This window comes from Rhizobium indigoferae (assembly GCF_034554815.1).
In the GTDB taxonomy this organism is placed as follows: domain Bacteria; phylum Pseudomonadota; class Alphaproteobacteria; order Rhizobiales; family Rhizobiaceae; genus Rhizobium; species Rhizobium leguminosarum.
Genome location: NZ_CP140635.1, coordinates 3,264,480 through 3,322,150, shown reverse-complemented (window position 1 = coordinate 3,322,150; position 57,671 = coordinate 3,264,480). Strand labels below are relative to the sequence as shown.

Below are 57,671 nucleotides of genomic sequence, written 5' to 3'. Positions count from 1 at the left end.
TCGGGCTTGACGAAGAAGGTGCCGTAGTCGCCCTGGATTTCGGTGATCTGGCTGTTGCCGCTCTTGGCGCCAACGCTCGCGCCGTCGAAGGCGCGCAGGAAAAGGTGTCCGTTATCGGATGAATCGTTGGAAAGCAGATTTCCTGAAATGGCGTCTGTTTCCAGGAATGTTGCACTATCGTCGGTTGCGTGAACAGCCATCAGTTCTCTCCTTGAATAGTTCTTTGATAGGTCAATTCTGACCTTTAGCGAGCTGCCCGATTAAGGATATCTTAATACAGAGAGTCAAGGGCGTAGTTAACAGCAAGTGAACATTTTCTGGTGTATTGTACAATAATGACACACATGAAACTCGCATAAGACAATGAAGTGCCTGGCGTTTGTTGCGTTAATAATATGTGAAAGTGTCAAATGACAGATACGAATTCAAATTTCTTCAGAGGGAAAGAATGTTTATTCAGCAGCAATTTATAAGAATACGTTGAGGTTCTGATGTGCAGATGAGATGTTGATATAATCACTACGGGCTATGGCGTGATATCGCGGTTTTGTTTCGTTGATCGCTCTATCTCATGCTTTTCGACGAAGTAACTGATGTCGTTCTCTTGTAACATATGTTTATCAAGTAATGTCTCTTTGGAGGCGCATTTTTTACAAATTAAGATGCGTGTTCTAGGAGGTAATCTTATTGCCGATGCCGATATCAGGTAACTTGTTCATAATTGTGCAGTGCAACTTTTTTTGCAATGCGAAATATTTGAGAAATGAAGATATTTTGCAGCGGACGTAAGAATTATCTCGAGATAGAACGCATTTTAGTGTTCCATTTTAGGAGGCAGAGAGAGGTCCGCGGGTAGAAGGTTTTCCAGTATCTTTGGGAGATCATGGTGTGACCGTCTACTATGTAAATTCGGCAACGGGATCCAATCAGAACAGTGGAGTGAGCGAGCAGGCGGCTTTCGCGACGCTTTCCGCTGTCGAGGCGCTCAAGCTCAACCCGGGCGATAGCGTGCTCCTGGCTGCCGGAAGCGTGTTCAACGAACAGTTCGATTTGAAATACTCCGGCAGCGTTGCCGCTCCAATCACGATTGGCAGTTACGGTGTTGGCGATGCGCCGGTCATTCACAGCAGCAATGACGGCATCCACGGTTCCAAGGCTTCGAACATCGTCATTGAGAACATCAAGATCGCCGATACCGGCGCCAACGCGATATATGCAGGGAATGTGTCGAACTGGACGGTTCGCAACGTCGAGGTGACAAATACAGGCCTTGCTGGAAAGCCCGGCTCGATCAGCTTCCAAAGCAGCCAGAACATCACGATTGAGAACAGCAAGCTGACCGGGGTGCATGCCGATGGCATTTGGATGGACAAGGTCAACGGTGTCACCCTCGTCAACAATACCGTCACCAACAGCCAGGGTGCAGCGGCAGACGCTATCCAGCTCAATGATAGCAGCAATATTCTGGTCAAGGACAATCATCTGGAGCAGACGGAGACCAATAGCGCCAAGGGTGTCCTCGTGTTGGTCAGGGCTGTAAACGCCGTGGTCGATGGCAACACGCTCATCGGCGGTGGCTTTGGGTTGAGTGCCCAGGCGGGCACGAATATCGCCATCCACGACAACGACATCTCGGGATACGGCGGCTATAGCTGGTCCTACGGTATTGGCCTTGGCGATCAGGGAGATGCGAAGAACTATGACATCAGCGGAAATTATGTGCATGGTGGCGTTTATGGCGTCCTGGTTAGCGCAGCGGGCTATCCAAACTATGTTCGTGAGAACATCGATATCCATGACAATGTCTTTGACGGCCTGTCCTCGTCAGCGCTGAAGGTTGACAGGTCCGCATCGGGTTCTTTTCATGACAATATCATCGACAGCCTGGTATCGACGCTGACGATGCCGCCCGCAATTGCTGCTCAGAACACGTTCTCCATCGGCGAGAACAAAACGTTCGAACAAGCGCAGGCCGAGCTTGACAGCGCCGCTGGCAGCACGAGCAGCAATACGTCATCGAACAATGAGCAGACGCCTACCGTACCAGTCGTCGAGCAGCATGTGGAAGTACCAGCGCTGCCGCAAACAATTACCCAGGCTCCCGCAACAGAAACGCATACCGCGACGGTAGCCGCAGCCGTCGTTCCCAAGATCGTCGCCGTCCATGACAACCTGAAGATCGCGAGTGACACCGGCAGCGCCTATCACGGCAATCTCCTCGAAAACGACAGTGCCTCTAACGGGACTGTGCTGCTCCGCCGCTTCGGTGACAGTGCGGTGGACAAGCATGGGCTGACGCTGACCGGGAAATACGGCGTCATCCATGTCGACAGCGATGGTGACTACACCTATACGGTCGATGCGGCCAAACTCGCCGGCATTAGCGGTAACGTCAGCGAATCCTTCCAGTACAAGATCTCCGACGGTGCTTCACACATCGATACGGACTCGTTGAGCGTCTCCATCAACGTGGATGCATTTCATGGCTCACATCTGCTGGTCTGAATCAGACGGGACGGGTCGGCGGGGCCGCCTTGCCAGCCGTTTTATCTCGACATTAAAGCTCGATGATGAGTGCTCGCCGGCGGTCGAGTCGGGGAATGGTCGCTGACCTAATATTTCAGCCGTTCATCTTCAGAGTAAAATATGGACTGAATATATAGTTAATGCCCGAGTAAACATCGTGTTTAAGCACGCGGCACGGCTATCCCTTTGGCCCGTTATTGGGCGGTTTGCGATTTTCACTTGCTTGGGCCGGTATATTTAGCGTAGCGTCAAGTTAGAACCCCTGAAATCGCGCGCGCTATAAATTGGAATTTCTTGGCCATTTTTCGGTGGGATTCATATAATAGGTGTGAGCTTGCAAGTCGGAAGATCGGCACCGGTGCCGACAATCCAGATGCGGCTGTGTTATTGATCGGGCTTGATGGACCCGTAGCTGCAGTGCGCTGGCATGTATGCCTGTGGGTTATGCGGTAAGAGAGGGATTACTTCGTGTTTCAGAGTTCAACAGCGGATGCGAGCGAGCCATCCAAAGCCTTGAGGAAATGCAAGGGGGGGCTTGTTTTCATTGGAATAGCAAGTGCGCTTATCAATATCCTCTATCTTACAAGTTCATTTTTTATGCTTGAGGTGTATGACCGGGTCATCCCCAGCAAAAGCATACCCTCGCTGGCTGCCCTGGCAATACTTGCGTTGATGCTTTACGCCTTTCAAGGAGCGTTCGAGGTTCTGCGAAGCAGGATGCTCGTGCGTGTTGCCGGTTCACTTGACGAGATGGTGAACGGACGTGTGTTCCGGGCGCTTATCAAGGCTCCGCTGAAGGTCAAAATCGGCGGCGACGGGCTTCAGCCGTTGCGCGACTTCGACCAGATCAGAACCTTCCTGTCCGGTATGGGCCCGACAGCGATGTTCGATCTGCCGTGGTTGCCGTTCTATATCGTGATCTGTTTCCTCTTTCATCCGGCGATCGGATATATCGCGATCGGTGGATCGCTGGTTCTCGCCATCCTGACGTTCATGACCAATCAGGGAACGCGGACGCTATCAAAAAAGCAGTCTGACTCCGCAAATATGCGGAATGCCTTCGCGCAGACCTCGATCCGCAACTCCGAGGTCATTCACGCCATGGGCATGGCAGGCACGATGGCCGAAATCTGGGACCGCAAGAACAGTGAATACCGAACGATCACTCGGCAGGCATCGGATGTCGGCAACGGATATGCGACCTTGTCGAAGATTTTCCGTATTGCTCTGCAATCGGGGACGCTTGCGACCGGCGCAATCCTGGTCATTCAAGGGCAGGCCTCTTCGGGAATTATCATCGCGGGCTCGATATTGACCTCGCGCGCCCTGGCGCCTGTCGAAGCAGCGATCGGAAATTGGCGTGGCTTCGTTTCTGCTCAGCAGAGCTGGGCGCGGCTTTCGAGCCTGCTGAAAACCATTCCTGAGATTCCAGCCCCGCTTGCGCTCGCGGCTCCTACCAAGCAAGTCACTGTTGAGGGCCTGGCGAGCGGACCACCGGCTGGCCAGCGCCTGGTCATCTCCGATGTCAGCTTCGGCTTAAGGGCAGGGAGCGCGCTTGGGGTCATTGGTTACAGTGCCTCGGGTAAGTCGTCGCTGGCGCGGGCGATGATGGGCATCTGGCCGACCGTCAGAGGATCCATTCGCCTTGATGGTGCGGCACTCGACCAGTGGGACGGTGACGCACTTGGCCGGCATATCGGTTATCTCCCGCAGGATGTGGAGCTTTTTTCGGGGACCGTCGCGCAGAATATCTGCCGTTTCGCGAAGGAGATGTCGCCCGAGGCAGTGGTTGCCGCAGCGAGGGCGGCGCGTGTTCACGATCTTATCCTTCGTCTGCCGAACGGTTACGAAACCGAAATCGGCGAAGGCGGTGCGGCGCTTTCGGCCGGCCAGAGACAGCGGATCGCGCTTGCAAGAGCGCTTTACGGCGAACCATTCCTCGTCGTGCTCGATGAACCGAACTCCAATCTTGATGAAGAAGGCGAGCGGGCGCTGAGTGCTGCGATCATGAGCGTGCGGGCGCGCGGCGGCATTGTCGTTGTCATCGCACATCGGTCCGGCGTTCTGGCGGTCTGTGACTTCGTGCTGATGATGCAAGATGGCCGGATGATCGCGTTCGGTCCGAAAGAGGAAGTTCTGGCAAGGGTCAGCCGGCCGGAAGCGGCGCGCACGCCGATTGCCGAGCGCGTGGCTCAGCTTAAAGTCGTGGTCGACGGCATCAATGCGGCCGAATAGGCCAGAGGGAAGATTGTGAATAAAGTTATCAGTGAATCGAAACGCTCCCTCAATCGGCATGTTGCCGTTGTCGGTGCGTTGTCGATAGCCCTCGTTTGCGGCATCGGCGGTTGGGCGGCGACGACAGAGCTTTCGAGCGCAGTCATCGGCGAGGGCGTGATCGTTGTTGACGGCGATGTCAAGAAGGTCCAGCACCTGACAGGTGGTATCGTGTCGGAACTGCTGGTCGCCGAAAACGACCATGTGACGGCAGGGCAGGTGCTGATACGGCTCGATGGGACGACGACAAGAGCGAACCTCTCGATTGTCGAAAGCACGCTCGCTCAGCTTTATGCGCGCCGCGCCCGTCTGAAGGCGGAACGGATCGGCGCCGATTCGTTCGAGGTCGAGGAAAACATCACTGATCTGACATCCAGCACCTCCGCGGCGAAGCTTCTCGATGGTGAGCAGAAATTGTTCGACAGTCGCAGGACGGCGCTTATCGGAATGAAGAGCCAGTTGGCATCGCGCAAGGACCAGCTGGCCGAGCAGGTAAAGGGGTTGGTCGTTCAGATCAACGCCACCAGCGATGCCTTGGGCTTGATCGAACAGGAGCTTGAGGGCATTGATACGCTCTACAAGAAGGGTCTCGTCACGCTTCAGCGTTTGAATACGCTCAAGCGCGCACGCGCCGATCTCCAGGGCAACAGCGGCCAGGAAATCGCATCAAAGGCCGAGGCCGAGGGTAAGGCAATCGAGATCGATCGCCAGTCGATCCAGCTGGATGAGGATCGTCGTTCGGAGATCGCAAAGGACCTGACCGACGTCGAGGCACAGATCGCCGAATATGAAGAGCGCCGCGGAACCGCACTCGATCAGCTGCACCGTCTCGACATTACCGCGCCGCTGACTGGGCGAGTTCACGAACTTTCGGTTCACACCGTCAATGGTGTCATCGATCCCGGTCAGACGTTGATGCTCGTCGTTCCCGAAAATAACGAACTTACGGTCGAGGCGAAAGTCGCCACCCGCGATATTGACCAGGTTCACGTCGGTCAGTCCGTCGATGTGCGCTTCAGTGCTTTCGATCAACGCACGACGCCTGATGTGAGCGGTGAGATTACCTCAATCGCCCCTGATATCGTCAAGGATGAGCGCACGGGCATCAGCTACTATCCCCTGCGCGTCAAGCCGAAAGCTGAAAGCATTGCCAGGATGAAGACGATAAAGCTCTATCCCGGCATGCCGGCCGAGGTCTTTATCAAGATCGGCGACCGGACCGTCATATCCTATCTGACGAAGCCGCTGACCGATCAGATGCAGCACGTATTTCGTCAGGAGTGATTGGCGGCTGTTTCGCGTGGTTGAAAGCCCGGACGTCTCAAAGCAGCCATCCGCCAGAGTGAGGTTGGATAGTTTCGGGTTGCTCGAACGGGCATGAGCGGCCATTTCACGAAATTGTCTCAAGTCTGCGGCAAGGTCTCCCGATGATGTGTTTGCTGCTTTGGCGAACGGCGCCGACTGCGAGGCGACCGGCTTATGGACTGGTTCTGTTTCTGGCGTGTCTGGTGATGTTTTCCGCGGTCAAAAACGGCCATGCCGATAGTCCTCAGCCGCTGAAAATAGTGGCTTTCGGAACATCCTTGACGGCCCGCGGGGGATGGCAGCCCGCTCTCGAGACAGGGCTTTCAGTCTGCCTGCAAAGGCCCGTGAAAGTCGAGAGCGTTGCAAAGAGCGGCGAGACGTCACTATGGGCCCTTACCCAAGTTGATCGCGTCGTTGCCGCGCAGCCGGATATCATCCTGATTGAACTCTATGCTAACGATGCGACATTGCATCGGTTCGTGTCGCTTGCGCAAAGCCGAAAGAATATCGGCGAGATCCTCGACCAGCTGCGGCAGCGCCTGCCGCAAGCGCGGATCATCGTCATGGCCATGAATCCGTTTTCGGGGCTGCGGGGGCTAATCCGCCCCTTTGCCGACAGCTATGTCTCTGCCCATCAGACAGAGGCCGAAATACGTGGTCTGGAGTTTGTCGACCACCGGCCCAACTGGGAGCGTCTTACGCCGGATGATCTGGCCAGGGCAATTCCTGATGGTGTGCATCCTTTGCCCGACGTGGCCTCCAAAATCATCGCGCCCGAACTCGCCAAACGTATCGCCGGCAACAATTGCGGAGAATGAAAATTCTCTCATGCCCCGTCACAGTCCCTGACGGCTCTCAGGGTTCAGACTGCTGCAATATAGTTTTTCAGGTAGGTGACCAGTGAAGCCCGACCGGCCTCCGACGAATCTTCGTGAGACGGGCTATCCAGGTCTTCGAGCAGATAGCTCCTGAGATCGTCATCGGTATGTGCAACGTAGATACCCGGTCGGCCTGCGAGCTGGCCTACCGTGGCAAGCTGATGATCGTTTCTATGCTCGCCGAGGGATGCCTGCCGGGGAACGAGAATGATCGGCTTTCCAAAACGTTTCGCCGTAAGCACAGTGCCAATTCCCGCGTGAGAGACGATGACACTTGCATCGAAAAAGACTCTATCGAAGTCCGCGGGCTCGATATTCTTGATCCATTTCATGTTCTGTGGCGTGTAGGTGCCCTTGCCGATCTGCGCCAGAACCGGTTTGGACAGTTCCTTTGCGAAGGTGTCGACAGATTTGACGAGGCGATCAAACGGCAGCTGCGTTCCGACGGTGACAAGGATCAAAGGACAGCTCCTGCGTAGTGGGGGCCATCCGGCCGTGAAAGATGCTGCCACTGCGTGAGCCAGAGCGTCGCAATATGGCCGGCCAATTTACCCGATAGGGAGAGCTTCTCGACATTGGCGACGCTATCGATCCAGATCGTCCGCTTGCCCATCAATTTGCCGGCAAGCAGGCAAAAAAGCCCGGGCGCGGCACCGGTCGAGATGACGACGTCGGGCCTCTGTTTGATGACGATGGAAAAGGCGCTGAAAAAGCACCGGATCGACATGGGTATCGAGTCGCGGCTGCAATCGGGAAGCACAAGTCCGTCCCGAATGTCGTATTTTGCAAGCAGTCCCGGGATCGTCGTTGCAAAGACGATATCGCAGCCCTCGAATGCGCCGCGCATGGCCATCAGTTGCTCCCAGTGGCCGCCTCCTGACGAGGCAGCGAGAACCTTCAATTTTTTCTCAGTCATAGACAGGCATCTCCTATATTTGACCGATGATAGGGGCGAAAAACCGTTCTGTACGAACAGCGATTGTGTCACGATAGTTCAATAGAAGTGTACCATTTTTGGCTGGGTCGATTGAAGCCTTGAAGTTCATGGACAGCCAATCACTCATGATATTTTCAACTGGAACATAATAAGGGTCAAAACTCTTCCAAGGGCGCTCGCACAAACAAATATCAGAGAGCGGCATTGGGCTTGTATTCCTGGTATGCATGGCCGAGAATCCCATTAACCATGCCCGCGCCGCGCAGAACATGGGTGAGGGCTCGCATGCCCCAATAGGGTGAAATCAAGATCGCCGGCAGCATGACCAGCCCAAGGATGACTCTCGTGGCACCATAGGCCGCGCGATAGATCCGGCGCTTGAGGTTGCCATGCAGGACCTCGCTGACTGCGAAGGTATTGCCGAGCCGGTATTGTCTTTGCAATACCCATTTCCAGGTCATCCGGCTGGCCGGAACGATATCATGGACGAGCGCCTTGTCAGCCCAGAAGACCTGCATGCCACGGCGGATGGCTTGGTTGAAGAAAAGGTAATCCGTGCCCCCGGTGAAGCGCATCTTCTCTTCAAAACGCAGATTCCATGAGCGGATCAGGGGATAGTCGAACATGACGTTGTTAGAGGCCGCATAAGAAATGCGTTGACCGTCCTTGTTCTTCTTGCGCTCGAACACCCTTGCCTTGATGAAATATTCCGGCGGGTTTTCGGGATAGACCGGTTGGACGGGGCCGTAGACGCAATCGGCGCGGTTTTTCTCCCGTGTCTCCAGCATCGCGTCCAGCCAGCCATCGACCGGCCATTCGTCATCGTCGAGAAAGCAGAAGAGGTCAGTGCCGGGAGGCGCTGAATCCAATGCGCGATTGCGTGCAAAGGGTATGCCCTGATTTTGTTCGATGACGTAGATCAGGTCGTAGGCACCTGTTTGGCCAAAGCTCTCTACCGTGGCCCTTGCGCTGCCGGCCGCATCATTATCGACGATCACCATAGTGAGATGATAGGGGCGAGCCGGCTGCCTGACCTGGCGCGTCATGACGTCAAGAAGCTTGGCGATCCCGTCGAGGCGGCGATAGGTCAGCACGCCGACGGCGATCCTCAGCGGCGCGGCGCCTACTTCTGTGCCGACGGATGAATGCGGAAAAGTCTTTTGCTGATTCATGACTGTCCTCTCCGCAGCATATTTCCCAAACGCTTGCGCGCCGCCATCAAGGCCACTTCGGTCGCGGCAGCATCGCCGAACGGACCGCCGGCCACCGTGTTGCGAGCTTCACCCCGGAGCTTCAGAAGCGATGTCGTTTCGGCAATTCCGCCGGCCACGAGGCTCTTGCCGAGTGCCTGCAGCCCGTCATAGCGGCGTGCCAGTTCGAGCCCAGTCGCGATCATGATCCGTGGGCGCAGCGTCTTTGCCCTGCTTGTGCCCGTGTACCGGTTCGACTCATGAATGCGCTGAAACGTCAGCGGTGTTTCGACGATGGCGCCGCGACCCAGATAGGCGGCTGCAAACTTGATGTAATTGTCGCTGAGGACGACGTCTTTCGCGACAGACATTGGCAGGATCTGAGACAGCAGATCGCGGCGGAAGCTCAAGCCGGATGTCGGCACAGGAAGCGAGGGAAAGCCGCCCCTGCGCAGCGTATCCCGCTTGTCGAACAGCGTCACCTGCAGCTCTGTTGGAGGCCGGTCGCTTTCCTCAGTCGTCACCCGGTCGAAGCACCAGTCGATCTCGCTGCGGTCGTAGATTTCGGCTATACGAGCGAGCTTGCCCGGCAAGAATGCATCATCGGCATCGAGGAGGAAGAGGACATCACCGCTTGCGGCCGCAAAACCCGCGTTGAAGCTCGAGGCCTGGCCACCGTTTTCCTTCAATACCGTCAGGATCTGTTCACCGTAGGAGGCAAGGATCTCTTGGGAATCGTCCGTCGATCCGTCGTCGACCACCACCACTTCGAAGTCGGGGTAGGCCTGTGACAAAACACTGTCGATGCATGGGCGCAAAAAGCGACCATAATTGAAATTGTTGATGAGCACCGAGAGTTTCAATTTACTGCCTCCTGGGCCAATCGATCACCGCGCGAGCGTCTGGGGCGCATATCGGCGAATTCCAGCACGATATCCACGCATGTAGTAATATTTCCAGATAGCCCAGAAACGCTTCTTTGATTGCGGCAAGAGATAAAGCATGGCTGCCCGAAATGCCCATTGCGCGCTTTCGATCCAGATCGGTAGTGGAACTCCGCTGAGCCTCACCCCTCCAGGTACCTCGTCAGGGAAGAGCGCCGGCATGCCATAGCCAAGCCGTTCGCCGCGCTTCTGTACCCAATCCTCAGTGACACTTGATGCCGGTATCCAGTGATGAACCACGGCCTCCGCGCATCGATAGGACTTGGCGCCATTTGCCGCCAGTCGAATGATGATTTCCGCATCTTCACCCATGGCAAATATTTTCCCTGGGAGAGGGCCGATATCTTCCCGGTAGCGCACGCTCGTTCCGAGCAACTCTCGCCGAATGATCGTGTTGGGACCCCAGACTTTCGTCGGGTCACAAGGTCCGCTTTGCGCTTCATCGACGATCGCGAAAGTCGAGCCCATTGGAATCCAATCGATAAAGCGGCCCTTCGGCTCCTTTTCCCAATCGGGGACGATTCTGCCTCCGAACACGCCATAGCCCGGATGGGCGATAGCGCAGTCGACGATCGCTTTCAGCCAGTTCGGTTCGGCGCGTATGTCGTCGTCCGTAAAGACAATGAGATCTCCCTTTATTTGATCCAAAGCCAAATTCAGCGCGCCAGACTTTCCCGGCTTGCGCTGCTGCAGGATGGTGATGGGAAGCTTCTCGCTGTACGATTTCAAAAGCTCAAACGTATCGTCATTGCTATTATTGTCGACAGCAACCAATTCCCATCGATCATGGGGAAGCTCCTGGCGCACCAAGGAATCCAAAGTATGGCGCAGCCGGCGGCTGGCGCCATTGTAAGATGAAAAGAGCACGCTGACGAAGAGATCCGACATCAGTTACCAACCCTCTTGGTGAAGTCGTAAGAGAAGAGCTTCATGTTTTGACTGCCTGTGCGATGTTCGAGCAGTTCGGCGCCTACGCGGGGTTTGACCGTGTCTTGCCGAAAAACTCGCGCCTGTGACCCTCGCCGAGTACCCTCAGCTTGCGAAGATTGCGTAACCACCGCCGCGGTTTGGTGAGCACACCGCGGTTGAGGAAATACTGCCGCAGCAGGCTCGGTGCCTGACTATGCGATCCGCCATGGGCGACCCGATAGACCGCCCCGCGAAACGGCAGTTTCGTTAGCGGCGCGCCCCGCTGGGCAAGGATGCTTGCTATGCGGACATGGCTGCCCAGCATCGACTTGATCCAGTCGAGCGAAGCCTCCTCGAAACGTTCCGGCAGTTGGTAGAGATCGGCACGTATGATCAACGAGGTACCGCAGAGATGGCTGAAGTCGTCGTGGCCAAACAGGAAGTTGCCGCCATCGTCCCAGATATAACCATGATCGATCGTCCATCCGTTGGCGTCCCGATTGTCGGATACGTGTTGAACGATCCGAGAGCTGACGAAATCGTCGTCATCGACAATCATGAAGAAGCGACTGTCGGTGGCGTTCAGCATGCCGCTCAGAACGCGACGGCCTTTGTCTGCCCGGAAGGCATCAAGGAAGTCTTCCTTGCTGCCCTTTCCGAGCTCATGCAAGTCGTTCGGCGGAAAGGTGACACGCACGGCGGAGAATTTTTCCGGCAGGTCAGGCAGATCCGCACCTTCGTTTGCCACGATGATGCCGCGCCAGTCTCCATTGGTCTGGTTGGAAATGGAAGCCACGGTCTGGGTCAGGTTTGCCTTCAGCCTGCTCCAATCGCGGGCATTGTCCTGATGTCGGACCGGGATAATGAACGTGACAAGTGTCATCGAATGCCCCCTTAAGCCCGCAAGCTCACAGCTTCTTTTGCATCGACACGCCCCTTTGCCGCCTGACGACGCGCCCACTCTATTCCGTCCTCGAGCGAGGTTGCCTTGTATGAAAGGTCGGTTCCGCCGGAGAAAGCATTCATGAAGCGGCGGATCTTTCCATAGCTGTTGTCTAACACGGCATGCGGGCGGCCGAGCAGCAGCGAGCAGATATGGACGTGCAGGCGATCGGTCACGATTGCGCGGGCACGCGAAATCTGACTGATGCCGCGCTCGAAACGGTTGTGTGCCGCAGCGTCCAGTCTGCGCAAGGCAACTTCGCTCGGCTTCAATGCGAGATAAGCCGAAGCTACCCCCAACTTCTTGGCGATATCGACCTTCCGTTTCGACTCGGTAATCCAGTCTTCCACAGGAATATCGGAAGGAATTGTGCGATCGGTACCGCCAACCCGTTCTGCATCCTCCCGCAACATGGCGAGGACGGGAATCTGTGTCGCCCTTTCCGGAAGCGGACCGATGGCAAAAGCCATGTCGGGGCATAGTCGTACGGTGCAGTCGAAGTGTTTTTCGGAAAACTCCTTCGATTCTTCGTCGCGCACGAGCAACACGAAATTCTTGTGGCGCCCGATTGCCCGTTTGGATTGCTCGATGCGCTCAGGCGAGCTGTAGTGGATCGACTGCGGGAACTGGATGATCTGCCGATCCGGGAAACGCTCCATGATCGATTCGCGGAAATCCTGGTGGGCAACCCAGATATCGCCGAAATTGCCGCCGCCGTGAATGAAGATCGGGCCGGTCGGTACCCGCCGTTTCAGTTCGTCGGCGGAGAAGTCGTACAGTCTGGAAACATAGTCCGGGCGCTTGCCGAAGCGATCCTTGAGATAGGCCATCTCACCCAGCCAGATTGCCGAGTCGCCGCAATTGCGGATGTCGGGAAAGTCGAGAATCGCAAGCGGCTCGTCGCGCGAGACATAGTCCTTCAGGCAATCATGGATCATGCCGTTGAGTTTTGAGATCAGCTCCGATCTGGATTGGCTGGTCATTCTGCCTCTCTTGTTGATGTTCGTTTAACTTCAGGCCGACTTGGGTACGGCAATACGTTTGGCTTTTGACAGGAACTTGACAACGATCCGCTGAACTTCGGTTTCCGGGCCGTTTGGCTTCTTCATCGCGAGCCAAAGGACACAGCTGGAACCGACATAGAGGATACCGCCGGTGACGACGAGGATGGCCAGGTGAAGAGCCAACGCCAATTTGTCGGTGGGGGTGTTCAGGACATGCGACAATCCCCAGACACCGGCAGCCATCACGGCGACACTGGCAAGCGCGCGGAAGTTTGCCGCGAGCTGCTGGAAGAATGGCAGATTGATCAAGCGCTTGACGAGAAGCATGTTGACTACGGTGGAAATCAGGCCCGTCAACACGCGGGCATAAACGACGCCCGGAAGCCCGGCCATCATGAGACCAGCGATGATGATGGGCACGCGGACCACCAGCATCTGCGTGTCGCGGATGAACAGCATCTTGGTATGGCCTTTTGCCATGCCGAGCGGTTGGACGAGCGAACCGAGGGTCTGCAGGGCAAAGACCGATGCGAGTGCCTGTACGATGAAGATGGCGGGAACCCACTTTTCTCCCAGGGCAAGCCGCATCATCGGATCAGCCACAACAGCCATGCCGATACCGGCCGGAAGCGCCACCGCCGCCAGAAGCGCCTGTGCACGCTGATAGGCTGCGATCAGCCGGACCGGGTCGTTGCGGACCTTCGAAAAGCCCGGGTAAATCGTCTGGTTCAATGGCGCCGTCGCCTCGCGCGTCGGCAGCGTCGAAAGGGTGTTGCCGACGGTATAATGGCCAAGCTGCGTGGCGCCCAGCATCTTGCCGATCAGCAGGTATTCGATGCGCCAGTTCAGCGTGTTGACGATCTGTCCCGCCGTCAGCCACACCGAGAACGAAAACAATTCGCGTGCATGACGAAAGGTGATGCGCGGCCAGAACGGCAGGACGGTGTAGGAAACGATGATATTCGTGACCTGATAGGCGAGGGTGCCGATAACGAGCGCCCAATAACTCTGGTAGATGGCAGCAATTGCCACCGTCACGACGAAGCCGACCAGCTTTTGCGAGACGTTGAGTACGAACTCCTGCCAGAAAATCAAATCACGCTGCAGCATGACGCGGCGTGGATTGGCCAGACCACTCAGGAGCAGGCTGAAACTCAAGGCAAGCATCACGCTCGTCAGCCGCGGCTCGTTATAAAATTCAGCGATCGGATAGGACGCGGCGGCAAACAACAGCGCCAAAACAGCGCTTCGCGTCACGCTCAACGTCCACACCGCGCTGAAGTGCGTTTCGCTGGGAGACTCGTGGCGGATAAGCGCCTGATTGAGCGAGAGTTCGGTCACCGAGCTCAAGATGACCTGGATCGTCGTTGCAATGGCGACGAGACCAAAATCAGCCGGCACGAGATACCAGGCGAGCACAAAGGTGCTGAGTGCCGAAAGTCCGTTGACGATGGCGCGGGACAGACTCAGCCACATGCTGCCCTGAATCAGTCGGTCGGTAACACTGCTCATAAATGAATGGCTCCGCACGTCGAGGACATTGACCATTTAATTGGACTGCACGCCCATCCAAAATGCCTTTCCCTTTTGCAGGTGCAGAAGGGGTTGATGGAGTTAGAAAGCATCATGCCTTGTTGCCTCGTCACGAACCCGGTTTGCGACCTCACAGAACGCTTGCCGTTTTCTTGGAAAAATCTTGCTTCAGTCGGTTTAGCTCAAGCAGCATTCTGTCGTGCGCTTTCACGATAGACTCATCTGTGCTGAGCTGGCCCGGCTTCTCTGCTACCCGCTGCAACGTCTTGACCGTCGACCCGAAGACATAGTTGCCAGTTAGCTGTCGGATACGGCGGTGGCGGAACGTTATGTTCTTCAAAAGGTAGGTATTTTTTCGTACCAGCGACGCTCCGGCTTCAACAAGGTTCGATGGGCCGATCGGATCGAAATCGATCTCCAGATCGAGCGCACTCGCCCAATCATACCACTTGGCGCGATTGCCTGGCGCGATCGGCCGGATCGCCCGCCAAGGAACGCGTAGCGCATCGGATATGATGCAGCCATGCATCGCCTCGGAGACGACCTTATGTGATGCGCTGATCTCGGTCAGAACCTTTTCCACCGACCAACGGGGATCGATATAGTGGATGCCGGCGAGATCGCAGACTTTATCCCAGCTGCCGTACATGGCGCTTTCATAATGCGGCATGAAGGAGACGGGATAACGCTTCTCGATGCTTTTGGCATCCCAGCAGCTGCGCGTGAGGATGCCCGAATCGCCGATGGCGTAGCTCGGATCGATGCCGAGGATTTCCGCGGTCTTCTTTCCGCGCACGAAATAGAACGTCCAGTTGCCGTCGACCTTCGGCGGGTTGGTGTAGCCGCCATAGCCCGAGCCGAAGACGATCTTCTGCATGTTCGGGTCGAAATTGTCGTAGAGGATCGAGCCGATGCCGAGAAAGAGCTGGCTTTCGTCCTCGTCGAAGAAGCCGGGCAGCAAACGCTCCCAAAGCCAATGGTTCAGTTCGTCGCCAAAATTCTCGTGTTTCCCCCGGTAGGCAAACATCTTCATCGTGCTTCTCCAGTCGGCAAGTGCGTCACGATCTGCGAGACCGTGTCCTCTTCGCGAGCCATGCGTCCGTAACGCGAAATGATCTTGATGTCGCTGCGGATTATCTTTGCCGGGTTGCCAGCGACAAGCGAGCGCGGCGGCACGCTCTTGGTCACCACCGAGCCCGAGCCGATGACGCATTCGTCGCCGATCTCGACGCCGGGCAGAATGATGCTGCGGGCGCCGATGAAGCAGCGCTTGCCGATCCTCGTGTGAAGATAGAGCCCGCGCGTGAGATCGTGGGTCAGAATCGCCGCCTCAAAGGCGACGTAAGTTTCCGCGCCGATATGCAATCCCCTAGGGTTGGTCTTGTCGAAACGCACGCTCAAGGAAAAGCTAGCCGTCGGATCGATGTCCATTCCCCAGAATTTCGTATAGTAGAGCCACTTGGCCTTCACAAATCCGTTCCGCAGTGGCCGAAATACGTTCAGTCCCCACTTCGGCTTTTTTCCTGTCTGCACCATCAAGTCCGACCCCGGCTGGAAAATTCGTCTAGCACGGAACTGTAATAGTCCTCGAGCGTCCCCGTCTGACGACGTAAGTCGAAGCGCTCGGCCACCAGAAGCGGTGCCCGCGCGCTAAAGGCTGTCCACAGGGTCTGGTCGTTGAGCAGTCTTCCGACCGCGTCCGCCATTCCTGCGACATCCCGCTCCTCCACGAGATAACCAGTTTTCCCCTCTTCAATCGCTTCGCCGACGCCTCCCGAGCGAAATGCGACGACCGGAGTACCGACGGCTTCCGCCTCGAGATTTGCGAGGCCGAAAGCTTCGGCGTGACCATTGTCGAGGGTCACGCTTCCATGGAGATAAAGCTCCGCACTGGCGAGCAGATCTCTTATCTCCGTCTGCGACAGATTTTCATGGATCGTGACGCTTGGCAAGGAACGACGCGCCAGTGCTTCGATTTCCTCCTTCAAGGGACCCTGGCCGACCATGACGAATTCGACCGGGGTGCCGGCGGCAGCCACACGCGAAAGCGCATCGATCATGAAACGATGGCCCTTATAGTCGACGAAGCGGGCAATTGAAACCACGCGCCCTTTTTTTCGGGGACGGGGTTCCATTTTGAAGAGATCGAGATCGATGCCGATATGATGGCGATAGACGCGATCGGCTGGAAAGCCGAGTGCCAGCAACCGGTCTCGGATGAAATCGGAAACGGCGATGTTCCAACTGTTCCATCTGGCCATCTCACTCCGGCCCTTGGCGAAGAAACGCACCTGATTGAAGCCGCCCGGCTTTTTCGGATCGCCGCCATAGGTGGCGTCAAAGCCGTGAAACGTCGTGATCAGCGGCTTGCCGGCGGCCCGGGCCAGCGGGCCGATGACATAGCCGTTCTTTCCAAAATGGGCGTGAACGAGATCGGCTTTGCCGATCGCAGGAAAGAGGAAGGGAAGGCCGATCTGCGGGATTTTCAGTAGCAGTTCACCGGCCCGCGCAATGGGAGAGCGACGGATGTCATGAACCGGAACAGTGGATTTTTTTGTATGCGCCGAAGAAATTCGCGAGCCGGCAAGAATTTCAGCTTCGAAAGAACGAAACGCTACCGCCTGGTTGAGAACAAACGCCTGGCTGGCAGGCAAAAATTTTTCCACATAAATAACGGCTTTTTTCATGAATCTGTTCGCGTCTCCGTTGTCTTGTGCATCACATCGCCTCTATTGCCCGCCGGATACCGTCGATCGCACTTCTTGGCGCATTATTTTCGTCGTAAAGATTAACGCGCTTCGTGCAAGCCGCAGCGGGATCGGCCGCTTTCTCATCGCGCTCGCCGTATTTTTCCGACATGCCCCATACTGTCACGCCTTTCAAGTCGCCATGTTCGGCCGCCACGGTGATCACGTCACTGAAAATATCGGCGTAGGATGCCGGCGTGAAGGCTTTGTCGCGGTTCAGGAAGTGGCAGGACGCATCCAGTTCGGTGATGAAAACGCCGACACCCATGTCCTTCAGCGCCGCGCAGAAGCGTCCCATTCCTTCCGGATCGATCCGGTCGAGGCCGGGGCGGAAATGCGCCTGCAGCCCTACCGCATTGATCGGCGTTTTTTTGGCGACGAGATCCTCGACGATTTTCAGGACGCGCGCACGCTTCTGTTCGAACACGTCGGATTTTTTCTCCAGATGCGTTTCGTTGAGGACCAGCGTCGCGCCGGGATTAGCTTGGTGCGCCATGTCGAAACTCATACGGATATAATCGTCGCCAAGAAGGCGTCGGAAAACACAATCCCGCAGATCCGCTGCATCATACTCCAACGGCTCGTTCACCACATCCCAAGCATCGATCGAGTTCTTATAGCGAGTGACAACCTGTTTTATATGACGGTTCATGGCCGCCTGAATGGTCTTTGCGTCCGTGATATCAGACACCCAGCCCGGGACGCGATACCAAATCAGCGTATGGCCATAAACCCTCATGTTGTTTTTACGTGCAAATGCAACCATGCGGTCGGCGCTACCGAAGCTGAAAACACCCGGTCTCTTTTCCGTCGCATTCCACTTCAGCTCGTTTCGCGGCGTTATTGAATTGACGTTGTCGATGTAAATCTCGGAAGCGATTGGATCGTTGATGTTTTGCAGGTCGATTGCCGATCCGAATCGGAACGACTTCCTATCGGCGAGGGCGCGCAGCCCTGCAGAGGCAGGCACCTGCGCTAGGGCCTGGCCCGCACGAACATACAACAGAGCGAGCGGAACCGAGGCGAGGAAACGTCTTCTATTCATTCTATCTCTCACTGTTAGCTTTTTTCATGTCCGCGGTGGAATTTGAAGGGCCAGGCTCGTCGGCACCGATCCATCACGGGATTCGCGTTCAATTCAGCAGAGTAATGCAACCTCAAATATACTTTCGCCGCAGGGGATATTCGGTGTCTGCTAGACTTTTCAGCATATTCCAAGATATAAACCGCTCGGGGAGGGCGCTCGTGATGGAAGATTGGTCCAGCTATCTCATGAGCTATTTTTATATGGCATTTCAAAATGCCGTTTTTTTTATGGCGCCCGTTCGAAACGATCTATCGCTCCTCGATGACCGGCAGTTCGCAGCCCTTGTTCTCGGCATCATCGGCGTCATTTTCCTCCCGTTCGCAGCGCTCGTCAGAATGTCGCGGCGGCTGCGTCAATCGGAGATCGTCATTCGCTCGCTGAACGAAGACCTTGCGCAAGTCACGCAGGACCTCAATGTCGAGCGTGTCTGGCGCCTGGCGGGTGGGGACAGCACCGAACGGCCGAGTGCGGACAGTTTGAAAGAGCTTTACAAGATTCTGGCCAGAGATCACGACGATGCAAGTTACATGGCGAGATAAGTCGGCGCGCGGCGGGAAGCCAGAAATCTAGAAGATGTCCGCCTTTTAGTGCTCTATCTCTTTGTTTTTGCACAATTTCTGTGAAGCCGCTGCGCACCTTTGGAATTGCTCTAATGCCGATGCTCCGGACTTTCTGCCGGGGCCTCGGCATCGGAAGGCTCGGAGACTGATTCCGGTTGCGCGCTGTTGATGTCGACCGCATGGTCGGGCAATGGCAGCCATATTCTGCCGGAAAAGTAATTTCTCGTTCTTTTTTGCGGTCCTGAAGTCGCGTCCAGCGAGAGTGTGAAATTGTAATTCCCGGGATTGAGCACCTCGCGGGTGAAGCTGATACTGGCTCCGAAGCCGTCTTCCTTGATATCCCTCAGGTTCTTGATGGCGTTCAGGGTCTCGTGAAAATCGAGCCATTGCGGTTGCCGCAGCATGATTTGGAAAATTCGCAGAATGCCGGGATCGAGCTGGCCATTTTGATCGGTCTCGGGATTGACGATCTTCACGCGCATATTGTTGATCGTGCCGGCGGCGTCGCCGCGAACGATGACGAAGATGGAGTTCGGGAGCTGATCCTTTTCCCGCTTGCCACTCTGCTCGAAAAAGCATTCGAACGTATCGGCGTTGAAGCTCGTCGCCGCCCAATCGGTGGTTTCGATGCCGGCATTGCGCAGCGCCGCACACATTGCGGCGCCGGATATCCGCCATGTCCGTAGAAAAGTCGACGCGGTCTGTGCGGCCGGCGGTTCAATGACATGCAAGGGAAGCGCGAAGGTGGCTGGAGGCGCCGGACGGGGAAGAGCTTTGGGCGGCGGCGGCCTAACCTCAGGGGGAAATAGATCGAAGCCAAAATAGTGGCTGACCGTCTTTAAGTGTTTCATGTCGTTGGAAAGCAGCACCGTTCCCATAACCAGCGAGAGGGAAATCGTCAGCAGCAACCAGAAGACAACGGGAATCCGCGGTTTTCTCACCGGCTGTTTCGCATATGCGGACGACGAAGTATCGGGCAAGCTTGTCTTCTCCGGCGTGCGAGAAGGGTTTCGATCGGGCGGTCTAGAGTATTTCCGTTTTTCTCCAAGCCACGGAACCCTCTATCTTTTTGTTTTTGCGCAATTCCGGACGCAAACCGCCGCGCACTTTTGCTGGAATTGCACCAAAGCATGTCGCGCAAAAGTGTGCAGCGGTTTTGCGACAACGACATGCGTAAAATCAAAGACCTAAAGCGCGAGGAGCGAATCTAAAAGATCGCGACGCGCTTTAGATCAAGCATATACATTCAGCCGTTAAATATCTTTGGCTTCGTGTCGGCAATTGGGCACCTTTGTGTGTCATCAGGAAGGGAGCGCTGCAGATTTCGGCGGAGGCGCTTCAACCCTATGTCAATTGGGAAGCTCCAAGATAGCTAGGGGCAATCGCGGTGGAAGATGGCGAATGATCTCACCATTCGGTCTATGAATCGATCAGCGTTAGCTCGGCTTCCGCGTGATTTCGACGGATTATTGTTTTTATTATTATGATTAAGGTAGGATATTTTGGACAGTTTCTGAATTACTATATGATAGCTATCCATATATATTAATTTATATTATAGTCTCAGTCTATTTTCGCGCAAAAGTTTTTATTTTTATTATGAAACCATAGATTATATTTTGGATATCCTTGGAATCGGACGGGTTTTGGCGATTTTCATCAAATTTTCGACGTATTCTTCGATAGGGTTTGCCGCGCAATCGCCGAGGGGAAGGGATATGTCCGTCGAGCTAGACGCAACCACCTATGTTCACGCCAAACCGACCACTGCGCATTCCTACATCTTGCCCGCCGTGCTCGATGTGCTGGAGAGCCATTTCGACGGTGCTCTTGAGAACGACGTTTTTGACTTGGGATGCGGTACCGGCGGGGCAGCTGCGGCTCTTGCGGGAAAGGGATATTATGTCGTCGGCGTCGATCCTTCCAGCGATGGCATCGCGAAGGCCAATGTCAATTATCCCGAACTGCCGCTGAATGTCGGCTCGGCGTATGACAAGCTTTCCAGGGAATATGGCACATTCAATGCCGTCATCAGCCTGGAGGTCGTCGAGCATGTCTACGATCCGAAGGCTTTCACCTCGACGATGTACGATCTCGTCAAGCCGGGCGGTATCGCCGTGATTTCGACGCCCTATCATGGTTATCTGAAGAACCTTGCCCTGGCTGCGGTGGGGAAAATGGACGACCATTTCATGCCGTTGACGGATCATGGGCATATCAAGTTCTGGTCGAAAAACACGCTGCGTACGCTGTTGCTGGATGCCGGCTTCGACAATATTCGTTTTGAATATGTCGGAAGGATTCCCGTTTTCGCCAAGTCGATGATCGCTGTTGCGCAAAAGCCTCTTAGACACGGCGTCGGAGCTGCACTGATTTCGGACGGCATTCGTCCGCTGCGACGTGCGCGATAAAGCACGGCGCGCACCCGCGCCAAATGCCGCCCGTTGCAATAATCCACAGGTTGCTTTTACTGTCTGCACTGCTGAAAAAAACCCTTACGAAATATTTACTTTTAGTTGCATTCTTGCTTAAACTCTCCATTATACAGCTGGGCGTGCTGATAACGCGGGAGACTTATTCACATGAAGGCTAAATCGCCGAATTCGATCGACGTCTATGTTGGCAATCGCGTGAGAGTTCGGCGGAAGACGCTCGGGATGACCCAGAACGGCTTGGCCGAACTTCTGGGCATTACCTTCCAGCAGATCCAGAAATACGAAAAAGGAACGAATAGAATAGGGGCCAGCCGTCTTCAGCGCATATCCGAGATTCTTCGCGTGCCCGTCGGCTTTTTCTTCGAGAACGGCGGCGCCGGGCCGATCGATGGCGAGACGAGTGAATTGAACAGCTTTTTGTCCTCGAAAGAGGGACTGGCGCTCAACAAGGCATTCATCGCCATCGAGGACCCGAATATCAGGCAAAAGCTGGTGGCGTTGGCCAAAAGCCTGGCAGCCGCGGGATTGCCTGAAAGCGACATTGAGTTGCACGATTCGGTTATGAACAGCTGAGGACGTATCGTGCTCCATCTGCAGACATTCGGCGATCTGCGGTTGATCGAGACGAATGGCGATCCGGTTCGCTATCCGATCAAGGGCCTGTTGATGATGGCCCATCTCTATGCCGGCGCGGGCCATGAACTCAGCCGCTATGAATTGGCTCAGTTTCTATGGAATGACGTCGAAGCTGATCTGGCGCGGCTCAATCTGCGCAAACTGCTTTCCCGCATCCGCGAGACAGACGGCGGACGCGCCGAAATGCCCTTCGATTTCACCGCCACCACGGTTCGTCTCAACACGCAGGTAGTTTCCAGCGATCTGGATATTTTTCGCGCCGGCGGTTCGCCGCTGGAGCGGCTGAACGCGATCGCCGAACTGACCCAGCGCGGGTTCATCGGAAATATCAAACCAGCGACAAAGTTGATAGATGCGTGGATCAGGGCGCAACGGGACACTCAGGCGCTGCAATTGCGGCAGGCATTGCTGGATGCGCTGCCGGATGCGCAAAAGCCCGGCGCGACGCGCACCATTTCCAACGCCGCCCTGCAGATCCTCGAACGGGATCCGAAAGACGAGCAGGTCAGAGCCTTACTGCACCGGCTATCTGGCAGTTCGTCCCTCAATGAGAGCTTGTCGAACGGCGACGATCATGCCCGGGTACAGGTGAAGCGGTCAGAGGCCGGTGGTGAGACACCTGCCGACATCGAGCGTATATCGCCGATGCCGCTGATCTTGCCTCGCCTGGTGCTGCTTCCCCCGACGTCGAAACATGCCGATGCCGGACTTGCGCTTGCCAACGCCCTGATCGAAGACGTCACGATCGAACTCTGCGCGCTCAGAAACATTTCCATCGTCGCGCCACATACGGCCGGCCAGATCCGCCGCGACTCCGAGAAGGCTGCCGTGGTCGCCCGTCATTCGATCGCCTATCTTCTGGATACAAAGCTTTCCGAAGAGGGATTATTCGCCCAGCTGGTTTATTTTCCCACGGACGAGATTATCTGGGCCAATCGCTTTGCGATGACGCCCGATATATTGCCGCGTCAGAGACGGCTGATCGCGCAGCAGCTGACCATGTCGGTGGCCCGCGAGCTGGCTGAAAACGAGGAAGAGCGCTTACGTTTCGAAGCCAATCCTGAGGCCTATCACGCCTATCTGGTCGGCTCGAGCCTGATGAGCAAGTTGACATTGCCGCATATCCGCCGGGCACGGAAGGCATTCAAGCAGTCATTGTCGCACAAGGCGGATTTTTCTCCGTCATTTACCGGGCTGGCGAGGACCTTCACCAGCGAGTGGCTTGTGACGGCGCAGGGAAACAATGAGCTGCTGCATCTGGCGGAACAGAATGCACTTCGGGCCATCGAGCGGGACCCGGCATCGGCGGCGGGCCATCGCGAGCTTGGCGTCACCAAACTCTATCTCGGCGATGTCGATGCCAGTGTCGCCGCACTTCATCTGGCGGAAGAACTCAGCCCGCATTTTGCCGATGTCATCTATAGCCATGCCGACACGCTCGTGCATGCATCCCGCCCCGGCGATGCGCTCGCCAAGATCAAAAAGGCGATTTCGCTCAATCCGATAGCGCCTGACGCCTATCTCTGGTGTGCTGCGGGAGCGAGTTTTTTCCTGGAACAGTACGAGGAGGCCATCGCCTATGTCGAGGCGATGAAAGACAAAGCGCCGGCCCATCGCATCGCCGCGGCCAGTTGCGCAATGATCGGCGATCGAAAACGGGCGCTCTTCCATCGGCAACGGGCCGAAAGCATCAACCCGGTCTTCGACGTCGAGAAGTGGCTCGCCATCGTCCCCTTCAAGGAACATTGGCAAAAAGAGCTATATCGGGAGGGCCTATTGAAGGCCGGTTTTTAACAATAACTTAGGGGCATTACATGGCCAAAGTTGTCATTATAGGTATACCCGGCGAGGCGGGTCTCTGGCTTGCCGATCTCGGTGCGGGTACGGTCAAGCCTCTCAATCCGACGGGGGATTTGGGGACTGCGAACGACCTGCGCAAAGCCGGCGGCACATTTGTGAAGGGCGTCGACCTCGCCGTCGCCGTTTCGTCGGCGCAGGTTGCCCTTTCCGGTCACGTCGACGGCTGAGCCGGCTTCTGACGGACTGGTCCGTATATTCCGAGAGGGTTATGTCGCCGCGGGAAACCCTTTCCCGCGTCGAACCTCTTTTGGCCGGGTTCGGCATTACCAGGGTTGCGCGACATACCGGACTGGACGACATCGGAATCCCGGTCTGGTGCGCATATGCCCCGAATTCCCGTTCGATCGTGATTGCCCAGGGAAAGGGCCTGACCGATATCGACGCCAAAGTATCCACTGTTATGGAAGCCCTCGAGCGGGCGGTTGCCGGCGAACCCTCCGTCGTTCTCGTCCACGACACCTCTTCCCGTCTGCAGGCGATGGGACGCAAGACCGACATGCTGAACTGCCTGACCGCTCTTCATAAACCCGATCTCGGACCGGACGAGGAGACGGATTGGGTTGCCGGCGTCAATGTCCTCACCGGCGACGAGGTTTATGTCCCCTTTGAAGCGGTGGTGCTCGACCGCACCCGTGACGCGCGATACTGGATGTCTTCGGACGGCCTGGCGTCGGGAAACAATGCCGAGGAGGCGATCTTTCATGGCGTCCTGGAGCGTATCGAGCGTGACGCCCATGTGCTCTGGCAGGTGGGCGCGGAAGCGGATCGTTACGCTGATTGCGTCGATCCTCGCGGCTTTAAGGACGGCGCTTTGGGCGGGCTGATCGACAAGATCGAAACATCGGGATTGGCGCTCAGGCTCTTCGATATCACCAGCGACATCGGGATCCCCTGTTTCACCGCCATGCTGGGCCCTGGGGATCTCATTCCGGGCCGTCGGGCTCTTCACGGCGACAGGGAGATTCGCCTCGTCGAGGTGACCGGCGGCACCGGCGCTCATCCGTCTCCCGTGCGCGCGGCCATTCGGGCGGTGACGGAAGCCGTGCAATCCCGACTGACCTATATCAGCGGAGCCAGGGACGATATTTCTCCCGCAACGTTCTCACGATGCTTGCCGCCGCTGATGCGGCAGGCCTTCGCTGCGATTGCGGCACCGCCCGCTGCCGCCATCGGCCGTGACGGGGTGGCAGGACATGGGCAGCAGGATCTGCCTCACTTGCTGCAGCATGTGCTCGACCGGCTACGCAACAGGCAGATCGCTTCGGTGATCGCCGTGCGCCTCAGCGACGACACGCTTCCCTTCAGTGTCGTCAAGATTGTCATTCCCGAGCTTGAAAATCCGGAGGGGGAGCGCGCCCGGCGGTTCGGAACCAGGGCGCTTGCCAGGGCAATAGGGTTTTGAAGATCATTTTCGCAGGGCCCAGTCTTCCCGATGCGGCGTCGCTTGCCGGCGAGGGCATAGGCGTCCTGCCGCCTGCGACGCAGGGCGATGTCTTGGCTGCGGTGGAACAGGGCGCCAATGTCATCGGCCTGATCGACGGCGGCTTCGAATATGCCGCACCGGTCTGGCACAAGGAAATTCTCCATGCTCTTTCGCTGGGCGTCGCGGTTCTCGGGGCGGCAAGCATGGGTGCGCTGCGCGCTGCCGAATGCCATTCGTTCGGCATGATCGGGATCGGCCGCATTTTCGAAGACTATCGCACCGGCCGGCTGGTCGACGATGCCGCCGTCGCACTCACTCACGCGCCGAGCGCGCTGGGCAGCAAGCCGCTGACGGTTCCGCTCGTCAATGTCAGCGCAACGCTCGATGTGATGGAGGATAGCGGGCAGCTGGCCAGTGGGTTGCGTCAAGAGCTCGAAGATGCCGCAAGCGTGATATTCTTCAAGAAGCGAACGTGGCGGGCGGTCGTCGAGCAATGTGCAGGGCTGGCCGAGCCGGATCGTCCGCGGCTGCTGGCGGCACTTTTGTCGAATGCCGTCGATCAAAAACGCATCGATGCCTTGGAATTGTTGAAAGCCGTGCAGGACGCCCGCGACATTCGCTCGAATGCAGACTTGCCGTGGAAACTGCACGAAACCGCATTCCCCACGCGCCCTGCATTGTGAATCGAACTCGGCATTTGTCACCGAGGGTTGTGTCACGCTTTTTTCACGGGCTGGATCACGTCCACAGGCGTATCATTCCTTCAATTCATTGGAGAAATGGGGCATGGGCGTGACATCGGTTGTCAAGATAAAAGCAGACCAAGGGGCAGAAGACGGACTGGAAGAACTCGTCGCATTGGCGCGGATGATCGCCTATGCGCGACAGGTCTCTCAGGATGTCAAACTGCCGTTTGCGACGAATTGCCTCGACCTTGCGCTTGAGGCGGTGAAGCAGGAGGTCGGGGAGGGCTTGACCAGGGAATTGGCCGAATTGAGCTCCCCGGTTCCGCAAGTGAGCGTGAGAAGCCATTAGGCCGGCATGCGTCCGATCGGACGCGCCGGAAACGCACTACCACTTCAAACACATGCATAACCCCGAAAATCGGCATCGATTTTCGGGGTTATGCATGTGTTGCTGTGCAAGTGAGCGGTCAATCGAAATCCATCTGTGAGCTGGCGCCAATTGTAGGTTGGGAGAAGCCCGCCTCGTTCTGGGCCGGGCGCACGCGGAAGCGGCGGCGATTTTGGGTCTCACACATCGTGCGGACGATCGGCCGATTGGCGGCCGATCCGTTGACCTCAATGGGTCAAATTGCGCTTCTGGGCCAGCAGCAAAATGTAATCGTCGGCAATGTCTGCGATGGCCATGGCGACTTCCGCCGGATCGCATCCCTCGACCTTCGTATTTGTAATGAACTGATAGACCGCCTTTTCGATCTGCTTCCGGCAGATCATCACGCGCTCATCGTAACCAAATTCCGGAATCTGCGATGCCATATCACTCATCAGGTCGGCTCCCTCGCTACTTACAGTGACCATGACACAAATTATAAGTTGAGCAAGCAAATGCTTTATGAAGGGTTAATTCGCCGGCGAGGTGCGACCATTTCGACACAGGTCGGGGCATGTCGGGGCCTTCGATGTATTGAGTCAGGACTGTCCAACTTCGCCCAAGCATATCTCGCCAAGAGGATAGGAATTTCTGACGCCGCAAGGACAGGCTCATATGCCGACGCTTGATATGGCAGACCGAATGCTGTTGGCTGAATCGGCCAGTCCAGATCGTATTGAATTATATAATAACTTTATTTATCAGGTTGTTAATGTTTCGTGCTGCGGTGTTAAATTGCATCGGCAACTTTTTCACGCCCGGCCAGCCCAGGACTATTGGACCATCGGCCGTAACAACATCACCAGTGTGCCGGCAGGTTGTCGGACCGTTGAGAACCGGGGGAGGGAAATAACTTTCGGGAGATTTCTCCGAAAGCTAAACGCCGATTCTTGTGAAATGAAGGAGCTAATAAAACCAATAACGATAATTGAGTAGAAGAAATAAAATTTATCAAAAGGTAAATTTATTGTTTTCAGATAATGGTTGTATTTAAACATCAATTATAAGACGATTGAAATTATATCAAACTATAATCGCGGGATGTGTTCTGCTTAGGAGCATCAGCGATAATTATAAATTTCTATTGGAAAACAATATCAACTTCATGACGATTGCTCCGCTTCCGCAATTTCATTGCGGATCTCGAAATATCCGGAGATAAATTGCAATTATGGTCAAAATATTAAGCGGGGAAAGCCGGAAATTCGACCGTCACTTGCCGATGATGCGGGATTTTCTCATCAAGCCGATCTCAACAGCGTAATATCGTCATCTGAAGGAAGATCTATCTACGCTGATGCAGCGACAACGGCGACCGCATTTGTGCAACCAGCCGAGAAGCAAAGTTGAGGACCCGCCGGGGTGGGTGACGGGTCCTCCAGTCGGAATGCCTGCACTGTACGTAGGTATGATTTCAGTTAAATTCGACATTGTCGAAGATCATTATTGGGGTAGTTCTTTTTTTCTTTAGATTACTCTCTTTTTTAGCAATTGCTATTCTACATCAATATAAAATTTCATAGTACAAAATAGTGAGATAGTCACCAGGCTGATGGAAAGGAAGGGGTGTCAAACCTTTGGATGTTTGACGGCGCTGGATCTCTTCGGCGCGACAATAGCGGCCGAGCGGAAAACGCCGTCGACAGCCGTTCAGCCGACAGATTCAAGCCTCCTGCAATGAGGTCGCCGCAGCGCATTCGTCAGACCGATCGATCTCGGATAAGCGGCTGAGCAATGTCTTCGTTCTGAAGCGAGACCAACCGCCGACCAAGGGCAGAAGCGGGTCTATCTCTTCGAATTTCCTCAGATTCTTTTGCTTTTGCTCCCTCGCTGGCCAGATTTTCGACAACGCCCTGCGTGCGGCTCTGTCAGATTTTGTAAAGATCAATCTGGCGAGGACGCCGGAGGCGACCATAGGGCTATGATGATAAATGTGTTTGAGCGAGGTCGCAGCGCTGGGCCAATCTTTCAGAGCGGCAAATTTTGAAAATGCATAAAGATGCGCCGACGCGCGGGCGCAGCTGACGACAAAAGCCGGAAGCTGGGGATTGCGAGCGATACATCGCTCGGTCACCGCCAGAAGCGATCGCGCCATCCGCGACCTGTCTGAAGACATGGCTGCGGAATGCGAGCGATACCCCACCAGACCCAACGGCACCGTCTCGATCTTGAAATGTTCAGCGGTGCGGAGTTCGAAATCGAAATCCTCGCATCCTCCAATCCCCTTTCTGGCATAGCTTGAATCGTAGCCGCCGATCTTGTCGACGACAGCGCGGCGAACCATGAAGCCGCTGCCATTGCCGACGAAGCGGAATACGAGATGACGGTTGAGAATGCTGTCCCGGGCGTTCAGCGACGAACCGGATCTCGTGCAATATCCTTCGGTATCGATGAAGCGGTGAAGGGCATACACCGCGCCCCAGGCGTCCGGCAGGGGATGGAGCGCCGCAAGCATTCTTTCGACATAGGTCGGATGCCATATGTCGTCCGCATCGAGGAAGGCGATATAGGCGGATTTCGATGCTTTTATTCCGCTATTGCGAGCCGCAGCGACGCCACGGTTTTCGGTCGACAGAATCCGGATCCTTGGGTCGCCCGCGGCGAAACGGCGACAGATCGAGACCGTGTCGTCCGTCGAACCGTCGTCGATGATGACGATCTCCAGCGCCTTGTGGGTCTGGTTGCTGACCGACTGGAGCGTGTGGGCAAGGTAGCGGCTGGCGTTATAAGCAGGGATAATAACGGCCACTTGAATGCGGGATGTGGTTGGCATCTCCATGGCTGTCACCCGAGCTTGGATGTGGGGGTGGGGGGGCGGAGATCGATCCGGTTCTTCATCAGCCTGGCCACAGCGGGCCGATGGCTAACGACGATCAGCGTTCTGCCGGCGTCTTCTTTCATTGCCGAAAACACCCGCATCTCGGTCTCTTCGTCGAGTGCGCTTGTTGCTTCGTCCAGCAGCAGGATCTGAGGCCGGCCGGCGAGCGCACGCGCCAGACCTATGCGCTGCCTTTGTCCGCCCGAAAGCCGGATCGCCTCGTCGCCCAGCCATTCATCAAAGCCATACGGCAGATCATTGATGAATTCCGTTGCGCAGGCCACATCGGCCGCCCAGCGGATATCCTGCTCCGAGATATCGCGACGAAACCGGATGTTGTCGAGGACCGTGCCTTCCATCAGTTCAACATCCTGGCCCGACACGGAGAGCAGTTGCAGCCAGCTGGACCGGTCGATGGTTGTCAGATCCCTGCCGTCGACCGTGATCAGGCCCCGGGTCGGCGGGTTGAGATCGAGAATCATGTTGAGGATGGTGGTTTTGCCGGAGCCACTCGGCCCCGTCAGAGCCGTCGTCTCGCCTGCTCTGATTGCGAAGCTGAGGTCGTCAACCGCCGGGGCGTTCGATCGCTCATAGGCGAACGAGACGTTGTGGAAGACAATCGCCTCCGCCAGGCGGCTTACCTTCTCCCCTCGCGATGCCTGCTTGATGTCATCCTTCTCTGCAAGCAGGGCAAGGACGTTTTGCAGGGACGCTTCCATCTCGTAAAGGCTGAGAATCTGGGAATCAAATCCCTTGATATGCGGCTGAAGCCTGTAGAGAAGGATCGTGGCCGAGAGCGCCGCCTTGAAATCGACCGGCAGGAATTCGGAGGACAGAATGATCGTCAGGATGACCCCGAAGGTCAGCATTTCGCTGAGAAGCGAGGTTATCGCTCCCATCCCATCCGACCGGCGCCAGGTCTGGCCGACGTCGTTGGAAAGCGCCTCGAAGAGTTGTTGATGGCGCTTTTCCATGCCGAAGCTTTTGACGGCCTTCAAAGTCTGCAGCGTTGTCCAGCTCAACTGTGTCAAGGCTTCCACCGCAGCCAGTGCAGAGGCACCGAGACGGCGGTAGGCACCGGCAAAGAAACCCAATACAAAATTATGGATGAAGCCGAAGGCGAGAGCCAGCAACGCGATCGGCCAGGCCATGACCAGCATGCCGACGCCGAAAATCACAATCGTCCCGAAATTCACCCCCAGACGTACCAGGCTGGCATGCGCCGACGACACCGCATAGGATTCGGTCGCGATGACGTTGATCAGGTCGCTGCGCTCATAGTCTTGAAAGCGCTGGAAGGGCATGGTCAAGACCTTGGCGTAGAGGCGGTCTCGCATGCGGTCGCTAATTCGGTGGTTCACTGCGCTTGCAATCAGCGAATTGGCGCATCCCAATAAAATCCGGAACAGGATGGAGCCGATGAGGATGCCGATCAGGACAGGCTTCGAAAGACTGAGGTCGATGCCGCCGAAAATCGCTGGAAGCCATGCGACGGCGGAGCCGGAAACGGGACCTTGCTGCCCGAGAAGAAAGACGAGGCTGACCAGAAAGGTGATGCCGACCATTTCCGAGAACCCTGTGAGAATTCCCAGGATGATCATCACCGTCATCTTGAGCCGCAGCGCCGGTACGAGTTGCCGAAGCTCGCGAAACCGAGATGCAACGACCAGGTTGTAGGCTCTTGCGGGCATAGCGGAAGGTGGCTTTCGAAACCTATTCATTGTCGACCATCCGCGAAGAGGTCAGGCTTATTGTCTCCCTGGCAGGCGTGGCCGCGAAACGATCGCTGAATGCTGTTCCTGGTTGCGGCAGGGGGGCGCTCCCAAGGCGGATTTTCGGCCGCGCCGAAGACTTGCCGAGGGCGCGCTTTGCCGTCCGCAGGACGCGTTTTGCTTGGCGCCAGCCCTGCTGTACTCCATGGACGACGAGGCGCGAGGAATATTTTCTGACCATCATCGGCGCCAGCTGTTTGACCTGGGCAAAGTCATTGCCCAGAAACGCCTTTTTGAAATACCAGCGTGCGGTGTTGAACTCGGCTGTCTGGATGTCGCGCGTAAACTGCGGATAGCGCGTGATGATCGGGGCCATGACCAGGGCGTGGGATTTCAGCATCCTGTAGGCGTTGCTGGACATATTTCCCTTGGTAAAGCGATAACCGGTCAGGAAATCGGGAACCAACACGAAGGGCAAGGTTTCGGCCAAGGACAGATAAAGTTTCAGATCCTCACATCCCTCGGCGCCGTTGTCGCGCAGGCTGGCGTCATAGCCGCCGCAGCGAAGAATGTCCGCCCGCGGCATCAAGGGTGTGCTGCCATTGCCGATGAAATTTTCCCGCAACAGCGGTTCGAAGATAGTCCCTTGATGCAGGACTGGTCGCGAATGACCGAAAATGATGCCGTTCTCGTCGATCGCCGCATACCAATTGTAAGCGACTCCGCGTCCGTCCGGAAATTTCCCTAGCGCCTCGAGCTGGAGTTCGATTTTGCGAGGGTGCCATAAATCATCGGCATCGACGGGGGCTATATAAAGGCCGCGCGCGTCCTCGATGCCGTGGTTGCGCGCGCGGGCAACGCCGCCATTCTCCTGGCGGAGAACACGGACACGGTGATCGGTCAGGCTGTAGTCGCGAGCAAGATCGAAGGTACGGTCCCGCGATCCGTCGTCGACCACAAGGATTTCGAGCTTGTCATAGGACTGGCTGGAGACGCTTTGCAATGTTTCGGCAAGCGTCTTTTCGGCGTTGTAAGCCGGTATGACGACGGTGATGAGAGGGGCCGCAACGCCAGTCATGGTATTGTCATCCGATATAAGCTCCCGGCAGGCCCATAAGTTCAGGGAACGCTTCAAGAGGACGATCGCCGCGGACTTCGAGGCGTGGCAGACCGAAGAGATTATCGGAAAATGTGGCTTTTGCCGGTCGTGTCGTGAAGCCGATCCCGTAGCCGGCAAGCGCCAGAATGCCCGGGACCCTGAAGTCTGTCCCGCCATAGGGAAGTGCGATCGATTCTGCGGAGCTGCCCAGCCGGCTTTGCAGCGCATTGCGCGATCGCATGGCTTCGTCCAGCAGGGCTTCGTTGTCCATCGCACTGGCTGGTGTGTGGGATGCGAGGTGGGAGCCGAAGCTGATGCCCTTCTGGTGCAACTCCTGAATATGCGACCACGACATCAGCGGTGCAGGCTCTCCATAGGCAGCATCCCAATCTGACCGACCGCCGACTTTATCGGTCACGACGAATACGTCAGCGCTGAAATCATTCTCGGCCAGGATCGGGAAGGCCTCCTCCAGGAAATCCGAGTAGGCATCGTCGAAGGTCAGCATGACGGGCCGGCCCTGGATCGGCTTGCCGCTGCGCAGAAGCCCCGCCAGGGTCTGCGCCGTCACCGTGTAATAACCCTGTCGCCGAAGGAACTGCATCTGCTTGCGGAAGATCTCCGGCGGCGTGCGGAAGCGCTGGAGTGCCGCCGGTCCTTCCTCTGCGATCCTGTGATACATGAGGATGGGAACCGAGGTCGTGACCTCCGTCGTCCATGCCGCCCCACGCTCAGTACCCGCCGGGCCCCAGATGATGTGCTTTGCCACATCCGCGTCCAGCGGAGTTCCATGCCGCTCGACCCGCAGGACAGCATCTGCCACCGGACCTTTCCTAAACCGGTGGATGGCGTAAAGTTCGGTTTCGATCGTCTCTTCCAGGGCCAGATCAGCTTGTGCGGCCAACAGCTGTTTGATCGTCCCGACACCGAAAGGATTGTCCCAATCGAATCCGCTCCGGTTGGGTTCGTCGCGGCGGATATGTGCGTGGGCAGTGATCAGGTAGCCGTTCGGCTTCACCGCTGCGGCCACCTTTTGACAGACCGCCGCAAGCATCTCCTCGTCTTTCATGTAGTAAAGGACTTCGGAGCAGACGAGGAGGTCCTGTTCGGGCGGAACATCGCTCTTGACAAAGTCAAGCACGCGAAGCTCGACGTTGCGATGGTCGCGGCAGCGCTCGACAGCCCGGTCGATTGCCCGCTGGGAAATATCCGTGGCCGTCAGCTGGCCGACCTTTTGCGCCAGCTTCTCGGTAAAGATCCCCTCGGCGCAGGCGAGCTCGAGGGCCTTCTCGATCCCTTCCGGGATCAGGCTCAACGTCTGCGCATATTTAACCTGCTCGTAGACGGAGACGTAATTCCATGGATCCGGGCGTTCAAAGATATGCTCCCAGTATTCTTCTTCCGACTGAACCGGGGCAGCCCCCTTTTTTTCGTCGGGCCGCAGCCGAGTGGGATTTCGGAACCGTGGAGCCAGACCGCGTTGAAGATTTTGCTGGATGTCGGACAGTCGGGCGTCGTTGTCTTCTCTGTCGCTTGGCGCGCAGGCAAGAAGAGCGTTGCGCCCGATACGCACCAAAATTCGGTCGAGACGTCCTCGCCGCTGGCCGTTCCGGATGATCAGCCCGCCGAAGGCTCTGTAGCCGCGCAATGCCTCCCTTGTCCACGAACTCATATAGACGAGGGTGGGCGGCGTCTGCAGATGTTCTTCTGCCTGCATCTCATGCATGATCAGCCTGATCTGTGCCCGGATCGAAAGATCGCCCCAGAATGGCCCGACAAAGGAGCCGACATGTTGTCCGCCGGACAAGGCGTGCATGATGAGCGTGTCGGCTGGCTCGGCCTTGGGGATCCGCGAAAGCGTTTCGAGCGCGGCACTGACCACCTGGACATTGCCAAGCGTGAATGACCGCAAAGGGTTTGCGGCGGATATGTGCCAAGAGGCGGCCTCAATGATCTTGCGCCCAGTGCCGGGTAAGGAATGTTCCTGAATCAGCTGGATGAGCAAAAGGAACGTCGGCCGCCATTTGTCGAGCACATCAATGAGATCGTCAGCCCGATCCGTAGAGAGCCCGGTCTGCAGGCCATGCAGGATTACACCGGCAAGAAAGTTTTCGTAGCCCGCGGCGTCCGGCATCTCAGGCAGAAGCGCTGCAAGGGCTGCAACATCCAAAGTCGGGTCGAGCTTGGCCGCGACGACCCAGGCTAGCATGCGCAGTTGGCTGACCGGGGGTGTGATCCAGCCTGTCTCCGGCCCCTCGGCCGACAAGCCTTGCTGCGTCTGCAGCGCTTGCGCCTTCGATGTCACGCGAATGGCGTCACGCACCATTTTGGTCGGATCGCCGGAGAGCGAGTCCGCCTTCATGCGATAGAAAGCGAGGCATTGGTCGACGCGACGAAATTCGGCGCCGGAAAAGGCCATGCGAAGCCAGAGATCCCAATCCTCGCAGGTCTGCAAGGTCTCATCCATGCCTCCAACCAGCTCAAAAAGGCTTCTGGGAAAGACAACCGTATGGATGGCGAGTGCACAAAAAGAGGAGAACTCACGCTTGGCGACGTCTCCCGTCAAGATGGGAGGTTGTTCTACCTGCATAAGCCTGCCGTCCGGGGCGACGCGGCGGAAGGCGCAATAGGCGATAACTGCTGGAGATGAATTCTCCGCCACTGGCTGCATGTTTTCGATGAAGGTCGGATCCAGCCAGTCGTCGGCATCCAGCATGCAGAGCAGGGGCGCGGCTGCCAGTCTTGCGGCATGGTTTCGCGCGGCGGCCGCACCCGCATTCGGCTGACGGGCGGGGAGAATGCGGCTGTCCGTGTTTGCGATGCTCTCGAGAACCTCCCAGGTGCGGTCGGTCGAACCGTCATCGACCACGACGGCCTGCCAGTTCGATCGCGACTGCTGCTGCAGGCTGGCAAGACATTCGGCAAGCGTATCGGCTGCGTTATAGGCGGGGATGAGGAATGAAATGTCAGGCGTTGCGGCGATCACCATGCGGGCCTCTTCCATCGCCGCAGAACGTAGAGAGCGCCATTTACGCTTCCGAGCATCTCCTGCTTCAGGAAGACGTCGTGCGACGTCGTGCCTTTGCGAAGCCGTCTTCGGAGCCTTCCGGCGTAATATTTCGGAAACGAGAGCAGGATGCGCCGCAGATTGGCGTTATTTCCGGTGTTCTGATACTGGACCAGCAGGGCCGCGACGTGGCCACTCATATATTGGTAGATCTGTTTGGCGAGCCCCTTCATATCCTTGCGATGAAAGTGCCAGGCGACCGCCGTCGGCTCGTAGCGGCAGACATGACCATGATGGAGGAGCCGGTTCCAATATTCGGAATCGCCTGAGCATCCGGCAGCGCCCATGTCCAGGCGGACATCGAACAGGCCGATCTCGTCGAAGACCTTGCGGCGGATGGCCTGACTTGCGCCGGCTCCTATCGTCCAGACCGGGGCGCCGTAACGTGTATCCCTGGTATAGAAGTCCTGGTTGAAATCCTGCCGCAGATAGCCCCGGCCGAAACCCCAATGCTTTTCGAAGATAAACTGCGCCGGCGTTGCGAGTTCTCCGGGAAGGACCAACCCGGTGACGCAGGCGATCTCCGGCAGATCGAACCCCTTCATCAGGTTCTCCAGCCACCGCTCATGGAGGACGACGTCATCGTCCGTAAAAGCGACGAATTCGGTTCTCGCCGCACGAACCGCCGCATTGCGCGCATAATCCAGCCCGACCCGATCTTCACGGACATAGGTTGCGCCCGATTCCTCTACCACGCGACGCGTTGCCTCGCCTGCAGAGGCATTATCCACCACGATGATCTCGACGGGGCTGAGCGACTGTTTGGGGATCGAGGCCAGGCAACGGCGTAGTTCCTCTGGCCGGTCCTTCGTGCAAATCAGAATGCTGACGTCACGGTTGCCCACAGGGGTTTGCGCGACTTGACGCGCATGCTCGAGCGTCTCGGGCCGCACGACACGCTCAGCGAGTGCCGCCGCCGTCTCGGGCCTTTCGATATAGGCTTGTCCTACGGGAAGACCATCCGACAGAAAGACCACGAGCCCATCGGAGACCGGGGGCGCAACGGCGAGGTGAGAGGTGGCGAGATCAAGATAGTGAATCGGTATGGGAAAACTTATATCCTTCAGATCGGACGGAATTGGTTCTCGCATCATTACTCTCTCAATCGCACCGTGAACATACGCCAACTGCATCCAGGACGCGAGCCTCGAAAGTCATCGTGGTTTATTCGGCCGCGTGCGCCTTCATTTGTTCCCTGAACCAATTGAGCGTCATCGCCACGCCCTGTTCGTAGGTGATTTTGCACGACCACTCGGGCATGACATAGTGCGCGTTGGTCAGGTCCGGCCGTCTGTTCGTGGGGTCCTGCGGCGGTGACGGCTCGAAGACGATCGGCACGCCACCAACGAGTTTGGAGACATATTGGGCGACCTCGAGAACCGAAATCTCGCGATCATTGCCGACGTTCAGAGGCCCCTTATAGTCGGTTTCATTTATCCAGAAATATCGCGCGAAACCATCGACAACGTCATCGACATAACCCCAGCTGCGTGACTGAAGGCCGTCGCCGAACACGGTAATCGGGCGACCCGAAAGCGCCTGAGTGATGAAGTTGGAGACCGCGCGACCATCGTCGGAACGTGTCCGCGGACCGTAGATGTTGAAGGGGCGAACGATCTTGACGTCGAGCCCTTGGGTACGCTGCATCTCGAACAGCAGCGACTCCGTGCACCTTTTGCTCTCGTCGTAGGATGAGCGCGGTCCGGTGCAGTCGACCTGACCCTTGTAGGATTCCGGCTGCGGCGACACCAGAGGATCGCCATACACTTCGGAAGAAGAGGTGAAACCGAAACGTCCGCCCTTCTTCAGCAAGTCGAGCAACCGGAATGCGCCGAGAAGATTGGCCGAGATCGTTCTCTTCGGCTCCTTCATGTACCATGGCGGCGATGCGGGGGATGCAAGGTGATAGATTTCGTCGAATTTATCCGAGGTCTGCAGTGTCTCGACGTCGGATTTCACGAAGTGGAAACGGGGGTCCCGGATGTGGGCGATATTTTCGAAAAGCCCGGTCCAGAGGTTGTCAACAACGACCAGCTTCTGAATGTCCGTCCTCAGCAAAAGTCGATCACACATGTGGGATCCGATGAAGCCAGCCCCGCCAGAAATCAATACGCTCTTCATTGCTTCGTGCCTCGTGACTTGAGATTAAGCTGCTTGTCTATTAGCATCGCCTGTAATGCATGACAATTACTTAGAAAAGTTCTAAGAAATACTCGCGTATTAATGTTAATCGTTAAATCTACCTACTTTAAGGCGACGTGTGTCGCTGCCGATGCTGCGCTCGATAACGGTCGGCCGCGCCGGGCCGGATGTTACAGGTGATCGTTGCCCGCCCAATCTCGACCATCCGTGCCATGAGACGGCCGCCACCATCAACGGTTCGATCGAAGGAATCGGCATGGTATCGAGAACCTCTCCAACGAGTTCCGGATCCAGGGAGATGAGGTTGCCTGTGGAAACGGGCATCCGAATGTGTGTTATATTTTCGAAAGATCCGGTGCAAAGATTGTCAACAACAACCAGTTTGTGGGTCTCATTTTCTAAGTAGAAGTCGTCACATAAATGCGATCCAATGAAGTCAACGCAGTTTCTCACATCGTCTCGCTTCGTTACTTGAGAATATATTATTGTTATTACAGTGATCGAAGGTTTTGTATGGGCACGAAGTCCGGGGTGGATCGGACTTTGGTCTGAGTTTGCGGGCGCGGAAACGGGGGCATCGTAGTTCGACATCCAAATGACGGCGCCCGCGCGCCTTTTCAGGCGGGCAAAGGATACCGCAACATTTTGCCGGGTTTATGCCTCCGGAAGTGCCTTCGCCTGTTCCAACGGAAATACGAACTCATTGGCGTACACGTCGACATGCTTGTCGCGCAGGCGGTGATATGACCAGCGCGAACGGGATAGCCATATTTCGAAAGAGTTCATTCGTCTGGAGAAGGAAACGGGAGTAGAATAGCGGAGGCCGGAGGAGTGTTCCCGTCGACCGAAGGATCCGCTAAGCGTGGCTTTCGTCACCTCGCTGGAGAGGATGACCATGGGAGACGATCATGCCGAGCGGCGGCTGGTTGCAATTCTCGCCGTCGATATCGTTGGTTATTCAAGACTTATCGAGGATGACGAGGCCGGTACGCTGGCCGCGATGAGGGCATTGCGCTCCGAAGTCTTCGACCCACTGCTCGCGGAATATCACGGACGCACAGTGAAGCTCATGGGCGATGGCGCGATCGTGGAATTTGGCTCCGTCGTGGATGCTGTCCTATGTGCGGTTGCCCTGCAAAAGCAGGTTGCAGCACGGCAAGTGGATATCCTGCCCCAACAGCGGCTTCTGTTCCGCATGGGCGTCAACCTGGGCGACGTCGTCGTGGAGGGCGATGATTTGCTGGGCGATGGGGTCAACGTCGCTGCTCGCCTGGAGCAGATATGTGAGTCCGGAGGGCTTTTTGTATCCGGCACTGCTTTCGATCATTTGCAAGGCAAGCTCGAACTGCCGCTTGAATTTATTGGCGAGCAGCATGTCAAAAACATCGCGCGCCCCGTACGCACCTATCGCGTGCTGTTCGATGGAAACGCTCCTCGTTGGCAGTTCAAAATCCAGCGTCTTCGCAGTTGGGGACCGCTCGCGGCGGTGGCTCTGGTTCTGGTGGCTGCCTTCGTCGCAATATGGCTGGGTCCATGGACGACCAGCGCGGAAACGGCATCGATCGCTCGCATGGCACTCCCGCTGCCTGACAAGCCGTCTATTGCCGTCCTGCCGTTCGACAACATCAGTTCCGATCCGGAACAGGCCTATTTCGCCGACGGCATGACGGAAGATCTGATCACAGACCTTTCGAAGCTGTCCAGCATCTTTGTTATCGCTCGAAACTCCACCTTCGCCTACAAGGGCAAGCCCATCAAAGTTCAGCAGGTGGCCGGGGAACTCGGGGTCCGTTATATCCTGGAAGGTAGCGTGCGCCGCCAGGGCGACCAGGTCCGCATCAACGCACAGCTCATAGACGCGCTCGGCGGCCATCATCTATGGGCTGACCGCTATGACGGCGCGATGAACGAGATTTTTACGCTTCAGGATGCGGAGCGATCTCAGTCCGAGCAGGCGGAGACGAATAGCCCGCAGGCTTACGACGCTTTGCTGCAAGGCTGGGATCACCTGCGCCACGACAGTGAGAATGAAACCCTCAAGGCAATTCCCTTTTTCGAAAGGGCGATCGAGCTCGACCCCGATTACAGCCGCGCTCATGCGGCGCTCGCTTCGGCGAATTGGAGGATTGCCGTTTCCAATTGCGAGGCCGCCAACCTTGGCTTCGAGAGGGCGATGGAACGTGTGGATCGGCACCTGGCTCTTGCGATTCGAAAGCCCAATTCGCTTGCCTATGCGATCTCCGCTGAAGTGCTGGCAAGGCAGGGCCGGTATGCTGACGCCTTTGCCAAAATCAGTCGTGCCATGGAACTCGATTCCAATGATCCCGAAAATCACCTCAGCAAAGCACGCATTTTGAACGCAACGGGCCAGGCTCCGGAAGCCGAACGCGAAGTGCAACGAGCTATGCGTGTCGACCCGCAATATCCGCCGAGCTATCTCAGGGTTCTTGCGATTTCACAATTCCACCAGGAGAAATATGAGGCGGCGGTGAAGAACCTCGAACTGCTGGTGATCAGGCAATCAGACGTCAGTGAAGACTACGCCACGCTGGTGTCGAGCTTCGGCCACCTCGGGCGGACGGACGGCGTTCAGGATAACACCGAAAAATACAACGCGCTCGCGGTTCCCGCCGGCTACTCCCCGCTGACGGTGCAGGAACTGGGATGGTACTGGTACGGCGACATTTTCAACTACGATTCGACCTATCGCGAGCGCCTGAAGGAGGGCTTGCGCAAAGCCGGCGTGCCGGAGGGAGCGGGCACAGATATTTCCTATGACGAATACGCTCGCCTGATCGGCAAAAGCAACGGGGAATATAATATCAAGGGAGCCACTGAAATAGACGCCCCGACGGCCAAGCGGCTGCACGACCGCGGCGTCAAGCTCGTCGATGTGCGCACCGCTCTGAGCTTTGGTCGCGGGCATGCGCCGGGAGCCATCAACCTATCGGTCGTGGAGGTTTTGGCAAAGGACACTCTGTCGAAGGCCGTGAGCAGGGAGGAGGAAGTGATCTTCTCATGCCATGGCAAATATTGCGGCGATTCCGCCTACGCATCGGCCAAAGCTTTGGTATGGGGGTTTAAGAATGTCTACCACTTTGCCGGTGGCTTTCCCGCGTGGGAGGATGCTCACTACCCCATAGAGACCGCTCCGGGACAATAAGCGGATACCGCGCCGAAGTCGCATGTCGTAAGAGGTGCTGCGCATCAAGCTCTGATGATTGAGGTCAGCCCTCCGGAGGCGACGCAAACCGGCTGGCATCGAACAGGTCTGTGGCGGCCACCGGAATGATAGCTTCACCGGATGTCGCGGCGTTGACCTCCCGATGAACCGCGCGGGGGGAAACGCGAGGCGCGCTCAATTCCATCACCTCGCCGGGAGAATGCAGCGCCCATTTTATCAGCGCCGCGTCGGACGTCGATTCTAGGAAATTTGCTTCTTCCCAGGAAGCGGTCATCGGCAGGGAGGCGATCATATCAGCGCCCTGCTTGGAGGCCTGGTGTGCAACACGGAGGGGTTCGAAGCGCGCGTAGCCCGGCAATGCAGGCGCCGGTCTGTCCGGAAGCACATCAATTGGGCCGATCGATGCCGTCTCCAGTTTGTCATCCATATCAGCGTCGTGCTCGAGGGCAGGCGGGCGCATCGCCGGTATCGGAATCGGCAAAGATGAAACATCTGGAGCAGACCGTTTGTCATCCCGCTCGACCGCGCCGGTCTGCAGCGCCAGCGCATTCACTGCCCGGCTTCGGGGCGTGGGCAGAAGCGCCGTCACGAGTTTATTGTCAGCGGTGTCGCCGCTCGGCCTGGTCGACGCTCCTGCGTCTTCGTCTTCTCCCGCGGTGCTGGCGATCTGGATCGAGGGGCCGACGCGCTTCTTGTAGTTCGCAATCGCCTGATTGTATCCCGGCAGTGGCCGGCCATCGGCCGGGAGATGCATCGTCTGCCCGTTCGGGAATAGTCGCGCGAGTTCCTGCCGAGACATGCGGGGCCAGGCCCTGACATTGCCGACGTCGAGATGGACGAAGGGCGATCCCGAGGTCGGATAATATCCGACACCGCCGACCTGCATCTGCATTGCCAATGCGCGCAGCGTCGAAAGCTTCACGCCGGGAACGTAGAAGTCCATCGCCTTGCCCAGCATGTGCTGGCTCTTCTTGGCGACGCCCGTGCTGCGCGAGCGGTTGCGGAGCATGTTGTTGGTGGTGGGCGAACGATAGGCGGAGACGATATGGATGTAGTCCTTGCCGCCGCTGCGCTTGTACACCTCCCAGACCAGGTCGAGCAGCCGGGGATCCATCCGGGTCGGCTCGTTCCTTCGCCAGTCGCGCAGAAACCGATTGATCTGGGCGAGGCCTTTGGGATCGAACTTTCCGTCCCGCTTATAGGTAATCGTGGCCCTCTCGCCCGTATGGGTAAAGAACAGCTTCAGGGCCCGATCTTCCGCCGAGGCAAATGATGCAGAGCCGACAAGGGCCGGCAGCGCAAACAGAGCCGGCAGAATGGTCTGCGCGACCAACCGTTCCGCACGCGACAGTAGCGTGGCAATTCCGCCCAAGGCCCCGGCCGACAATCCTTGCACTGGATACTTCAACACGAACAAACCCGCCCACACCAAACACTCGACGACGGGCGGGAACCTCCGCATCCATCACGCTTAGTAAAGCCAGCTTATGGTCAACAAATTGCTAACGAGCGGATGCGTGAGCTTGGCGAATTGAGGATGCGGGCCCCAACCCGAGGCGAAATCGCGCCCCTGCGCCCATTCATGGGAGCCAAGCACAAATACGCTCCCACGACCGTGACGTACTGGTGATCGATTGCGGCCGCATCTGCATGTACCCCAAGAAGATCAATATCTTCACAGTCATGGCCGGCCAGAGCTCGACATCGAGGAGGTCGATGACGGCGTTTGGCTCGTCAGCTTCATGCGCTATGATCTCCGATATATCGATCTGGAGCAGAGGACTTTGCAAACCATCGAGAACCCGTTCGGCACAAGGTTGTCACCCATGTCTTAGGGACGTTCTGTTACCTATGTCTCCGGTATGGGCAGGCAGATCTCCGGAACGATGCGGCGGACTCGGATGCCCGAATTAAGTCACCGTTGCTCGCCCAGGCGACACCCAGTAATCTCGCCGTCTCACCGACATATCGGCAGTGGCACGCAGCGATTCCATGGCAATTCTCTTCAAAACAACAATCACCGAAAACACGGCATTCGAGATGATCGAACGGTCACTGTCAGGCGCCTACCGATATGACGGTTACCTCAATGTCGTTAGCGATGCGGGCGAGACGGCATTGTCTTGGGGTCCGGCAATGCATGCCGAAGAGTTCAAGGCAGAGGTCAGTCAAATCCTACGGCAGACTTGGGATGCTGCCCGCTTCTGGGTCATCTATGAGCGCCGCGAAGACCGGAGGGATCCAGAAGGGACCGACATCCGCAACGCGGCTTTCCGCCTGACGCGCGGATACAGTGGCGTTATCGTTGTCACGCTCAGTCTCCTTGGGAAGCGCGACAGCGCCAATGACCTGGAACTCGTCTTCGTCTGCTTCGAGCAGGATTTTCACAGGAGGAATTTTCGCGTGCGCTACGAGGGTAAGCCGTTACCAAACCAGGGTTGATCTTGCTCGAAGACGTGTTGCTCACGCGCGCGACCGTTCTACGTTCGATTTGAAGGCGAGGGGCAGGAGAACAGGGCGACCATTGCTTCGCTCATCGAGCCGTCGATCCGCAGACCTATCTGACCGCCACGCTCACTGCCATCGTCAATAGTCACAAGCAGAGCCGTATCGATGAGCAATTGCTGTGGAAGGAATCACAGACTTCGACTTTGACGACCGCCCGCTTAAGATGCGATGGAACTGGCAACACCATCGCACGCAAGATGCCCCGACAGATTACCTATACCCTATGATCAATTGGAAGGTTGGCCGCCCGCAAACCGTCGGTGCCGAGGGTTAAGGGGGGATTCCCGAAAACGAGTTTGAAAAGGGTGCTCCGGATCAGGGGCAGACACCCTTTTCGTGCTGAGTTTTGCAGTCTCAGCGGAACGGAAATTAGCAGAGAGATTGCTGTCTACCATCGGACCGAAGTCCGACTCACTCGCGATAATTCGTCGATGTCAGCGCCGAGGCGACACCATCAATGTGATTATTCGGGTGGGAGAAGTCGACGGTCGCACGTGCCGGAATCGGTCGGAACTTCGTAATGCTCGTCGCAGAGCTAGATACCGCGATTCGCCTGGAGGAGGCGCCTGCGGAGCTTATCCGCAGGCGGAGTCGCTAGATAGGTCTGCCGTCCACAACGCCGCTCGTCGAGGTAAACGCAACGGCGCTGCCTTAGTGCAGAGGGCCACCCATACCACTGCCGGCTGGACTGCCGGCTGGACCTCCCATACCGTTGCCGGCTGGGCCCATACCGCTCGGCGGGCTTGAGTGGGTCGCCGAGTTAGGTTGGCTCGGCGCGTTTTCAGCACTGCTTGACGAGCCGCCTTTGTTCGAAAGAAACTTGTCGTTCGGTCTAAATGTTTGGGCGTTCCGTGTGTCACTCTGGCATCCCTGAAGGATGCTCGCGGCGCTTAGAAGAGCCGCCGAAATTACAAAAAAATATCGAGTCTGTCTTACTTGGATTGGCATGCGAGTATTGTCCCCGGCAAAATCGCGCGACCTTTGAGTCAACGCGGCAGAAAAAATCTACAACCACTTGTTGCTATTGCTCGCTACCAAATGGAATCCGGGAAGTCTAGGGCGAGTTCAGGCATAACTTGGTTGGACGTCCAAGCAATAAGGCCGGGACGTATCCCAGTTGCCTCGCAAATCACACCCGCGATCCTATACACGAATGGTTCTGTTTTCAAAGCCGCCACTGTTCAATAATCATTCTTAGTCAATTGCTTTTGGAGGTGTTGCTGTTGAACTGCGGTCGTGACAAAGCGCGCCTCGCAAGCCTTCCATGCCGCTGCTGCACGAAGGTGCGCTGCAAGTCTGGCGAGACCGCAGACACAAAAAAGGCCCCACTATGGAGCGGGGCTAAGGTTGAGGTGGGTCGCATGTAGCGAAGTGTAACGAATCTCCGCACGACCCGAAGGTTTTACGATCAACGGAGCATATTGTTCCCGTGCCGACAGATTTTTTTGAGTTCGTTTCCCTGTTTCGGGCTCCACGTCGTAGCGAAGCCTTACTTTCAGTTGAAGAGCGTTATCGACTTGCCGGCGACCGTGCAATTCCAGTAGTTTTTCAGGACGCGTCGACTCGCAAATCTGCGAGTGATCCATCGGCGACCGTCGAGCGAATGGCAGTCAGGTTTGGAAACATACGATAAACGTTTGTGTCCTTCCCGAGAGAGGGGTGACAGTTCATACCGGAGACATGGGTTACACTTTTTGCCTTTGCGAGGAGAGCGAAGGTGCCTTGGCAGGAGTGCAACCGCATGGACGAGCGTCTCAAATTCGTTGCGCGGGTTCTGGATGGCGAGAAGATAGCGGCGCTGTGCCGCGAATTCGGCATCTCCCGCAAGACCGGTCACAAGATCATCAGCCGCTATAACGACAGCGGTCTGGAAGGACTGACAGATCGATCGCGACGGCCTTACCGGCACGCCAATCAGCTTCCTTTCCAAATCGAGAAGCTGATTGTGCGGACCAAACAGGACAAGCCCAACTGGGGCGCACCAAAGATCAGGGAGCGGCTGGCGCGGCTATATCCGGATGTTCACACGCCGGCGATCTCAACCGTGCATGCCGTCCTCGACCGCAACGGCCTGGTCAAGCACGGTAGGCGGCGACGCAACAGGGCTGAAGGAACAGCCCTCTCCAATCCAGGGCTGCCCAACGACCTGTGGTGCGCCGATTACAAAGGCGAGTTCATGCTTGCCGATAAGCGCTATTGCTACCCATTGACGATCACCGACTTCGCCAGCCGCTATCTTTTGGCCTGCGAAGCGTTGCACACGACCAAGGAGGTCTACGCCTTCACCGTTTTCGAACGCGTCTTCAAGGAGTTCGGCCTGCCCAAGGCGATCAGAACCGACAACGGAGTGCCTTTCGCCAGCCCCAACGGACTGTTCAATCTGTCGCGGCTCGCCGTCTGGTGGCTCAGGCTCGGTATCGACATCGAGCGCATCAAGCCGGGCAACCCGCAGCAGAACGGCCGCCATGAGCGCATGCATCTGACACTGAAACTTGAGACAACCAAGCCGGCCGGAGACAATTTCCTGCAGCAGCAAGCCCGCTTCGACGACTTCGTCGAGGAGTTCAACACCGAGCGGCCCCACCAGGCGCTCAACATGGCCTGCCCGGCAGAATGCTACGACGCTTCACCGCGCGCCTACCGCGGCCTACCCGATCTCGACTACCCGCTCCACGACCAGACAGTCACCGTCACAACATGCGGACGCATCTGCTACAAGCGGAAGAAGATCAATCTCAGTCTGGTCTTCGCCGGTCAGGCCGTCGGCATCAAGCAGGTCGAAGACCATATCTGGCTTACAAGCTTTATGGATTACGATCTGGGATACTTCGATGATGAGACATGCAGGCTTGAACCTTTGCCGAACCCTTTCGGTCCAAAAGTGTTACCTATGTCTCAGGAATAAACCGTAACCTATGTGTCCAGAACGGACCTCGCCTTTGTAATCGGCGCACCACAGGTCGTTGGGCAGCCCTGGATTGGAGAGGGCTGTTCCTTCAGCCCTGTTGCGTCGCCGCCTACCGTGCTTGACCAGGCCGTTGCGGTCGAGGACGGCATGCACGGTTGAGATCGCCGGCGTGTGAACATCCGGATATAGCCGCGCCAGCCGCTCCCTGATCTTTGGTGCGCCCCAGTTGGGCTTGTCCTGTTTGGTCCGCACAATCAGCTTCTCGATTTGGAAAGGAAGCTGATTGGCGTGCCGGTAAGGCCGTCGCGATCGATCTGTCAGTCCTTCCAGACCGCTGTCGTTATAGCGGCTGATGATCTTGTGACCGGTCTTGCGGGAGATGCCGAATTCGCGGCACAGCGCCGCTATCTTCTCGCCATCCAGAACCCGCGCAACGAATTTGAGACGCTCGTCCATGCGGTTGCACTCCTGCCAAGGCACCTTCGCTCTCCTCGCAAAGGCAAAAAGTGTAACCCATGTCTCCGGTATGAACTGTCACCCCTCTCTCGGGAAGGACACGAGTTCATGCTTGCCGATAAGCGCTATTGCTACCCATTGACGATCACCGACTTCGCCAGCCGCTATCTTTTGGCCTGCGAAGCGTTGCACACGACCAAGGAGGTCTACGCCTTCACCGTTTTCGAACGCGTCTTCAAGGAGTTCGGCCTGCCCAAGGCGATCAGAACCGACAACGGAGTGCCTTTCGCCAGCCCCAACGGACTGTTCAATCTGTCGCGGCTCGCCGTCTGGTGGCTCAGGCTCGGTATCGACATCGAGCGCATCAAGCCGGGCAACCCGCAGCAGAACGGCCGCCATGAGCGCATGCATCTGACACTGAAACTTGAGACAACCAAGCCGGCCGGAGACAATTTCCTGCAGCAGCAAGCCCGCTTCGACGACTTCGTCGAGGAGTTCAACACCGAGCGGCCCCACCAGGCGCTCAACATGGCCTGCCCGGCAGAATGCTACGACGCTTCACCGCGCGCCTACCGCGGCCTACCCGATCTCGACTACCCGCTCCACGACCAGACAGTCACCGTCACAACATGCGGACGCATCTGCTACAAGCGGAAGAAGATCAATCTCAGTCTGGTCTTCGCCGGTCAGGCCGTCGGCATCAAGCAGGTCGAAGACCATATCTGGCTTACAAGCTTTATGGATTACGATCTGGGATACTTCGATGATGAGACATGCAGGCTTGAACCTTTGCCGAACCCTTTCGGTCCAAAAGTGTTACCTATGTCTCAGGAATAAACCGTAACCTATGTGTCCAGAACGGACCCTGAAAAGACTGGCGCACCCGACAGGATTCGAACCTGTGACCTTTGGAATCGGAATCCAACACTCTATCCAGCTGAGCTACGGGTGCATGCCGAAGGCGGTTTGAATCGCCTGTCCGATGGGTGGTTCTTAGCCTAGCTTGCGGCTGGCTTCAATCGCGAAATTCTCGGAAATACCGATGCTTGCGATTTGGCGGACGTTTTTTATCCGTCAGTCCGGTGAATGCATATGAAAACTCCGCCGGCCTTGCGGACGGCGGAGCGTGATTGTTGTCGACTGTCGCCTGGCGGCGGTCAGATCTGCATGGCGCCGGGGCCGGGGATGGCCTTTGGCGGCACCTTGCCGAGGATGATCATCCCCAGCACTTCGTCCTTGGTCACATCCTCGGTGCGGGCGTGGCCCACCACCTGGCCGTTCTTCATCACCGAGACGCGGTCGGCGAGGTCGAAGACGTCGTGGATGTCGTGGCTGATGAGGAAGATGCCGATACCTTCCTTCTTCAGTTGCTTGATCAACTCGCCGACCTGCGCCGTCTCCTGGGGGCCGAGTGCTGCCGTCGGCTCGTCCATGATCAGGATGCGGGCGTTGAAGAGGATCGCACGGGCGATCGCCACCGATTGCCGCTGGCCGCCCGAAAGCGCCTTCACCGGCTCCTTGAAGCGCTTGAAGTTGGGGTTGAGGCGCCCCATCACCTCGCGGGCCGAGGCCTCCATTGCGACGTCGTCGAGCGTGCCCCAGCGGGTCTTCAGCTCGCGACCGAGATAGAGGTTGGCGGCGGCGTCGACATTGTCGGCGACGGCGAGCGTCTGGTAGATCGTCTCGATCCCGTATTTCTTGGCATCGCGCGGATTGCGGATGTCGGCAGGCTCGCCATTGATCAGGATCTCGCCGCCATCGCGCTTGTAGGCGCCGGAGAGGATCTTGATGAGCGTCGACTTGCCGGCGCCGTTGTGGCCGAGCAATGCGACCACTTCGCCGGGGTAGAGATCGACCGAGGCATTGTCGACGGCGTGAATGCCGCCGAAGGAGATCGAGATGTTTTTCAGTTCCACGAGGGGAGTGCGTTGATCAGCCATATCTGGGGCTCCTCTCACTTGGCACGGGCGCGGTAGACGGTGTCGAGCCAGACCGCCACGACAAGGACGGTGCCGACGACGACGCTCTGCAGCGGCGTATCGACATGCGCGAGCACCATGCCCGATTGCAGCGACTGCATGACGAGCGCGCCGAGCATGGCGCCGGCGATGGTGCCGGTGCCGCCAGCCAGCGACGTTCCGCCGATGACGGCGGCGGCGATGGTGTAGAGCTCGTCGAGCGTACCCTGCGAGTTCGTCGCGGCATTGAGGCGGGCGGTGGAAATCGCGGCCGCGATAGCGGCCAAAATGCCCATCAGCGCGAAGATGCGTACGGTGACCCAGCGGGTCTTGATACCGGCGAGCTCGGCCGCTTCGGGATTGCCGCCAATTGCGAAAACATAGCGGCCGAAGCGCAGCCTTGTCGCGATGAAGGTCATGATGATGCCGACGACGATCGCGATCAACACCGGCACGGCGATGCCGTAGGGAATGTCCAGGCCGGTTTCGGGCCAGGGAATATTGTTGGTCTCGGCATATTTCTTGGCGATGTTGATCGGCCAGTAATAGCTGTTGGCAATCCAGACCGCGCCGAGGATGAGCACGCAGCTCAGGATGGCGAGGAAATATTCAGCCCACATCGGCCGGCGCGGGAAACCGAAGCGCCGGCGCTGCCGGCGTGAGCCGACGATGCTTGCGATGACGAAGAGGCAGGCGCCGATGCCGACGATCCAGCTCCAGGTGGCGCCGATCGAGCCCTCGGCGCCGCCGCCCATGATGCGGAAGGTCTGGTCCATCGGGGCAACCGTCTGGCCGCTGGTGACGAGCCAGGTGGCACCGCGCCAGACGAGCAGGCCGCCGAGCGTGACGATGAAAGAGGGAACGTTGAGGAAGGCGATGATGATGCCCTGGAAGGCGCCGATCAGGCAACCTGCCGTCAATCCGACCAGCAGCGTGATCGCCCAGGTGAAGGGGCTGTCGAAGCCGATATATTCCGGCAGGATCTTGGCCTGCGTCACGCCCATGATCATGCCGCAGAGGCCGAGCACGGAACCGACCGACAGGTCGATGTTGCGGGTGACGATGATCAGCACCATGCCCGTCGTCATGACGGCGATGTCGGTCGTCTGGACCGAGAGGTTCCAGAGATTGCGCGGGGTCAGGAAGAGACCGCCGGTGATGATGTGGAAACCGATCCAGATGATGATCAGCGCGCCGATCATGCCGAGCAGACGCGTGTCGATCTCGGTGGCGCGGAAGAAGCGGGTCACCGGACTGGCTTCCGCCGCTCGCGGTCCGCTTGATGTTGTGGATTTTACCATTTCGGCCATGGGTTTGCCGTTCCCCCACTTTGTTTGGACGGACGCGCCGGCGTGCTAGAGGCTGCCATCAGCGTCATGCGTCTGTTCTTCAACTCACCACCGCGATGCTTCCGGAAACCGGTCGCGTGGCGTCGCGACACCGTTCCGGCAGGGAATGAAAACTCGCGATGGTGCGGCGAGGCGGAGAAAACTTCGTCGTTGGAATTCTCATCCGCATCCGGCGCCGCAACGGTGTTCCGCTGCGGCGCCGGAAATTTCAGTTTACAGCCCGTGGCTTACTTGCAGGCAGCGACGCTGTCTGCCTTGACGCCCTGGCACGCTTCAGCCTTGGAGATCCAGCCGGCGTCGATGACGACGTTCAGGTTTTCCTTGGTGATCGCAAGCGGCTTCAGGAAGACGGACTGCATTTCGACGCCCTTGGGGCCGCCCTTGAAAGCCTGGGCGCCGTCGATCTTGCTCATGTCCTTGCCGCCGGCGAGGTCGAGAGCGATTTCAGCGGCGCGCTTGCCGAGTTCGCGGCTGTCTTTCCAGACGGAAACCGTCTGCGTGCCGAGAGCGATGCGGTTGAGTGCTGCCTTGTCGCCGTCCTGGCCGGAAACCGGAACGGAACCGGCGAGGCCCTGTGCGTCGAGAGCAGCGATCGCGCCGCCGGCGGTGCCGTCATTCGATGCGACGACGGCGTCAACCTTGTTGTTGTTGGCGGTCAGGAACTGCTCCATGTTGCGCTGAGCGTTCTCCGGCAGCCAGCCGTCCGTATAGGCCTCGCCGACATTCTTGATCTTGCCGGCGTCGATGGCGGCCTTCAGCACTTCCTGCTGGCCCGAGAACAGGAAGTCGGCATTCGGATCGGAAGACGAGCCCTTGATGAAGACGTAATTGCCTTCCGGCTTGGCCTTGAAAACGCCCTCAGCCTGCAGGCGGCCGACTTCCTTGTTGTCGAAGGTAATGTAGAAGGCAGCCGGGTTTTCGATCAGGCGGTCATAGCCGACGACCGGGATGCCTTCAGCGGCGGCCTTTTCGATCGCCGGGCCGATTGCGTCGGAGTCCTGGGCGAGAATGATCAGCGCGTTGGCGCCCTGCGAGATCAGCGATTCGACGTCGGTAAGCTGCTTTGCGGCAGAAGACTGCGCGTCAGCGGAAATATACTTGGCGCCCTTGGCTTCGAGAGCCTTCTTGATGGCGGCTTCGTCCGTCTTCCAGCGTTCTTCCTGGAAATTCGACCAGGAAACACCGACGACGAGATCGGCAGCCATGGCAGCGGTATGCACGGAAACGAGGATGGCCGCACCGGCCATCAATTTCAAAATCGACTTCATAATGTCCTCCCGAGTGGATTGCGACCGGCCCAGCCCATGCTTCCTCCGGCCACCGCGAAAAGCTGTCGAGAAAGGTTCGGATTTTTTTCTCGACAGTCGAGAAATTTAGTGTCAGAGATTTTTTCAACTGTCAACACTGCACTGCCGGCTTAATTTCCTTGCGAAACATCGGCTGGAGATGCAGTGGAAACCAAGGGTGGAGCAAGCAGGGAGAGAGGGCGGCGTTCATGCTGACCAAGTCGAGCACGGAGCTGGTCCGGCAGAGAAACAGCGTGCTCGTGCTGTCCGTGCTGCGTCGCCACGGTGCGCTCGCGCATACCGAAATATCCGATTTCACCGGGCTGTCGTCGGCCACCATCTCGGCCATCACCACTGAGCTGGAAAAAGCCCAGATCATCGAAAAATCTGAACATCAGCCGGCAAGCGGCCGCGGCCGGCCGCGCGTGCTGCTGCGGCAGCGACGCGATTGCGGCTATCTCATCGTCGTCATCATCTCCTCGGATGCGGTGCAATATTCGCTGGTCGATTATGCCGGCAAGCTGATCGACCGCTTCAGCGAGGAACGTTCGCATGATCCTGCGGGTGCTGGCCGCTTCGTCGCGGCAGTGCGGGCCGGGCTTTTGCGCATTCTCGATCGCTCGAAGATCAGCCAAGAAAAGGTGCTGCTGATCTCGATCAGCAGCAAGGGGCTGGTCAATTCCACCGAGCCGGTTCTCGTCTGGTCGCCGATTTTCGGCAGTGACCAGATCGATTTCGAATCGGCGCTGCGGCCGGAATGGCAGGCCAAGGTGATCCTCGACAACGAGACGCTATTGGTCGCGGCAGCGCTCGGCGCGCGTGAAGAGATGGTGAAAGGCGCCGATTTCCGTTCGCTCGCCGCCCTTTCGCTCGGCCATAGCGTCGGGCTCGGCATCGTCAGGCGCGGAAACCAGACGGGCCAGGAGATATCGGCGCCGAATTTCGGGCACATGCTGCACATGGCCAATGGTGGGCTCTGCCGCTGCGGCACCCGCGGCTGCATCGAGGCCTATGCCGGTTTCTACGCGATCCTGCGCAGCGCCTTCGAGGTGCCGCTCGATACGATTCCGGCAAAGTTCGTGCCGGTGGCGGAACTGGACAAGATCGCCGCCAAGGCGCGCCAGGGGCACCGCGTCCCCGCCTTCGCCTTTCGCCAGGCAGGGCTGGCGCTCGGCAACGGGCTGTCGCGCATGCTGAGCCTGACGGAGCGCATGCCGATCGCCATCACCGGGCCGGGCACGCGGTATTACGACCTTCTTCGGCAAGGGATCGAAGAGGGTCTGGGGCAGTCGCATATCGTGCGCATGGAAGGCATGCCCGAGATCAGGGTGGTGGCCGATGAGCAGATCCTGGTCTTCGAAGGACATCTGAACCGGGCGCTGTCGGTGATCGACGAGGATATCGTGCTTTCGGGCGTGCAGGGATCGGCGACCACTCAAGAGACGGATTGAGGGTTTCTTTCAACCGGCGTCTGGGGATCGCAGCAGCAACGGGCTGGTCTGTAGTATGCGACTTTGAGGGGGCGCGACACAGCACGTTGTCTGATTGAATGCCTGCCAAACGCGAAATGGCCGGGCTGGTGCCCGGCCATCTCATGCATGGCTTCCGGTCGGGAGAGGGCCGTCAGCCGATCTTGATAAGCTTGCCTTCCTTAACGGACTGGACCGCGGCATCGGCGAGCGCGAGCGCTGCGAGACCATCGGCGCCTGATGGAGAGATCTTGGAGCCCTTCTCGATCGCGGCGATGAAGGCTGCGATCTCGTTGGCATAAGCTTCGGTATAACGGGTCATGAAGAAATCATGCAGCGGCGGGCGGGTGTAGCCTTCGCCGTTTGCGACTTCGATGGAGACCGGGCGCTGGTTTTCGGCCGAGACGAGGCCCTTGGAGCCGTGTGCTTCGATGCGCTGGTCGTAGCCATAGGTGGCGCGGCGGGAGTTGGAGATGATGGCCTGCTTGCCGGATTTCGTCTGCAGGATCACCGAAACGCTGTCATAGTCACCAGCTTCGCCGATCGCCTTGTCGACGAGCACGGCGGCGGTTGCGAAAACCGATACCGGTTCTTCGCCGAGCAGGAAGCGGGCCATGTCGAAGTCATGGATCGTCATGTCGCGGAAGATGCCGCCGGAACGCTTGATGTAATCGACCGGTGGGGCGCCGGGGTCACGCGAGGTGATCGTCACCATCTCGACATCGCCGATCTTGCCTTCGTCGATGACCTTGCGCACCGCCATGAAATGCGGGTCGAAGCGGCGGTTGAAGCCGACCATCAGCTTGGCGCCGGTCTCTTCCACAACCTTGATGCAGGCCTTGACGCGGGCGACGTCGAGATCGATCGGCTTTTCGCAGAAGATCGCCTTGCCGGCGCGGGCGAAGCGCTCGATCAGATCGGCATGGGTATCCGTCGGCGTGCAGATGACGACGGCGTCGATATCCTTGGCTGCCTCGATCGCCTCGATGGTGCGGACTTCGCAGCCATAGGCGGAGGCGATCGCTTCGGCGGCCTGCGGAAAGGCGTCGGCGACCGCGACGAGCGTCGCATTGGCGTCGCCGCTGACGGCCTTTGCATGGACCTTGCCGATGCGGCCGGCGCCGAGAAGACCAAATCTCACTGTCATTCTAACCTCCCTTGAATTCGGAACAAATAAACCGAATTGCCAATATTCTGGAATTTTCATTCCATCTTCTGTGGACCGCGTCAAGCCCGCGGATCTTTCACATTTGCAAGATTCGAACCAGAGCCTTTCATGGTCGGCCAGAGCCTTTGATGGTCGGATTGACGTATTCTGCCGGAGCAGATTTTGGTCAGGGCAGAGCCGATCGCCTGTGATCCCGGCGGAGAGATGCCCGGCCTTTCAGCCAAGAGAATGCTTTAATCTGGCCAGGAAAGTCTCTAGAGACAATCGCGGCACGGGCCGAAGGCAGTGCGACAAATGCGACCGCGGGGCAGGAATGAAACTCATCGATCCGAATCATCCGGCATATCGGCGCCTCTGGGTGCGGATTGCCATCGTTGCCGTTTGCTTCGGCTGGGCCGTGGTCGAACTTGTCACCGGCGATCCGTTCTGGGCGGTGCTGGCCGGCGGGGCAGGCGCCTATTCCTTCTATATGCTGTTCTGGACCTTCAATCCGCAGCCTCCGGCCATCGAGCCGCCCGTGCAGCCTGACGCCGAGGACGAGGACGAACCCGCTGTGACCGATGAAAAACCTTCGAAGGACGGGCAGGCGGAATAGTCAGCGGCTCAATCGCCGCAGCGCTTCGTCGATCAGCAGATTGGCCAGCATCATGCGCTTCGTCGCATTGTCACGGAAGGGCAATTCTACGCCATCGGGATGATTGGCGCGGGCGAAGGCGCGGCGCTTCTCGCGGAGCGTCAGTGGCGTATCGGCGGCGGAGATCGCCAGTTCGGCGGCAACCTCCTCCGGTGCCGTGCGGGTGAGATGATCCGGCATGACGGGCCCGGCTGGAGGCGCAGACGCCGGTTTCTCCACGACCCCAGCGGCGGCATCGAGATCCAGATTGTCGAAATAAGCCTGGCCGACGCGCTGCGACGCGACTGAGACGCCCTCCATGACATCGAAGGCAAGCCCGGTGCCGAGGCCGGACACGCGATGGGCGGCCGGCGCTTCGGCGTCTTCGGCCATCTCGTCTTCCGCCTTCAGCCGCTCGAGGACTGATTGAAATACCGACTGCCCGAACAGCATCCGCCTTCCTTGAGAGCATTTCCGTTTTTCTTCGAACCACGGAAATGCTCCATCTCCTTGTTCACGCAATTCCGGACGCAAAACCGCTGCACACTTTTGCTGGATTGCTCCAGGCGCATTAAAGGAGAGCAAGATGGCGCAGGGCTTGCGGCCGTCGTCAGCCGGCCTGCTTGCGGCTCTCCTCGAGGATGATGTCGTAGAGCAGCCTTGCGCTCGGCGGCAGCGCCCGCTCCCTCGCCGTGATCATACTGTAGGGCTTGACGTTGATGTCGAAATCGATCGGCAGCATGCATACGTCGGAGGCATTCGAGCCTTGGCTGGCAAGGAACTGGGCGACGTCGACGGCGACCGGAGCGATCGCATCGGATTCGCAGATGATGGCGCAGGTCAGAAGCAGCGAGGAGGTGTTGACGATATTTTCCGGCAGCGCCACACCCTGCGACAGGAAAACGTCCTCGATCGTGCGGCGCAGCAGCGTGCCCGGCGGCTGGAACACCCAGTCATAATCCCTCACGTCGGAAAGGCTGCTGGTCTTTTGCTTCATGAGCGGATGGCAGCTGCGCACGATCAGGCAAGCCCGCTCGATGCCGATCTCCGTCACTTCGAACAGGCGCGGGTTGAGATCATCGGGAATGCGGCCGATGATGAAGTCATGGCGGGCGGCGAGCAGTTCGCGGGCAAGCACGTTGCTCGTCTCCACCTGGATGTTGATCTCGATGCCGGGATAGGCCTTGCGCACCTTGTTGATCGCCGGCACGACGAGGCTCATGGCCGGCGCCGTCACCGAGCCGATGAAGACCGAGCCGCCCTTGCCGCTTTTCAGTTCGCCGATCTCGCGGCTCGCCTCGCGCAGTTCCAAAAGGATCTTCCGGGCTCTCCGGGCAAGCGCTGCGCCGAAGGTCGTCAGCACCACGCCGCGGGCCACGCGCTCATAGAGCGATGTCTTGGTGATTGATTCCATTTCGGACAACATCCGCGATGCGGCGGGCTGCGAGATGTTCAGGACTTCCGCAGCTGCGGAAATCTGTCCACTATCTTCGATTGCGACGATCATCCGCAGGTGATTCAGCTTAAGTCCTGCACGCAAAAGGCTGTCATCGCCGAAATTATCGCTGTGGATATCGACGTGATCCATCAAAAATGGCTCAGAAATAACCGTCATGGTTGCAGCCTCCTCGCTGCGCTCCATCAAAAGTAATACTTTTTAACGATATACCAAAATTGTTATGCACGTTAGCACTTATTCTATTTGACAGTTATAGGAATCCATACCAGTTTGCCGCCGTGTGCTGGTTGGCACTCAACACGTGTGAGATCGTGGAGGAGACCTACTTCGTTTCTCACCATCTGAAGTAACTATCCAATACGGAACCTGCCACAGTTTCGGGGCGGGCGATTTTTCGTCCGCTGCTTATTAACAAGGGAGAGAGAAATGAAATCCATTATCTCATTGATGGCTGCGGCTGCCTTCGGCGTCGCTTCGTTCGTTGCGCCGGCTCTGGCCGCGGATAAGGGCACTGTCGGTATTGCGATGCCGACCAAGGCTTCGGCCCGCTGGATCGACGACGGCAACAACATCGTCAAGCAGCTCCAGGCTGCCGGTTACGGCACTGACCTGCAGTATGGCGACGACGACATTCCGAACCAGCTTTCGCAGATCGAAAACATGGTCACCAAGGGTGCCAAGGTTCTCGTCATCGCTTCGATCGACGGTACGACGCTTTCTGACGTTCTCCAGAAGGCACACGACGCCGGCATCAAGGTCATCGCTTATGACCGTCTGATCCGCGATTCGGGCAACGTCGACTACTACGCGACGTTCGACAACTTCCAGGTCGGCGTTCTGCAGGCTGGCTCCATCGTTGACGGCCTCGGCCTCAAGGACGGCAAGGGCCCGTTCAACATCGAACTGTTCGGCGGCTCGCCTGACGACAACAACGCCTTCTTCTTCTATGATGGCGCAATGTCCGTTCTGCAGCCCTACATCGACAGCGGCAAGCTCGTCGTGAAGTCCGGCCAGACCGGCATGGACAAGGTCGGCACGCTGCGTTGGGATCCGGCAACGGCCCAGGCCCGCATGGACAACCTGCTCTCGGCCAACTACACCGACGCCAAGGTCGATGCCGTTCTGTCGCCTTACGACGGTCTGTCCATCGGTATCATCTCCTCGCTGAAGGGCGTTGGTTACGGTACTGCGGCTCAGCCGCTGCCGATCGTCACCGGTCAGGACGCTGAAATCCCGTCGGTCAAGTCGATCATCGCTGGCGAACAGCACTCGACGATCTTCAAGGACACCCGCGAACTCGCCAAGGTCACCGTTGCCATGGTCGATGCCGTGATGTCGGGCAAGGAGCCTGAGGTCAACGACACGAAGACCTACGACAACGGCGTCAAGGTCGTCCCGTCCTATCTGCTGAAGCCGGTTGCCGTCGACAAGACCAACTACAAGCAGATCCTCGTCGACAGCGGTTACTACTCTGAAGACAAGCTGAAGTAATGAGAAGGACCGGAGCCCGCGCTTGCGGGTTCCGGTCTTCGATTTTATGATCGCCCAGCCGCTTGACGGCTGCAGGCGCTGGAACTTTGACTATGGACAATACTATCCTCGAAATGCGGAGCATCACCAAGACGTTCCCGGGCGTCAAGGCGCTGGAGAATGTGAACCTCAAGGTTCGCCAGGGTGAGATCCACGCATTGGTGGGCGAAAACGGGGCAGGCAAATCGACCCTGATGAAGGTGCTATCAGGCGTCTATCCCACTGGAAGCTATGAAGGCGACATCGTCTATGAAGGCGAGACGCGCAACTTCAAGGTCCTGAAGGACTCCGAAGAAATCGGCATCGTCATCATTCACCAGGAACTGGCGCTCGTGCCGTTGCTGTCGATCGGCGAAAACATCTTCCTTGGCAACGAGAACGCCAAGAGCGGCGTCATCAGCTGGGACGAGACATTCAACCGCACCAAGCAGCTGCTGAAGAAAGTAGGCCTGTCCGAATCTCCGAACACGCTGGTCACCGATATCGGCGTCGGCAAGCAGCAGCTCGTCGAGATCGCCAAGGCGCTGTCGAAGAGCGTCAAGCTGCTCATCCTCGACGAGCCCACAGCCTCGCTCAATGAACGCGATTCCGATGCTCTCCTCAACCTGCTGATCGAGTTCCGCAAGCAGGGCATCACTTCG

The 57,671-nt window shown here is 57.6% G+C and carries 47 protein-coding genes, 1 tRNA gene and 4 pseudogenes (2 of these 52 cut by a window edge); 22 read left to right on the top strand and 30 right to left on the bottom strand.

Annotated elements, in window-relative coordinates; all coding sequences use genetic code 11:
- Positions 1-200 carry the beginning of a calcium-binding lectin RapA2 gene (gene rapA2 / locus U5G49_RS16625; RefSeq protein WP_047618813.1) on the bottom strand. Its footprint begins 499 nt before the window's first position, so only the first 200 of its 699 coding nucleotides appear in the window; the start codon lies at positions 198-200; the stop codon falls past the left edge of the window.
- Between the two features lie 688 nt (positions 201-888).
- On the opposite strand from rapA2, the gene U5G49_RS16620 reads away from it, so the two are divergent.
- The 4 genes from U5G49_RS16620 to U5G49_RS16605 all read left to right on the top strand — a co-directional run bounded on the left by U5G49_RS16620 (position 889) and on the right by U5G49_RS16605 (position 6,923).
- Positions 889-2,505: a right-handed parallel beta-helix repeat-containing protein gene (locus U5G49_RS16620; protein WP_193445044.1), complete on the top strand. Its 1,617-nt coding sequence runs from the start codon at positions 889-891 to the stop codon at positions 2,503-2,505.
- Between the two features lie 489 nt (positions 2,506-2,994).
- A complete protein-coding gene (locus U5G49_RS16615; protein WP_018243214.1) occupies positions 2,995-4,761 on the top strand; it encodes a type I secretion system permease/ATPase in 1,767 nt (588 codons plus the stop codon).
- A 15-nt stretch (positions 4,762-4,776) separates the two neighbouring features.
- On the top strand, positions 4,777-6,084 hold the full coding sequence (locus U5G49_RS16610) for an HlyD family type I secretion periplasmic adaptor subunit (protein ID WP_018243213.1): 1,308 nt from the start codon (positions 4,777-4,779) through the stop codon (positions 6,082-6,084).
- A 143-nt stretch (positions 6,085-6,227) separates the two neighbouring features.
- Positions 6,228-6,923, top strand: coding sequence for an SGNH/GDSL hydrolase family protein (locus U5G49_RS16605; protein WP_193445045.1), 696 nt, complete (start codon positions 6,228-6,230; stop codon positions 6,921-6,923).
- A 44-nt stretch (positions 6,924-6,967) separates the two neighbouring features.
- Here the strand turns inward: U5G49_RS16605 and U5G49_RS16600 are convergent, their stop codons facing one another.
- The 12 genes from U5G49_RS16600 to U5G49_RS16545 all read right to left on the bottom strand — a co-directional run bounded on the left by U5G49_RS16600 (position 6,968) and on the right by U5G49_RS16545 (position 18,235).
- Positions 6,968-7,444, bottom strand: a complete 477-nt coding sequence (locus U5G49_RS16600; RefSeq protein WP_018243211.1) for a glycosyltransferase — start codon at positions 7,442-7,444, stop codon at positions 6,968-6,970.
- On the bottom strand, positions 7,441-7,899 hold the full coding sequence (locus U5G49_RS16595) for a glycosyltransferase family protein (protein WP_018446812.1): 459 nt from the start codon (positions 7,897-7,899) through the stop codon (positions 7,441-7,443). Before U5G49_RS16595 ends, U5G49_RS16600 begins: the two co-directional genes overlap by 4 nt.
- Before the next feature lie 212 nt (positions 7,900-8,111).
- The gene (locus U5G49_RS16590) at positions 8,112-9,092 is read right to left on the bottom strand and encodes a glycosyltransferase family A protein (RefSeq protein WP_018243209.1); all 981 of its coding nucleotides are present in this window, start codon (positions 9,090-9,092) and stop codon (positions 8,112-8,114) included.
- Positions 9,089-9,973, bottom strand: coding sequence for a glycosyltransferase family 2 protein (locus U5G49_RS16585; protein WP_193445046.1), 885 nt, complete (start codon positions 9,971-9,973; stop codon positions 9,089-9,091). Before U5G49_RS16585 ends, U5G49_RS16590 begins: the two co-directional genes overlap by 4 nt.
- Positions 9,974-9,997: 24 nt before the next feature.
- The gene (locus U5G49_RS16580; protein ID WP_193445047.1) at positions 9,998-10,942 is read right to left on the bottom strand and encodes a glycosyltransferase; all 945 of its coding nucleotides are present in this window, start codon (positions 10,940-10,942) and stop codon (positions 9,998-10,000) included.
- An 82-nt stretch (positions 10,943-11,024) separates the two neighbouring features.
- Positions 11,025-11,846, bottom strand: coding sequence for a galactosyl transferase (locus U5G49_RS16575; protein ID WP_193445048.1), 822 nt, complete (start codon positions 11,844-11,846; stop codon positions 11,025-11,027).
- Positions 11,847-11,857: 11 nt separating this feature from the next.
- The gene (locus tag U5G49_RS16570) at positions 11,858-12,889 is read right to left on the bottom strand and encodes a polysaccharide pyruvyl transferase family protein (protein ID WP_018243205.1); all 1,032 of its coding nucleotides are present in this window, start codon (positions 12,887-12,889) and stop codon (positions 11,858-11,860) included.
- A gap of 30 nt (positions 12,890-12,919) precedes the next feature.
- Positions 12,920-14,422, bottom strand: a complete 1,503-nt coding sequence (locus tag U5G49_RS16565) for a lipopolysaccharide biosynthesis protein (protein ID WP_026188495.1) — start codon at positions 14,420-14,422, stop codon at positions 12,920-12,922.
- Between the two features lie 151 nt (positions 14,423-14,573).
- Complete coding sequence (gene pssM, locus U5G49_RS16560; RefSeq protein WP_018243203.1) at positions 14,574-15,476, bottom strand: exopolysaccharide glucosyl ketal-pyruvate-transferase; 903 nt, start codon at positions 15,474-15,476, stop codon at positions 14,574-14,576.
- Positions 15,473-15,979, bottom strand: coding sequence for an acyltransferase (locus U5G49_RS16555; RefSeq protein ID WP_026230735.1), 507 nt, complete (start codon positions 15,977-15,979; stop codon positions 15,473-15,475). Before U5G49_RS16555 ends, pssM begins: the two co-directional genes overlap by 4 nt.
- Entirely contained in the window at positions 15,979-17,130 is a 1,152-nt protein-coding gene (locus U5G49_RS16550) for a glycosyltransferase (RefSeq protein WP_018243201.1), read from the bottom strand. The genes U5G49_RS16555 and U5G49_RS16550 overlap by 1 nt, the downstream gene beginning before the upstream one ends.
- Before the next feature lie 31 nt (positions 17,131-17,161).
- The gene (locus U5G49_RS16545; protein WP_026188494.1) at positions 17,162-18,235 is read right to left on the bottom strand and encodes an endo-1,4-beta-xylanase; all 1,074 of its coding nucleotides are present in this window, start codon (positions 18,233-18,235) and stop codon (positions 17,162-17,164) included.
- A 203-nt stretch (positions 18,236-18,438) separates the two neighbouring features.
- Here U5G49_RS16545 and U5G49_RS16540 point away from each other — a divergent pair, with 203 nt between their 5' ends.
- The gene (locus U5G49_RS16540; RefSeq protein ID WP_193445062.1) at positions 18,439-18,816 is read left to right on the top strand and encodes a hypothetical protein; all 378 of its coding nucleotides are present in this window, start codon (positions 18,439-18,441) and stop codon (positions 18,814-18,816) included.
- Positions 18,817-18,926: 110 nt separating this feature from the next.
- On the opposite strand, the gene U5G49_RS16535 is transcribed toward U5G49_RS16540, so the two are convergent.
- Positions 18,927-19,817, bottom strand: coding sequence for a DUF6030 family protein (locus tag U5G49_RS16535; protein WP_018243198.1), 891 nt, complete (start codon positions 19,815-19,817; stop codon positions 18,927-18,929).
- A 738-nt stretch (positions 19,818-20,555) separates the two neighbouring features.
- On the opposite strand from U5G49_RS16535, the gene U5G49_RS16530 reads away from it, so the two are divergent.
- The 7 genes from U5G49_RS16530 (at position 20,556) to U5G49_RS16500 (ending at position 26,226) form a co-directional block, all read left to right on the top strand.
- Positions 20,556-21,248 carry a class I SAM-dependent methyltransferase gene (locus U5G49_RS16530; RefSeq protein ID WP_018243197.1) on the top strand — a complete coding sequence of 231 codons (693 nt, stop codon included), beginning with the start codon at positions 20,556-20,558 and terminating at the stop codon, positions 21,246-21,248.
- 171 nt (positions 21,249-21,419) lie between these two features.
- Complete coding sequence (locus U5G49_RS16525; RefSeq protein WP_018243196.1) at positions 21,420-21,845, top strand: helix-turn-helix domain-containing protein; 426 nt, start codon at positions 21,420-21,422, stop codon at positions 21,843-21,845.
- A 9-nt stretch (positions 21,846-21,854) separates the two neighbouring features.
- Complete coding sequence (locus tag U5G49_RS16520; RefSeq protein ID WP_065277194.1) at positions 21,855-23,702, top strand: peptide antibiotic resistance protein; 1,848 nt, start codon at positions 21,855-21,857, stop codon at positions 23,700-23,702.
- 20 nt (positions 23,703-23,722) lie between these two features.
- Positions 23,723-23,935, top strand: a complete 213-nt coding sequence (locus U5G49_RS16515) for a hypothetical protein (RefSeq protein WP_018243194.1) — start codon at positions 23,723-23,725, stop codon at positions 23,933-23,935.
- 41 nt (positions 23,936-23,976) lie between these two features.
- Positions 23,977-25,170 (top strand): YcaO-like family protein, encoded by a 1,194-nt coding sequence (locus tag U5G49_RS16510; protein WP_193445049.1) that lies wholly within the window; start codon positions 23,977-23,979, stop codon positions 25,168-25,170.
- Positions 25,167-25,874 (top strand): TfuA-like protein, encoded by a 708-nt coding sequence (locus U5G49_RS16505; protein WP_193445050.1) that lies wholly within the window; start codon positions 25,167-25,169, stop codon positions 25,872-25,874. The genes U5G49_RS16510 and U5G49_RS16505 overlap by 4 nt, the downstream gene beginning before the upstream one ends.
- 103 nt (positions 25,875-25,977) lie before the next feature.
- Positions 25,978-26,226 (top strand): hypothetical protein, encoded by a 249-nt coding sequence (locus U5G49_RS16500; protein ID WP_065277190.1) that lies wholly within the window; start codon positions 25,978-25,980, stop codon positions 26,224-26,226.
- 266 nt (positions 26,227-26,492) lie between these two features.
- Here U5G49_RS16500 and U5G49_RS16495 read toward each other — a convergent pair whose 3' ends face one another.
- From U5G49_RS16495 to U5G49_RS16465, 7 genes are all read right to left on the bottom strand, one after another.
- The gene (locus U5G49_RS16495; RefSeq protein ID WP_032980530.1) at positions 26,493-26,699 is read right to left on the bottom strand and encodes a hypothetical protein; all 207 of its coding nucleotides are present in this window, start codon (positions 26,697-26,699) and stop codon (positions 26,493-26,495) included.
- A 1,268-nt stretch (positions 26,700-27,967) separates the two neighbouring features.
- Positions 27,968-29,092: a glycosyltransferase family 2 protein gene (locus U5G49_RS16490; RefSeq protein ID WP_018243189.1), complete on the bottom strand. Its 1,125-nt coding sequence runs from the start codon at positions 29,090-29,092 to the stop codon at positions 27,968-27,970.
- The gene (locus U5G49_RS16485; protein WP_193445051.1) at positions 29,089-30,843 is read right to left on the bottom strand and encodes an ABC transporter ATP-binding protein; all 1,755 of its coding nucleotides are present in this window, start codon (positions 30,841-30,843) and stop codon (positions 29,089-29,091) included. Before U5G49_RS16485 ends, U5G49_RS16490 begins: the two co-directional genes overlap by 4 nt.
- A complete protein-coding gene (locus U5G49_RS16480) occupies positions 30,836-31,912 on the bottom strand; it encodes a glycosyltransferase family 2 protein (RefSeq protein WP_018243187.1) in 1,077 nt (358 codons plus the stop codon). Before U5G49_RS16480 ends, U5G49_RS16485 begins: the two co-directional genes overlap by 8 nt.
- Positions 31,913-31,919: 7 nt before the next feature.
- On the bottom strand, positions 31,920-34,922 hold the full coding sequence (locus U5G49_RS16475) for a trifunctional glycosyltransferase/class I SAM-dependent methyltransferase/polysaccharide deacetylase (protein WP_193445052.1): 3,003 nt from the start codon (positions 34,920-34,922) through the stop codon (positions 31,920-31,922).
- Entirely contained in the window at positions 34,916-36,133 is a 1,218-nt protein-coding gene (locus U5G49_RS16470; RefSeq protein WP_193445053.1) for a glycosyltransferase family 2 protein, read from the bottom strand. Before U5G49_RS16470 ends, U5G49_RS16475 begins: the two co-directional genes overlap by 7 nt.
- A gap of 31 nt (positions 36,134-36,164) precedes the next feature.
- On the bottom strand, positions 36,165-37,121 hold the full coding sequence (locus tag U5G49_RS16465) for an NAD-dependent epimerase/dehydratase family protein (protein WP_018243184.1): 957 nt from the start codon (positions 37,119-37,121) through the stop codon (positions 36,165-36,167).
- A 916-nt stretch (positions 37,122-38,037) separates the two neighbouring features.
- Here U5G49_RS16465 and U5G49_RS16460 point away from each other — a divergent pair.
- The gene (locus U5G49_RS16460) at positions 38,038-40,305 is read left to right on the top strand and encodes a rhodanese-like domain-containing protein (RefSeq protein ID WP_193445063.1); all 2,268 of its coding nucleotides are present in this window, start codon (positions 38,038-38,040) and stop codon (positions 40,303-40,305) included.
- Between the two features lie 64 nt (positions 40,306-40,369).
- Here the strand turns inward: U5G49_RS16460 and U5G49_RS16455 are convergent, their stop codons facing one another.
- Entirely contained in the window at positions 40,370-41,788 is a 1,419-nt protein-coding gene (locus U5G49_RS16455; RefSeq protein WP_115157176.1) for a DUF882 domain-containing protein, read from the bottom strand.
- Between the two features lie 138 nt (positions 41,789-41,926).
- On the opposite strand from U5G49_RS16455, the pseudogene U5G49_RS37330 reads away from it, so the two are divergent.
- The 4 genes and pseudogenes from U5G49_RS37330 to U5G49_RS16445 form a co-directional block, all read left to right on the top strand.
- Positions 41,927-42,161, top strand: a pseudogene (locus U5G49_RS37330) (IS481 family transposase); the annotation flags it as partial.
- 157 nt (positions 42,162-42,318) lie between these two features.
- Positions 42,319-42,768, top strand: a complete 450-nt coding sequence (locus U5G49_RS16450; protein ID WP_047618758.1) for a hypothetical protein — start codon at positions 42,319-42,321, stop codon at positions 42,766-42,768.
- A 60-nt stretch (positions 42,769-42,828) separates the two neighbouring features.
- Positions 42,829-42,965, top strand: a pseudogene (locus U5G49_RS37125) (transposase domain-containing protein); the annotation flags it as partial.
- Positions 42,966-44,551: 1,586 nt separating this feature from the next.
- A complete protein-coding gene (locus U5G49_RS16445) occupies positions 44,552-45,739 on the top strand; it encodes an integrase core domain-containing protein (protein ID WP_432417007.1) in 1,188 nt (395 codons plus the stop codon).
- A 3-nt stretch (positions 45,740-45,742) separates the two neighbouring features.
- Here U5G49_RS16445 and U5G49_RS16440 read toward each other — a convergent pair.
- Positions 45,743-46,222, bottom strand: a pseudogene (locus U5G49_RS16440) (helix-turn-helix domain-containing protein); the annotation flags it as partial.
- 78 nt (positions 46,223-46,300) lie between these two features.
- Here U5G49_RS16440 and U5G49_RS16435 point away from each other — a divergent pair.
- Positions 46,301-47,035: pseudogene (locus U5G49_RS16435) on the top strand (integrase core domain-containing protein); the annotation flags it as partial.
- Between the two features lie 38 nt (positions 47,036-47,073).
- Here the strand turns inward: U5G49_RS16435 and U5G49_RS16430 are convergent.
- From U5G49_RS16430 to xylF, 4 genes are all read right to left on the bottom strand, one after another.
- Positions 47,074-47,150 (bottom strand) — tRNA-Arg (locus U5G49_RS16430).
- A gap of 205 nt (positions 47,151-47,355) precedes the next feature.
- The gene (locus tag U5G49_RS16425; RefSeq protein ID WP_003542059.1) at positions 47,356-48,138 is read right to left on the bottom strand and encodes an ATP-binding cassette domain-containing protein; all 783 of its coding nucleotides are present in this window, start codon (positions 48,136-48,138) and stop codon (positions 47,356-47,358) included.
- A gap of 14 nt (positions 48,139-48,152) precedes the next feature.
- Positions 48,153-49,466 (bottom strand): sugar ABC transporter permease, encoded by a 1,314-nt coding sequence (locus U5G49_RS16420; protein ID WP_047618756.1) that lies wholly within the window; start codon positions 49,464-49,466, stop codon positions 48,153-48,155.
- Between the two features lie 266 nt (positions 49,467-49,732).
- Complete coding sequence (gene xylF, locus U5G49_RS16415) at positions 49,733-50,773, bottom strand: D-xylose ABC transporter substrate-binding protein (protein ID WP_018073829.1); 1,041 nt, start codon at positions 50,771-50,773, stop codon at positions 49,733-49,735.
- A 227-nt stretch (positions 50,774-51,000) separates the two neighbouring features.
- On the opposite strand from xylF, the gene U5G49_RS16410 reads away from it, so the two are divergent.
- Positions 51,001-52,242: an ROK family transcriptional regulator gene (locus U5G49_RS16410; RefSeq protein ID WP_193443353.1), complete on the top strand. Its 1,242-nt coding sequence runs from the start codon at positions 51,001-51,003 to the stop codon at positions 52,240-52,242.
- A 172-nt stretch (positions 52,243-52,414) separates the two neighbouring features.
- Here the strand turns inward: U5G49_RS16410 and iolG are convergent, their stop codons facing one another.
- Positions 52,415-53,407 (bottom strand): inositol 2-dehydrogenase, encoded by a 993-nt coding sequence (gene iolG / locus U5G49_RS16405; protein WP_018243177.1) that lies wholly within the window; start codon positions 53,405-53,407, stop codon positions 52,415-52,417.
- 334 nt (positions 53,408-53,741) lie between these two features.
- On the opposite strand from iolG, the gene U5G49_RS16400 reads away from it, so the two are divergent.
- Positions 53,742-54,023, top strand: a complete 282-nt coding sequence (locus tag U5G49_RS16400) for a hypothetical protein (RefSeq protein WP_028733331.1) — start codon at positions 53,742-53,744, stop codon at positions 54,021-54,023.
- Here the strand turns inward: U5G49_RS16400 and U5G49_RS16395 are convergent, their stop codons facing one another.
- Both U5G49_RS16395 and U5G49_RS16390 read right to left on the bottom strand, forming a co-directional pair.
- A complete protein-coding gene (locus U5G49_RS16395; RefSeq protein ID WP_130652888.1) occupies positions 54,024-54,494 on the bottom strand; it encodes a hypothetical protein in 471 nt (156 codons plus the stop codon).
- A gap of 157 nt (positions 54,495-54,651) precedes the next feature.
- Positions 54,652-55,656 (bottom strand): LysR family transcriptional regulator, encoded by a 1,005-nt coding sequence (locus tag U5G49_RS16390; RefSeq protein WP_018243174.1) that lies wholly within the window; start codon positions 55,654-55,656, stop codon positions 54,652-54,654.
- 270 nt (positions 55,657-55,926) lie between these two features.
- Between U5G49_RS16390 and chvE the strand changes: the two genes are divergently transcribed.
- Both chvE and mmsA read left to right on the top strand, forming a co-directional pair.
- Positions 55,927-56,991 (top strand): multiple monosaccharide ABC transporter substrate-binding protein, encoded by a 1,065-nt coding sequence (gene chvE, locus U5G49_RS16385; RefSeq protein WP_003561803.1) that lies wholly within the window; start codon positions 55,927-55,929, stop codon positions 56,989-56,991.
- A gap of 92 nt (positions 56,992-57,083) precedes the next feature.
- Positions 57,084-57,671, top strand: the 5' portion of a protein-coding gene (gene mmsA, locus U5G49_RS16380; protein WP_018243173.1) for a multiple monosaccharide ABC transporter ATP-binding protein. The gene runs 951 nt beyond the window's last position; only the first 588 of its 1,539 coding nucleotides appear in the window; it begins with the start codon at positions 57,084-57,086; its stop codon lies off the right edge, out of view.

Bases quoted from the DNA above. Each gene is read 5' to 3' on its own strand.
- U5G49_RS16515 (WP_018243194.1), top strand. From the start codon at position 23,723: ATGGCCAAAGTTGTCATTATAGGTATACCCGGCGAGGCGGGTCTCTGG.
- U5G49_RS16450 (WP_047618758.1), top strand. From the start codon at position 42,319: ATGGCAATTCTCTTCAAAACAACAATCACCGAAAACACGGCATTCGAG.
- U5G49_RS16480 (WP_018243187.1), bottom strand. From the start codon at position 31,912: ATGACTGGCGTTGCGGCCCCTCTCATCACCGTCGTCATACCGGCTTAC.
- U5G49_RS16395 (WP_130652888.1), bottom strand. From the start codon at position 54,494: ATGCTGTTCGGGCAGTCGGTATTTCAATCAGTCCTCGAGCGGCTGAAG.
- U5G49_RS16485 (WP_193445051.1), bottom strand. From the start codon at position 30,843: ATGAATAGGTTTCGAAAGCCACCTTCCGCTATGCCCGCAAGAGCCTAC.
- U5G49_RS16455 (WP_115157176.1), bottom strand. From the start codon at position 41,788: ATGCGGAGGTTCCCGCCCGTCGTCGAGTGTTTGGTGTGGGCGGGTTTG.
- U5G49_RS16565 (WP_026188495.1), bottom strand. From the start codon at position 14,422: ATGAGCAGTGTTACCGACCGACTGATTCAGGGCAGCATGTGGCTGAGT.
- U5G49_RS16475 (WP_193445052.1), bottom strand. From the start codon at position 34,922: ATGGTGATCGCCGCAACGCCTGACATTTCATTCCTCATCCCCGCCTAT.
- U5G49_RS16390 (WP_018243174.1), bottom strand. From the start codon at position 55,656: ATGACGGTTATTTCTGAGCCATTTTTGATGGATCACGTCGATATCCAC.
- U5G49_RS16545 (WP_026188494.1), bottom strand. From the start codon at position 18,235: ATGAATAGAAGACGTTTCCTCGCCTCGGTTCCGCTCGCTCTGTTGTAT.
- pssM (WP_018243203.1), bottom strand. From the start codon at position 15,476: ATGAAGATGTTTGCCTACCGGGGGAAACACGAGAATTTTGGCGACGAA.
- U5G49_RS16550 (WP_018243201.1), bottom strand. From the start codon at position 17,130: ATGAAAAAAGCCGTTATTTATGTGGAAAAATTTTTGCCTGCCAGCCAG.
- U5G49_RS16525 (WP_018243196.1), top strand. From the start codon at position 21,420: ATGAAGGCTAAATCGCCGAATTCGATCGACGTCTATGTTGGCAATCGC.
- U5G49_RS16495 (WP_032980530.1), bottom strand. From the start codon at position 26,699: ATGAGTGATATGGCATCGCAGATTCCGGAATTTGGTTACGATGAGCGC.
- U5G49_RS16510 (WP_193445049.1), top strand. From the start codon at position 23,977: ATGTCGCCGCGGGAAACCCTTTCCCGCGTCGAACCTCTTTTGGCCGGG.
- U5G49_RS16555 (WP_026230735.1), bottom strand. From the start codon at position 15,979: ATGGTGCAGACAGGAAAAAAGCCGAAGTGGGGACTGAACGTATTTCGG.
- U5G49_RS16595 (WP_018446812.1), bottom strand. From the start codon at position 7,899: ATGACTGAGAAAAAATTGAAGGTTCTCGCTGCCTCGTCAGGAGGCGGC.
- U5G49_RS16500 (WP_065277190.1), top strand. From the start codon at position 25,978: ATGGGCGTGACATCGGTTGTCAAGATAAAAGCAGACCAAGGGGCAGAA.
- U5G49_RS16605 (WP_193445045.1), top strand. From the start codon at position 6,228: ATGATGTGTTTGCTGCTTTGGCGAACGGCGCCGACTGCGAGGCGACCG.
- U5G49_RS16530 (WP_018243197.1), top strand. From the start codon at position 20,556: ATGTCCGTCGAGCTAGACGCAACCACCTATGTTCACGCCAAACCGACC.
- U5G49_RS16575 (WP_193445048.1), bottom strand. From the start codon at position 11,846: ATGACACTTGTCACGTTCATTATCCCGGTCCGACATCAGGACAATGCC.
- U5G49_RS16400 (WP_028733331.1), top strand. From the start codon at position 53,742: ATGAAACTCATCGATCCGAATCATCCGGCATATCGGCGCCTCTGGGTG.
- U5G49_RS16570 (WP_018243205.1), bottom strand. From the start codon at position 12,889: ATGACCAGCCAATCCAGATCGGAGCTGATCTCAAAACTCAACGGCATG.
- U5G49_RS16410 (WP_193443353.1), top strand. From the start codon at position 51,001: ATGCTGACCAAGTCGAGCACGGAGCTGGTCCGGCAGAGAAACAGCGTG.
- U5G49_RS16540 (WP_193445062.1), top strand. From the start codon at position 18,439: ATGGAAGATTGGTCCAGCTATCTCATGAGCTATTTTTATATGGCATTT.
- U5G49_RS16470 (WP_193445053.1), bottom strand. From the start codon at position 36,133: ATGCAGTTGGCGTATGTTCACGGTGCGATTGAGAGAGTAATGATGCGA.
- U5G49_RS16590 (WP_018243209.1), bottom strand. From the start codon at position 9,092: ATGAATCAGCAAAAGACTTTTCCGCATTCATCCGTCGGCACAGAAGTA.
- U5G49_RS16580 (WP_193445047.1), bottom strand. From the start codon at position 10,942: ATGTCGGATCTCTTCGTCAGCGTGCTCTTTTCATCTTACAATGGCGCC.
- iolG (WP_018243177.1), bottom strand. From the start codon at position 53,407: ATGACAGTGAGATTTGGTCTTCTCGGCGCCGGCCGCATCGGCAAGGTC.
- chvE (WP_003561803.1), top strand. From the start codon at position 55,927: ATGAAATCCATTATCTCATTGATGGCTGCGGCTGCCTTCGGCGTCGCT.
- U5G49_RS16465 (WP_018243184.1), bottom strand. From the start codon at position 37,121: ATGAAGAGCGTATTGATTTCTGGCGGGGCTGGCTTCATCGGATCCCAC.
- U5G49_RS16425 (WP_003542059.1), bottom strand. From the start codon at position 48,138: ATGGCTGATCAACGCACTCCCCTCGTGGAACTGAAAAACATCTCGATC.
- U5G49_RS16420 (WP_047618756.1), bottom strand. From the start codon at position 49,466: ATGGCCGAAATGGTAAAATCCACAACATCAAGCGGACCGCGAGCGGCG.
- U5G49_RS16460 (WP_193445063.1), top strand. From the start codon at position 38,038: ATGGGAGACGATCATGCCGAGCGGCGGCTGGTTGCAATTCTCGCCGTC.
- xylF (WP_018073829.1), bottom strand. From the start codon at position 50,773: ATGAAGTCGATTTTGAAATTGATGGCCGGTGCGGCCATCCTCGTTTCC.